Annotated in this window: 59 protein-coding genes and 3 pseudogenes (1 of these 62 cut by a window edge); 22 read left to right on the top strand and 40 right to left on the bottom strand. The window is 40.0% G+C overall.

Annotated elements, in window-relative coordinates; genetic code table 11:
• Positions 1 to 411: 411 nt before the first annotated feature.
• Both IGI96_RS16335 and IGI96_RS16330 read left to right on the top strand, forming a co-directional pair.
• A complete protein-coding gene (locus tag IGI96_RS16335) occupies positions 412 to 969 on the top strand; it encodes a restriction endonuclease (RefSeq protein ID WP_086338210.1) in 558 nt (185 codons plus the stop codon).
• A gap of 140 nt (positions 970 to 1109) precedes the next feature.
• A complete protein-coding gene (locus tag IGI96_RS16330; RefSeq protein ID WP_086338211.1) occupies positions 1110 to 1520 on the top strand; it encodes a hypothetical protein in 411 nt (136 codons plus the stop codon).
• Between the two features lie 158 nt (positions 1521 to 1678).
• Here IGI96_RS16330 and IGI96_RS16325 read toward each other — a convergent pair whose 3' ends face one another.
• Positions 1679 to 2065: a hypothetical protein gene (locus IGI96_RS16325; RefSeq protein WP_086338212.1), complete on the bottom strand. Its 387-nt coding sequence runs from the start codon at positions 2063 to 2065 to the stop codon at positions 1679 to 1681.
• Between the two features lie 213 nt (positions 2066 to 2278).
• Here IGI96_RS16325 and IGI96_RS16320 point away from each other — a divergent pair, with 213 nt between their 5' ends.
• The 4 genes from IGI96_RS16320 to IGI96_RS16305 all read left to right on the top strand — a co-directional run bounded on the left by IGI96_RS16320 (position 2279) and on the right by IGI96_RS16305 (position 3700).
• On the top strand, positions 2279 to 2647 hold the full coding sequence (locus tag IGI96_RS16320; protein ID WP_086338213.1) for a hypothetical protein: 369 nt from the start codon (positions 2279 to 2281) through the stop codon (positions 2645 to 2647).
• Positions 2648 to 2688: 41 nt separating this feature from the next.
• A complete protein-coding gene (locus tag IGI96_RS16315; RefSeq protein WP_016611786.1) occupies positions 2689 to 2967 on the top strand; it encodes a hypothetical protein in 279 nt (92 codons plus the stop codon).
• Entirely contained in the window at positions 2964 to 3251 is a 288-nt protein-coding gene (locus IGI96_RS16310; RefSeq protein WP_005226077.1) for a hypothetical protein, read from the top strand. The genes IGI96_RS16315 and IGI96_RS16310 overlap by 4 nt, the downstream gene beginning before the upstream one ends.
• Positions 3252 to 3346: 95 nt before the next feature.
• A complete protein-coding gene (locus IGI96_RS16305) occupies positions 3347 to 3700 on the top strand; it encodes a DUF2200 domain-containing protein (protein WP_086338214.1) in 354 nt (117 codons plus the stop codon).
• 314 nt (positions 3701 to 4014) lie between these two features.
• On the opposite strand, the gene rsgA is transcribed toward IGI96_RS16305, so the two are convergent.
• Positions 4015 to 4956, bottom strand: coding sequence for a ribosome small subunit-dependent GTPase A (gene rsgA / locus IGI96_RS16300; RefSeq protein ID WP_015509693.1), 942 nt, complete (start codon positions 4954 to 4956; stop codon positions 4015 to 4017).
• A 152-nt stretch (positions 4957 to 5108) separates the two neighbouring features.
• Positions 5109 to 6473 carry a magnesium transporter gene (mgtE, locus tag IGI96_RS16295; RefSeq protein WP_015509692.1) on the bottom strand — a complete coding sequence of 455 codons (1365 nt, stop codon included), beginning with the start codon at positions 6471 to 6473 and terminating at the stop codon, positions 5109 to 5111.
• A 409-nt stretch (positions 6474 to 6882) separates the two neighbouring features.
• Here mgtE and IGI96_RS16290 point away from each other — a divergent pair, with 409 nt between their 5' ends.
• Positions 6883 to 7869 carry a DNA/RNA non-specific endonuclease gene (locus tag IGI96_RS16290; RefSeq protein ID WP_438785374.1) on the top strand — a complete coding sequence of 329 codons (987 nt, stop codon included), beginning with the start codon at positions 6883 to 6885 and terminating at the stop codon, positions 7867 to 7869.
• A gap of 34 nt (positions 7870 to 7903) precedes the next feature.
• On the opposite strand, the gene IGI96_RS16285 is transcribed toward IGI96_RS16290, so the two are convergent.
• Complete coding sequence (locus tag IGI96_RS16285; RefSeq protein ID WP_438785373.1) at positions 7904 to 8182, bottom strand: LexA family protein; 279 nt, start codon at positions 8180 to 8182, stop codon at positions 7904 to 7906.
• A gap of 340 nt (positions 8183 to 8522) precedes the next feature.
• On the opposite strand from IGI96_RS16285, the gene IGI96_RS16280 reads away from it, so the two are divergent.
• The 5 genes from IGI96_RS16280 to IGI96_RS16260 all read left to right on the top strand — a co-directional run bounded on the left by IGI96_RS16280 (position 8523) and on the right by IGI96_RS16260 (position 11553).
• Positions 8523 to 9008: an AmiS/UreI family transporter gene (locus tag IGI96_RS16280; protein ID WP_016609347.1), complete on the top strand. Its 486-nt coding sequence runs from the start codon at positions 8523 to 8525 to the stop codon at positions 9006 to 9008.
• A gap of 291 nt (positions 9009 to 9299) precedes the next feature.
• Positions 9300 to 9692: a hypothetical protein gene (locus IGI96_RS16275; RefSeq protein WP_438785372.1), complete on the top strand. Its 393-nt coding sequence runs from the start codon at positions 9300 to 9302 to the stop codon at positions 9690 to 9692.
• A 61-nt stretch (positions 9693 to 9753) separates the two neighbouring features.
• On the top strand, positions 9754 to 10293 hold the full coding sequence (locus IGI96_RS16270; protein ID WP_016609350.1) for a sigma-70 family RNA polymerase sigma factor: 540 nt from the start codon (positions 9754 to 9756) through the stop codon (positions 10291 to 10293).
• Complete coding sequence (locus IGI96_RS16265) at positions 10283 to 11077, top strand: hypothetical protein (protein WP_438785371.1); 795 nt, start codon at positions 10283 to 10285, stop codon at positions 11075 to 11077. The genes IGI96_RS16270 and IGI96_RS16265 overlap by 11 nt, the downstream gene beginning before the upstream one ends.
• A 308-nt stretch (positions 11078 to 11385) precedes the next feature.
• The gene (locus IGI96_RS16260) at positions 11386 to 11553 is read left to right on the top strand and encodes a hypothetical protein (RefSeq protein WP_005235914.1); all 168 of its coding nucleotides are present in this window, start codon (positions 11386 to 11388) and stop codon (positions 11551 to 11553) included.
• Between the two features lie 242 nt (positions 11554 to 11795).
• On the opposite strand, the gene IGI96_RS16255 is transcribed toward IGI96_RS16260, so the two are convergent.
• Complete coding sequence (locus IGI96_RS16255; protein WP_123834579.1) at positions 11796 to 13121, bottom strand: dihydrolipoyl dehydrogenase family protein; 1326 nt, start codon at positions 13119 to 13121, stop codon at positions 11796 to 11798.
• 184 nt (positions 13122 to 13305) lie between these two features.
• Here IGI96_RS16255 and IGI96_RS16250 point away from each other — a divergent pair, with 184 nt between their 5' ends.
• Positions 13306 to 13494 (top strand): hypothetical protein, encoded by a 189-nt coding sequence (locus tag IGI96_RS16250; protein ID WP_016609355.1) that lies wholly within the window; start codon positions 13306 to 13308, stop codon positions 13492 to 13494.
• 62 nt (positions 13495 to 13556) lie between these two features.
• Here IGI96_RS16250 and IGI96_RS16245 read toward each other — a convergent pair whose 3' ends face one another.
• The 3 genes from IGI96_RS16245 to IGI96_RS16235 all read right to left on the bottom strand — a co-directional run bounded on the left by IGI96_RS16245 (position 13557) and on the right by IGI96_RS16235 (position 16096).
• Positions 13557 to 14534: a Gfo/Idh/MocA family protein gene (locus tag IGI96_RS16245; RefSeq protein ID WP_142964913.1), complete on the bottom strand. Its 978-nt coding sequence runs from the start codon at positions 14532 to 14534 to the stop codon at positions 13557 to 13559.
• On the bottom strand, positions 14531 to 14956 hold the full coding sequence (locus IGI96_RS16240; protein WP_081357372.1) for a heme-binding protein: 426 nt from the start codon (positions 14954 to 14956) through the stop codon (positions 14531 to 14533). The genes IGI96_RS16245 and IGI96_RS16240 overlap by 4 nt, the downstream gene beginning before the upstream one ends.
• Positions 14957 to 15070: 114 nt before the next feature.
• Positions 15071 to 16096 carry a Gfo/Idh/MocA family oxidoreductase gene (locus IGI96_RS16235; protein ID WP_121261368.1) on the bottom strand — a complete coding sequence of 342 codons (1026 nt, stop codon included), beginning with the start codon at positions 16094 to 16096 and terminating at the stop codon, positions 15071 to 15073.
• Between the two features lie 204 nt (positions 16097 to 16300).
• Between IGI96_RS16235 and IGI96_RS16230 the strand changes: the two genes are divergently transcribed.
• The 4 genes from IGI96_RS16230 (at position 16301) to IGI96_RS16215 (ending at position 19193) form a co-directional block, all read left to right on the top strand.
• The gene (locus IGI96_RS16230) at positions 16301 to 17194 is read left to right on the top strand and encodes a MurR/RpiR family transcriptional regulator (RefSeq protein ID WP_438785370.1); all 894 of its coding nucleotides are present in this window, start codon (positions 16301 to 16303) and stop codon (positions 17192 to 17194) included.
• Complete coding sequence (locus IGI96_RS16225) at positions 17191 to 18156, top strand: Gfo/Idh/MocA family protein (protein ID WP_438785369.1); 966 nt, start codon at positions 17191 to 17193, stop codon at positions 18154 to 18156. Before IGI96_RS16230 ends, IGI96_RS16225 begins: the two co-directional genes overlap by 4 nt.
• A 158-nt stretch (positions 18157 to 18314) precedes the next feature.
• Complete coding sequence (locus IGI96_RS16220; protein WP_005226057.1) at positions 18315 to 18539, top strand: hypothetical protein; 225 nt, start codon at positions 18315 to 18317, stop codon at positions 18537 to 18539.
• Positions 18540 to 18716: 177 nt separating this feature from the next.
• On the top strand, positions 18717 to 19193 hold the full coding sequence (locus IGI96_RS16215; RefSeq protein WP_086295365.1) for a GNAT family N-acetyltransferase: 477 nt from the start codon (positions 18717 to 18719) through the stop codon (positions 19191 to 19193).
• A gap of 71 nt (positions 19194 to 19264) precedes the next feature.
• Here the strand turns inward: IGI96_RS16215 and IGI96_RS16210 are convergent.
• The 8 genes and pseudogenes from IGI96_RS16210 to IGI96_RS16175 all read right to left on the bottom strand — a co-directional run bounded on the left by IGI96_RS16210 (position 19265) and on the right by IGI96_RS16175 (position 27621).
• Positions 19265 to 20308: pseudogene (locus tag IGI96_RS16210) on the bottom strand (AI-2E family transporter).
• A gap of 172 nt (positions 20309 to 20480) precedes the next feature.
• Positions 20481 to 21338, bottom strand: a complete 858-nt coding sequence (locus IGI96_RS16205; RefSeq protein ID WP_005231353.1) for a triphosphoribosyl-dephospho-CoA synthase — start codon at positions 21336 to 21338, stop codon at positions 20481 to 20483.
• 12 nt (positions 21339 to 21350) lie between these two features.
• On the bottom strand, positions 21351 to 22436 hold the full coding sequence (locus tag IGI96_RS16200) for an acyltransferase family protein (RefSeq protein ID WP_438785368.1): 1086 nt from the start codon (positions 22434 to 22436) through the stop codon (positions 21351 to 21353).
• A 24-nt stretch (positions 22437 to 22460) separates the two neighbouring features.
• Positions 22461 to 23054, bottom strand: a complete 594-nt coding sequence (locus IGI96_RS16195; RefSeq protein ID WP_413159639.1) for a malonate decarboxylase holo-ACP synthase — start codon at positions 23052 to 23054, stop codon at positions 22461 to 22463.
• Positions 23055 to 23057: 3 nt separating this feature from the next.
• On the bottom strand, positions 23058 to 24740 hold the full coding sequence (mdcD, locus tag IGI96_RS16190) for a biotin-independent malonate decarboxylase subunit beta (RefSeq protein WP_438785367.1): 1683 nt from the start codon (positions 24738 to 24740) through the stop codon (positions 23058 to 23060).
• Positions 24730 to 25029: a malonate decarboxylase subunit delta gene (locus tag IGI96_RS16185; protein ID WP_005226050.1), complete on the bottom strand. Its 300-nt coding sequence runs from the start codon at positions 25027 to 25029 to the stop codon at positions 24730 to 24732. Before IGI96_RS16185 ends, mdcD begins: the two co-directional genes overlap by 11 nt.
• A gap of 25 nt (positions 25030 to 25054) precedes the next feature.
• Positions 25055 to 26701 (bottom strand): malonate decarboxylase subunit alpha, encoded by a 1647-nt coding sequence (gene mdcA, locus IGI96_RS16180; protein WP_151195225.1) that lies wholly within the window; start codon positions 26699 to 26701, stop codon positions 25055 to 25057.
• Between the two features lie 5 nt (positions 26702 to 26706).
• Positions 26707 to 27621: an ACP S-malonyltransferase gene (locus IGI96_RS16175; RefSeq protein WP_438785366.1), complete on the bottom strand. Its 915-nt coding sequence runs from the start codon at positions 27619 to 27621 to the stop codon at positions 26707 to 26709.
• A 117-nt stretch (positions 27622 to 27738) separates the two neighbouring features.
• Here IGI96_RS16175 and IGI96_RS16170 point away from each other — a divergent pair, with 117 nt between their 5' ends.
• Positions 27739 to 28593, top strand: coding sequence for a LysR family transcriptional regulator (locus tag IGI96_RS16170; protein ID WP_413159636.1), 855 nt, complete (start codon positions 27739 to 27741; stop codon positions 28591 to 28593).
• Between the two features lie 212 nt (positions 28594 to 28805).
• Here IGI96_RS16170 and IGI96_RS16165 read toward each other — a convergent pair whose 3' ends face one another.
• The 4 genes from IGI96_RS16165 to IGI96_RS16150 form a co-directional block, all read right to left on the bottom strand.
• On the bottom strand, positions 28806 to 29225 hold the full coding sequence (locus IGI96_RS16165) for a cupin domain-containing protein (protein WP_010748319.1): 420 nt from the start codon (positions 29223 to 29225) through the stop codon (positions 28806 to 28808).
• Complete coding sequence (locus IGI96_RS16160; RefSeq protein WP_438785365.1) at positions 29226 to 29570, bottom strand: carboxymuconolactone decarboxylase family protein; 345 nt, start codon at positions 29568 to 29570, stop codon at positions 29226 to 29228. It abuts the gene before it with no gap.
• Positions 29539 to 30105: a flavodoxin gene (locus tag IGI96_RS16155; RefSeq protein ID WP_271772581.1), complete on the bottom strand. Its 567-nt coding sequence runs from the start codon at positions 30103 to 30105 to the stop codon at positions 29539 to 29541. Before IGI96_RS16155 ends, IGI96_RS16160 begins: the two co-directional genes overlap by 32 nt.
• A 166-nt stretch (positions 30106 to 30271) precedes the next feature.
• Positions 30272 to 31153, bottom strand: coding sequence for a LysR family transcriptional regulator (locus IGI96_RS16150; RefSeq protein WP_413159635.1), 882 nt, complete (start codon positions 31151 to 31153; stop codon positions 30272 to 30274).
• A 288-nt stretch (positions 31154 to 31441) separates the two neighbouring features.
• Between IGI96_RS16150 and IGI96_RS16145 the strand changes: the two genes are divergently transcribed.
• Entirely contained in the window at positions 31442 to 31630 is a 189-nt protein-coding gene (locus IGI96_RS16145; RefSeq protein WP_074535879.1) for a hypothetical protein, read from the top strand.
• Positions 31631 to 31842: 212 nt separating this feature from the next.
• Here IGI96_RS16145 and IGI96_RS16140 read toward each other — a convergent pair whose 3' ends face one another.
• Both IGI96_RS16140 and IGI96_RS16135 read right to left on the bottom strand, forming a co-directional pair.
• Complete coding sequence (locus IGI96_RS16140; RefSeq protein WP_438785364.1) at positions 31843 to 32547, bottom strand: flavodoxin; 705 nt, start codon at positions 32545 to 32547, stop codon at positions 31843 to 31845.
• A gap of 191 nt (positions 32548 to 32738) precedes the next feature.
• Positions 32739 to 33680, bottom strand: a complete 942-nt coding sequence (locus IGI96_RS16135; RefSeq protein ID WP_015509670.1) for an ABC transporter ATP-binding protein — start codon at positions 33678 to 33680, stop codon at positions 32739 to 32741.
• Positions 33681 to 33963: 283 nt separating this feature from the next.
• Here IGI96_RS16135 and IGI96_RS16130 point away from each other — a divergent pair, with 283 nt between their 5' ends.
• Positions 33964 to 35160, top strand: coding sequence for an IS110 family transposase (locus IGI96_RS16130; protein ID WP_077454773.1), 1197 nt, complete (start codon positions 33964 to 33966; stop codon positions 35158 to 35160).
• Between the two features lie 202 nt (positions 35161 to 35362).
• Here IGI96_RS16130 and IGI96_RS16125 read toward each other — a convergent pair whose 3' ends face one another.
• From IGI96_RS16125 to IGI96_RS16110, 4 genes are all read right to left on the bottom strand, one after another.
• A complete protein-coding gene (locus IGI96_RS16125; RefSeq protein ID WP_438785363.1) occupies positions 35363 to 36793 on the bottom strand; it encodes an ATP-binding cassette domain-containing protein in 1431 nt (476 codons plus the stop codon).
• Between the two features lie 6 nt (positions 36794 to 36799).
• Positions 36800 to 37696: an ABC transporter permease gene (locus tag IGI96_RS16120; RefSeq protein WP_060791898.1), complete on the bottom strand. Its 897-nt coding sequence runs from the start codon at positions 37694 to 37696 to the stop codon at positions 36800 to 36802.
• An 11-nt stretch (positions 37697 to 37707) separates the two neighbouring features.
• Entirely contained in the window at positions 37708 to 38637 is a 930-nt protein-coding gene (locus IGI96_RS16115) for an ABC transporter permease (RefSeq protein ID WP_438785362.1), read from the bottom strand.
• Positions 38638 to 38698: 61 nt separating this feature from the next.
• Positions 38699 to 40276, bottom strand: coding sequence for an ABC transporter substrate-binding protein (locus IGI96_RS16110; protein WP_015509666.1), 1578 nt, complete (start codon positions 40274 to 40276; stop codon positions 38699 to 38701).
• Positions 40277 to 40768: 492 nt separating this feature from the next.
• On the opposite strand from IGI96_RS16110, the gene IGI96_RS16105 reads away from it, so the two are divergent.
• Positions 40769 to 41281, top strand: coding sequence for a GNAT family N-acetyltransferase (locus IGI96_RS16105; RefSeq protein ID WP_413159631.1), 513 nt, complete (start codon positions 40769 to 40771; stop codon positions 41279 to 41281).
• Between the two features lie 88 nt (positions 41282 to 41369).
• Here the strand turns inward: IGI96_RS16105 and IGI96_RS16100 are convergent, their stop codons facing one another.
• The 10 genes and pseudogenes from IGI96_RS16100 to IGI96_RS16055 all read right to left on the bottom strand — a co-directional run.
• A complete protein-coding gene (locus IGI96_RS16100; RefSeq protein WP_438785464.1) occupies positions 41370 to 43409 on the bottom strand; it encodes a glycosyl hydrolase 115 family protein in 2040 nt (679 codons plus the stop codon).
• A gap of 497 nt (positions 43410 to 43906) precedes the next feature.
• Positions 43907 to 44158 (bottom strand): hypothetical protein, encoded by a 252-nt coding sequence (locus IGI96_RS16095; RefSeq protein ID WP_218212955.1) that lies wholly within the window; start codon positions 44156 to 44158, stop codon positions 43907 to 43909.
• A gap of 272 nt (positions 44159 to 44430) precedes the next feature.
• On the bottom strand, positions 44431 to 45381 hold the full coding sequence (locus IGI96_RS16090; RefSeq protein ID WP_438785361.1) for a zinc-binding dehydrogenase: 951 nt from the start codon (positions 45379 to 45381) through the stop codon (positions 44431 to 44433).
• A 309-nt stretch (positions 45382 to 45690) separates the two neighbouring features.
• Complete coding sequence (locus IGI96_RS16085; protein ID WP_231419119.1) at positions 45691 to 46839, bottom strand: site-specific integrase; 1149 nt, start codon at positions 46837 to 46839, stop codon at positions 45691 to 45693.
• A gap of 4 nt (positions 46840 to 46843) precedes the next feature.
• Positions 46844 to 47029 carry a DUF3173 family protein gene (locus tag IGI96_RS16080; RefSeq protein ID WP_081119446.1) on the bottom strand — a complete coding sequence of 62 codons (186 nt, stop codon included), beginning with the start codon at positions 47027 to 47029 and terminating at the stop codon, positions 46844 to 46846.
• A 361-nt stretch (positions 47030 to 47390) separates the two neighbouring features.
• Complete coding sequence (locus IGI96_RS16075) at positions 47391 to 47636, bottom strand: helix-turn-helix domain-containing protein (RefSeq protein ID WP_104870065.1); 246 nt, start codon at positions 47634 to 47636, stop codon at positions 47391 to 47393.
• Complete coding sequence (locus IGI96_RS16070; RefSeq protein WP_104870066.1) at positions 47629 to 48051, bottom strand: RNA polymerase sigma factor; 423 nt, start codon at positions 48049 to 48051, stop codon at positions 47629 to 47631. The genes IGI96_RS16075 and IGI96_RS16070 overlap by 8 nt, the downstream gene beginning before the upstream one ends.
• A 294-nt stretch (positions 48052 to 48345) precedes the next feature.
• Positions 48346 to 49488 carry a DNA cytosine methyltransferase gene (locus tag IGI96_RS16065; protein WP_438785360.1) on the bottom strand — a complete coding sequence of 381 codons (1143 nt, stop codon included), beginning with the start codon at positions 49486 to 49488 and terminating at the stop codon, positions 48346 to 48348.
• 144 nt (positions 49489 to 49632) lie between these two features.
• Positions 49633 to 49998: pseudogene (locus tag IGI96_RS16060) on the bottom strand (restriction endonuclease PLD domain-containing protein); the annotation flags it as partial.
• A pseudogene (locus IGI96_RS16055) lies at positions 49965 to 50495 on the bottom strand (restriction endonuclease PLD domain-containing protein); the annotation flags it as partial. The pseudogenes IGI96_RS16060 and IGI96_RS16055, both read right to left, overlap by 34 nt.
• Positions 50496 to 50909: 414 nt before the next feature.
• On the opposite strand from IGI96_RS16055, the gene IGI96_RS16050 reads away from it, so the two are divergent.
• The gene (locus tag IGI96_RS16050) at positions 50910 to 52139 is read left to right on the top strand and encodes an IS110 family transposase (protein ID WP_438785009.1); all 1230 of its coding nucleotides are present in this window, start codon (positions 50910 to 50912) and stop codon (positions 52137 to 52139) included.
• A gap of 125 nt (positions 52140 to 52264) precedes the next feature.
• Here IGI96_RS16050 and IGI96_RS16045 read toward each other — a convergent pair whose 3' ends face one another.
• From IGI96_RS16045 to IGI96_RS16030, 4 genes are all read right to left on the bottom strand, one after another.
• A complete protein-coding gene (locus IGI96_RS16045) occupies positions 52265 to 53890 on the bottom strand; it encodes an AlwI family type II restriction endonuclease (RefSeq protein WP_231419123.1) in 1626 nt (541 codons plus the stop codon).
• Positions 53880 to 54572, bottom strand: a complete 693-nt coding sequence (locus IGI96_RS16040; RefSeq protein ID WP_438785359.1) for a hypothetical protein — start codon at positions 54570 to 54572, stop codon at positions 53880 to 53882. The genes IGI96_RS16045 and IGI96_RS16040 overlap by 11 nt, the downstream gene beginning before the upstream one ends.
• Positions 54573 to 55453: 881 nt before the next feature.
• A protein-coding gene (locus IGI96_RS16035; protein WP_438785358.1) for an IS3 family transposase occupies positions 55454 to 56580 on the bottom strand; the annotation gives its coding sequence in 2 pieces (ribosomal slippage) (positions 55454 to 56352 and positions 56352 to 56580; 1128 coding nt in all).
• 154 nt (positions 56581 to 56734) lie between these two features.
• Positions 56735 to 57228: the 3' portion of a conjugal transfer protein gene (locus IGI96_RS16030; protein ID WP_438785357.1), read on the bottom strand. The gene runs 418 nt beyond the window's last position; the window shows 494 of its 912 coding nt (coding positions 419-912); its start codon lies beyond the right edge, outside the window — the gene reads right to left on this strand; its stop codon occupies positions 56735 to 56737.

Here is a 57228-nt window from a genome sequence, read left to right as displayed (position 1 = left end):
GACTGATTCATTGAGTTTGGCCAGCAGCTGCAAACCAAAGCTTGAATTCAAAGATTCAAGAATCAACAAGATCAAATACAGACAAAGGTTCAGAGATAATTTGTCAGTTGCATGTTGTTTCACTCGTAGAACCAACAAAAATCTAAAACTATCGCTCAAATGACCATTTTTTTGATTATGCTGCCAATTAGGTGAATTTGAAGGAAATAATCCTAAATAAGAGGGAGGAGAGCCGTAAAATTATCCGCTAAATACGGTGTTCGAAAAATTTTATATTTTAGTTTACATAATATATATTATACAAAGTTGTTTAGAATAAAATGCAGCTCATTTTTGTTTATTAAAGGATGCATTTTTGCTCATTTTGCCCTCCCTTCCTATGATATAATGAAGAAACAGGAGGGTTTTTAAATGAGTAACCATGAAAATGAAAGTTTAAAATTATTTATTGTGGGAATTTTAATGACCATTGGCTATTTTGTTTTTGATTGGCACTTTGCTCCCATATTGTATGTTGGACTCGTAATCAGCGTTTTAGGTTTATTTTCTGCAATTTATCCAATAGTTAGCGAACGCAAACGTTTTGCTTCAGCGCAGTTAGATACTATCGATAAAATGTCTGGAAAGGAATTTGAGCAATACACTGCATTTTTGTTAAGAAAACTTGAATTTAACGGGATTAGCATGACCAAAGCGTTTGGTGATCAAGGAATTGACGTAATCGCCTCTAAAAATGGGTGCAAGCATGGTATTCAGTGCAAACGTTGGAAAAATAAAGTTGGCAACAAAGCAGTTCAAGAAGTTTACGCAGGGATTGGTTATTATTCGTTAGATAAAGCGATTGTACTGACAAATAGTTATTTTACTGAATCCGCAAAACAATTAGCAGCGAAATTGGATGTTGAGCTTTGGGACCGTTCTAAATTGATCAAAATGATTGAAACTGTGCACACGAACGATAAGAACTAATTTTCTATAGGAATATTTAAAACCTACATACACCCATTTAGTCCGAACAGTCAAAATCAAAGGCGATAAGAACATAAAATAAGTTTAGGGATACATAGATCTGCTTTACTATAAGATAACAATTATTAAGGAGAATAAAAATGAAAAAGAAGAAGCAATTAAAGCTAGTCTTTTTACCAAAAATCTGGGCGTCACTCCTCTACTTGCTTTTCGTGTTCACAGCCCTCTTCCTCTACTTATCAAAGTACTTGGACATTTCTTTCTTTACTTTGATGTATCCTGACTTTTATCTTCATATCTCCAATTTTTCGATTAGTTTGATTATTGGCTTACTGGGGTACTTTTGGCTTCTCGTAGGTGCGCCATTTAAAGCCGTCACACTATTGACCCTGCTCTTATTCATTGCCAATCTATTGAGCGAGACTATCTTTGGCTTCATGAACACCCCTGATCGAATCGATTTACTTTTTGGGATTGCAGGAACGCTCGTCGCATATTTTACTTTGGCAATGATCAAAAGACACGGTTTAGTCAAGAATCAATCGGTTTGATTTCAACAGTCGTGACTTCTCCTTATATGATCCTTTTGCTACTTAGGTTCAACCCATTTTTTGGGAAAAGAAACATCTTGCTGCAGTGATTTAGCCGAAAAAAGCACTCAATAAAGGGAGTGCTTTTTTTCGTTTCCATTGGCGATACTTTCGTATGGCTAGTCACTTGGTAGCCAATACAATGGACTTAGCTGTAGATTTTCCCAATACGGGTTGTGAAACCCTATCAAATAGTGCATAGCTAAATACCCAAAAATCATAAAGCCAAATGACAAAGTCACGATCCGTCCCCACCGTGGTATTTCTTTGATAAATAGACCTAGCATACCTATCAATAAGGGGAACGAATAATTAAACAGTAAATCACTTCTAATATTTTGGTTCCGAGGGTCCTTCATTATTTTGTCATTTAAGCCCCAACTTATGCCGACGATCACAAACATAAGCGCCAGAATAGTCAATCGTTTGCGATCAAAAAGCCACTGTTCTTTATCTTTCCTACTTGCAAAGTAGATCGTAAGCAGGACCACGATTAATCCAGACATACTATTCTCCTTTTTCGCCAGCTATTTTCTAAAACGTTCATGATTCCTTCAGGATAAATTATAACATATATAGTATAAAAAAACGATACCCGCCACTATCCCCTTGTTTGATGCACTTTTTAGATGTTACATAGAAGAATCAGAAATTTAAAAATCTGTTCGCTTTACAAAAGAGAACATATGTTTGTATTATATAGATAAGAGGTGATTGCTATGGGTATGCTGCAACCATATGAAGATCGGAAAAAGCTAAAGTGGCAAGGATTCTTTTTATCTGAGCATACAACTGAAATTGAAGAAGAGCCGACACGCACGTTTGATTGTCCGCCTAAGCCGTCACTCACAACGGAAGAAATCAATCAATGCTTATTCGAAGCGATGAAAAAGAACGTAACTGTGGCGATCCAACGAGAAGAAGTCAATGAAGAAGGCGGCTATCCCCCAGATATTGTCGGAAAAATCAGCGGATACGACACATTGGGCATTTATTTGACGAGAGAAACCACAGAAAAAATCCATTATGATGAGATTCGTCACGTTGCTTTCTACGAAGAAAGAAAATGGTTTGATCTCAGCGAATAATACAACTGTTTACACTACTTAAACTAAAGGAGGAAGAAATGATGGAAACACAAAAAGGATCTGTCTCAAAAATAAGAATCGTCTCCTTTGCCCCCTCCCCTTTGGTCCGCTTTACACTAGGTACCACCAACTGTTTGATTGCGAAACACAGTTTGAATTTTTTAGGGGATGTTGATGACGGCATGTTTCTAACCGTGGGCGGCTATTGGAATAAGCGCCGTCAATTCGTGGTGCAAAAGTATACGGTGTACGGCAAAACGAAAATCATGTTGGATATCGATGCCTATCGGCAAAAAACAGTAAAGGCGGGTTCATTATGAGAGCAAGAGACCTCTTGACAGCACTAACAACGTCGTCGAGTGCAGCAGATTACCAAGGAATTTATTTAACTTACAAAGAAAACCTGATTCCTTTTACGACGATCGCACAAGATAGTCATAACCAATTGATTTTATTTTTCGAACCCAAAAAGCCGGCTCTGACGTTGAAAGAATTATATACACAGCTAATGCTACATAAGAATTTGGACTTGCTCTATTGGGATGGCGAGTCACGACAAAAAGTATTGGGGTTTCGTGAACAGGAAGAAAAAATCATTCTTTAGTCCCCTCGCCTATTTTGGCACACAACAAACGTTGAAAATCTCGGCAAAAAGAAAAAAATAAAGTATACTTTGTGTAAAGACTAAAGGAGTTTATCATGAAAAATCAAAAAATCACCCAAATGAGTTTTGCGAAAGTCTATCCTCTGTATATTGCCAAAGCAGAACGGAAAAATCGGACAAAAGAAGAAGTAGATCAGATTATTACCTGGCTAACTGGGTATGACCAAGCAACACTCCACCAGATGGCTGATGATGTTTCTTTTGAACGCTTTTTTAAGCAAGCCCCTCAGCTCAATCCTGCACGAAAACAGATCACTGGTGTGATTTGCGGGATTCGGGTAGAAGAGATCGAAGAGCCAATAGTTCAAGAAATTCGTTACCTAGATAAACTGATCGATGAACTGGCGAAAGGAAAAGCCATGACGAAAATTCTGCGCTCTGCTGATTGAGGCGATTTTTTCGAGTTGCTATTTAAGAATCAACGCTTTATACTAGAAATACCTTGGCAGGGGCAAATCATTGCTCAAAACACAGTGGGACAACACCCCACTGTGTTTTTTTATCCTGCTTTTCTTGACGACAGCTTGTAACCAGGCAGGCGATCTTAGTTTAGTTCAACCACTTAGCATGTAGTGCCCTTTGAAATTGGCCCCTTTTCATGAAAACACAAGAACATTGGCTGCGGCTCTCCTCTTCTTTACTCAACAAGGCGCTCTTGACACGTACAAAAAAGCACTCCTCTTATACAAAGGAGTGCTAACTATTACTTTTTCATTTCTTTGATCTGTTCTTTTCGTTTCAAATACGCCAGCTCTTTTTCCATTTTGCGATAGCGAGCGAAGGCTGCTTCTGAAAGCTCACCGGCAGCAATAGCTGCTTTTACCGCACATTTCGGTTCTGTTTCATGCTGACAGTCTCTGAAGAAACAACCTTCAGCATATTGACTGATCGCTTCAAAGGATTGCTCGATCGAAGCTGACCGAACGGTACTAATGCCAACTTCCCGCATGCCAGGAGTATCGATGATCATTGCGCCAGAGGGCAGTGTGAACAACTGGCGACTCGTCGTCGTGTGTCGTCCTCGACTATCCTCTCGTATGTCATTGGTTTTTTGAACGGCTTGTTCCATGAGCTGATTTAATAAGCTGGACTTCCCGACGCCTGACGAACCGATAAATGCACTGATTTTTCCGTCTGAAAAGTAGGCTTCTGTCAGCAATTCGTTCGGTTCATAAATAGAAGTAGCGAATGCTTTCACACCAAAAGCATCGTTTAATGCTTGCAGCAGCTCTGCTTTTTCATCAGCTGTGACTTGATCGGCTTTGGTCAAGAGAATCACTGGGTTAGCGCCACTGTCCCAAGCGATCGTGACAAAGCGCTCTAACCGAGCGAAATTAAATTCTTCATTGGCGCTAGTTGCAATAAAAACCGTGTCGATGTTCGCAGCGATCCCTTGTTCATCCGTCCGATTTCCGGCTACTTTTCGTTGTAAAAAACTCTTTCGTGGGAGCAAAGCATCAATCAAGAAATGATCTTGATCATACACCTGCCCTTGGACAAAATCACCAACAATAGGATAATCCTTTGGCGCTCGTGCCTGTTGACGAAATTTTCCTGAAACGGTTGCTAAACATTCTTCTCCTGTGGTCAGGCGGACTTTTGCGATATCCTTAGCCTGAAAGACCACGATTCCTTGTTTTTCCATGATTTCCCTCCAGTTAATTAGGAGGCCGCACTTAAAAAGAGAAACCTCCGAGTTGATGTTGCTTCATTTGATTTGTCATAGGACATTTCCCCTTTCTATGTTGTGCTCATCATGTGATGTCGCTTTATTATACCACTGGAACGGACAGTATGCTAAAGCAAATGACCCAAAAGAACATTTACTGAAACGAAGTAGATAAACAAGCCAGCAATATCTTTGATCGAGGTGATGATCGGTGCCGAACCGGCTGCTTGGTCGATGTTTAGTTTAATAAGTACAAACGGGACTAAAAAGCCAAGTGCTGCGGCTAAGGTCATAGCAAAAACTAAGGAAATCCCAACAGCGACCCCTAACATCGGGATCCCTTGCCAAAGTGAAGCAGCGGTTCCAGAGATGATCCCGACGATCAAGCCTAGACTCAAACCGATCCAAACTTCTTTAAAGAAATGTCTGGTGAAGGTCGAAAGATCAATATGCCCTAACGACATCCCCCGAACAAATACAGTAGAGGATTGTGTACCAACGTTTCCACCCATATCCATGATCAAAGGAATAAAAATCGCAACGGCTGCCACCGACTCTAACGTTTGTTCAAATTCATCAATGACGACCCCAGCTAAAAGTCCAGCCACTAAAGTGATCACTAAGAATGGCAAGCGGACTTTCCAGATTTGCCACAGGCTGCCATTGATCAAAACATTACTACGGTCTGCTTCGTTGGAGGCGACATCGACCAAACCAGCGGCATTAAACATGTCTTCCGTTGTTTCCAACTCGATGACATCGATCGCGTCATCGACGGTAATGATCCCAACGATTCTTGATTCCTTGTCTACGACTGGCAGCGCAATGATATCTAGTTCATTTAGCAGACGGGCTGCTTCTTCTTGGTCGGTGTCAGTGGTCACATAAATAACTTTTTGGGACATGATTTCACTGATGCGTTGATCCCCTTGTGCCATTAAGAGATCTTTCAGCGACAAAACACCTTCTAACGTTTTCGTTTGATCAGTAACATAAAGCGTATAGATTGTTTCTTTTTCTTTGGCTTGCATTCGCACTTTTTCCAATGCTTGATTGACTGTCATATCTTTTTTCAATGTAATGAATTCCGGTGTCATCAAGCGACCCGCAGTTTCGGCTTCATACCCTAGTAAGAGGTTTGTTGCAGCTCGTTCATCAGGCGCCAACGATTGTAAAAGTTTTTGTGTTACGGTCGCTGGCAACTCATCTAAAAGCCGTACACGAACATCAGGCGCCATCTCATTCACAAATTCGGTTGCTCGTTCATCGGTGAAAGAGCGTAATAAGTGTTGTTGGGTAGCTGGTGTCAAATCTTCAAACAGGATAAGGGCTTTGTCTTTCGGTAACAGTCGGAAAACGATCACTTTCTCATCAGCGGATAAATTGCTGAATAATTGTAATAGCGGCAGCTCTTCCATTCCTGATACGAGTTCTTTTAACTTTTCAGAGTCTTTCTTATTTAAATAATGTAAGATGGTTTCTTGCTGGTTCATGGGATACACTCCTTCTCCTATAATTTTGGTCAAAGAAAGAAAGGCAATCGTTCAGAAAATTGTCCAGTTTTCTTTCGTTTGAACGTTGTCTGCTAGACAGCTGAAAGTTTGTTCCGCAGCTGGAGATGACTGTTATTAAAACAAGCATCAAAGGGATAGAGCAGCAACTTTATTCATTATATCACATAGTTTTTTTAAAATATGAAAAATATTACTCGCAGACGAAAAAATTCTTTTAAAGGGCGTCGCTTGTAAAGAAAATTGACTGAAGTTTGTCAAGAACAAAAGGCAAAAGAAGCTAGCAGACGCTGTAAAACATCCCCCGCAAATGGTATGATAAACTAGTTGTGATTTTTTTACTCACCGTTTATTCTAAACCTATATCAATGAAAAGAGAGGCAATAAAGAGATGGCAAAGAAAAAAACATTGATTGGATCGGTCACTGCGCTTCTCGCACTCGCAGCAGTTGGCTTTGGTTTCCTACAAAACAATGACCTATTTCCAAAGCAGGAAACGCAACAATCAGAGGTAAGCACCCCTTCTGCTAAAGATATTCGCGCAGACGAATTGGCACAGCTAACCTACCAAGGCACCCAAACAATTGAAGTCAATCAAAACATCCCTGAGTTTTCAGAAGACGACCTTTCACTTGAAAATGGTGCCTGGGAAGCATACGGCGACCTTGACCACCTCAATCGAGCGACTTCGGCTGAAGCAATGTTGAATCAATCCTTAATGCCTACGGAAAAACGTGGCGATATCTCCAGTGTGAAACCGACAGGCTGGCGTAATAAACAGCTCCCCAATGGGAAATATTTATATAATCGGACGCATTTGATTGGGTTTGCTTTAGCTGGCGAAAATGCAAACTGGAAGAATTTGATCACGGGAACTAGTCAATTGAACAATCCAGAGATGTTGCGCTTAGAAATGGATATCAACTACTATCTCAAGCAAGACAAAAACCTTTATGTTCGATATTCTGTCACTCCAATCTATCGTGATGACGAGCTGGTTGCCCGTGGGGTACAGATGCAAGCCCAATCTATTGGCGACGATACGATCCAATTCAACTATTATATCTTCAACATCCAAGATGGTGTCACGATCAACTATGCGGATGGCAGCAGCGAGATTTCAAACGAAGATATGACGCAACAGGAGAATGCTACAAGTAGTGAGAACAACACGACAACAGCCACTTCTCAAAACAGTGAAACAGAGGAGAAACAGAAAGAATATGTCGATCAACAAGGAAATGGTTTGATCAAAGGATCAAGAAGCGGCATCTATCATTTGCCAGGATCTAAATACTATGATGATACGACGAATCCGAAAGAATGGTTCAAAACGATCGCTGAAGCGGAAGCTGCTGGCTACCGTGCACCAAAATAAAAAAGCCTCTAGGCTTTTTTATTTTGGTGTTAAGCTATTCTTCATTGCCATGCGTTCGTTTTTCGTCTGCTAAAAGTGCTTGTCGCAACGCTTTGACATAGGCCTTCCCTTCGTCTGTAAAATGAACCGAACGTGACTTAAAGCGATAAGCTCGGTAAATTAGGCCTCTTTTTTCGAGACGCAGCAAATGACGATAAACCAAAGAGGTCGTTTTTATTTCTTCATTGGCACAGATTTCTCGTATGGTAGGTGCGCAACCTTGAGCTTGCATATATTCATCAATGAAAAGTAAGATTCGATCTTTTCTAGGCATAAGTCCTCCTTTCCGCAAAACAGTCTTCACTGCTGCAAATTCGTAAAAACCGATAAACTGCTGCCTGGTCTGCTTTTTGTCCGATCAATACACTGAAAATCTATTGATCTGTCTCTTTTCCCCTTCTTCCAACGAGTAAAAGTTCTTTTTATACGCTGAAATTTTCCCCTTAACGAGAAAAGCATCGGCTAGCAGCGCTCTTTGGTATTGATTTTATCAAATTTAGCAGCAAAAAATAGTAAATTTCAAAATTATTTTCCTTTTTATTGACCTAAAAATAAATAGAGCTATTATTTTTTCTTAGAATTTGTTATTCTAAATTTAAGTAAAGGAGGATTTTATGTTAGGGATCGGTTTATTTTTTGTAGGAATTACTTTGATAATCAACGGCTGGGGCAGCTTACTTCACATTGACTACCGCTCACTTGCTTTGATCAATCTTTTTACAGGTTCGTTATCTTTTATTATCAATCTAATCTATATGCTTCAAGGCGCTTATTATGAAGCAGGCACTGGCTTTCTCTTTGCCTTCACGTATTTGTTGGTAGGGATCATTTACCTTTTTGATTTAGATTTACGTATTTATGGGATTTTTGCACTATTCGTAGCCATCAATACCTTACCTTTTGCTTGGGTCTCTTGGCAATGGGAGCAAGATCCCCTCTTTGCATTGATTTGGTTAACATGGGGAGCGTTATGGTTTTGCGGCTTTTTGGATACGATCGTGAAGGTAAACTTTGGTCGTAAGATTCATTATTTTGCGATCGCTTGTGGTATCTTCACTACGTGGGTCCCAGGCTTGCTGATGCTAGTAGATCTCTATTAAAAAAAGAGTGATTATCTCAATGATAATCACTCTTTTTTAATAGGAAAATTGTTTTTTTCTAAAAAGTGTTCAATCTCCTGCATCGCTTTCTGAGGACCATTTGGCAGGCGCAAAAAGAATCGTTGGCATGAAATCCTCCTTATGTATCGAGTCCATCCACTCGTTTCTTTCAAGTATACTAAAAGTAGGCACATGTAGGAGAAGTTTTTTTGCAGATCTTCTCGTTCATCTTTTTACATTATTTAATTAAAAATTTGCTATAATAAAGAAAACCTTTCAAGGAGTAAACCAATGCGAAAAAAAATATCTTCCTTGCGGCTTAGTACATTATCAAGCGGGCTCATTCTCTTTGCTTTCTTTTTCTTGATTCAACAATTTTGGGAAATGGTTGTTTCTGACTTTGCATTTTTGCCTTCGCTGGCATTCATCCAAATTCTCTTGATGATCCTTTCAACCTTTCTCATTAGCAAGTTTGTTAAAAAACGCTCGTGGCGGCAAGTGCTTTTTGGCAGCTACCTATTCATCATCGGCTCGCTATTTTCTTTCTGGCTAGCAAATAATCCATTGGAGCTGCAAGCAGTCATTCTTTATATGATAGGCGCTTTTTTTGGCGGCATTCTTTGGGAATATTTGGCCCAGCGCTTGGCAACAGATCTTCTGGCCAAAGAACATGAACCTCGTTAACAGAGGTTTTTTTCTTTTTCTGATAGAAAAGGCAAACATTCTTCGTATATAGTGTGAAGGGGTGAAAAAGGTGCAGGATGAAGAAATCATTGAACGAATCAAAAAGAAAGACTATGCCGGCTTAGAAGAACTGTTAGCTGTTTATGGTGATAGCATGCTGAGGACGATTCATAGTGTCCTCTCCCAACCGCATGAAGTGAGCGAGCGCCAAGATGTAGCGAACGAAGTTTTTTACGAGGTTTGGCAAAAGATTGCTGCGTACCAACCAGAAAGAAGCCGCTTGATTACTTGGCTGCTTTTGATCAGTCGTAGTCGTGCGATTGACCACAAGCGGAAGTTGAACAAGCGCTCACTGGAAGAAAAACCTGTTGATGAGCAGGAACTAGCTATTGAAGAATCACCTTTGACAAAGGAAAACTTTTTGGGTTTTATTGAAGACCTTGAAGCCCTCGATCAAAGGATCTTTCTGCTCTACTATTTTTACCAAGAGTCACCCGAAACCATCGCAGAGCAGACGGACTTAAATGTCTCAGCGATCTACAATCGTCTTTCCCGTGGCCGCAAACGCTTAAAAGAAAGGATGACTATCGATGGATTTTAAACAGTTAGTCTTAAATGAAAACAATTCACTGACAAAAATATCTGAACAAGAAAAAGCAGCAACATTCGAGCTGTCCAAACAATATGTTTTCTTGCAAGATCTATTAGAGGAGCTTCGGACGCTTTTAGCAAAAGACGAAACGATTCTTGGCTATCTGCCTTTGACGCCAGATGGAAACCTCGCCTTCGCCAATCAAGGGCTTGGCGCCTATGCCTATGCAACAACCGAGAAAGCAAAAGCATACCGGGACATCTTTCATGATACCCGCGGCAATCGTTTGTTAGTTTTCACAGAAACCCGCATGCTTTTTCTGGTCATCATCGACTATTTAGAAAGTAACACCTATTTCAGTTACCCCTATGAGACCATCAAGGCGTTCACGATCAAGCCAAGAAAGCTGATGAAGCACGAATCACCAGAGGATAAAGAACAATTCCATTGGGGCTATTTCGACTTTCAGGCAGGGACGCACATTTTCTCAGAAGTACTGACGAAAAAAGACTACGAATTATTTACGTCCTATCATGAATCGATCCCTGCACTCAAGAAAATTCCGATTCAAAACAAAGTTTACCGAGCAGCGAAATATCAGTATTTCCTGAGTAATTGGCATTTCAGTTTTCGCTTGATGACCGCTTTCAACCTGCTTTTCCTGCTGCTGTTTGTATTAATGATTCTCGGATTTTTCTTACACATTGGCCCACTGAAAGGATTTTATTATAAGGATCTGTTGGACATAGGTATGGTCATTTCCCTTTTTTATAATAAGAACATTTTGCCATAAAAAAGGACGGCTGCTCCTTCCTCAGCATTTCTTTGGTATCAATTGAATAAAGCACCAGATTTTCTACAAAAGAGTACCCCTTGCAGGATTCAAGTCAAAATGAATGCTGCAAGAGGTATTTTTCGTCTCGGACTATTGGGATATTCCTAACCGTTCGTTTTTTTCATTTCCTTTTGAAATTCTCAGATTTCTTGTGAACTTTTCAGAAGACTCCACTCATAATTTCATACATGCCTAATGAGATTATTTTTTCCTTCACGCTTGCTTTTTAGGAAGAAACGTTATGATGATTTTACTTGCTAGGAGGTGTGAAAAATCGAACTTATCGGACATTTGGTCTTTTGGATCCCGTTTTGTCTTTTTCTAGTGATTGGATCGTTTTTCATACAATGGCGGAAACGTTTCGTTTCAACCCTTATTGCAGCGATCCCGTTTCTCTTTTTTATGGTAAAAATATTCAATTATCGGCACTATGAGCCAGATTCTATTTTCATCATCTATTTGGTCGGGCTCTTCTTGTCGGCGATCTTACTGATTGCTGCTGTCCGCCGGCTGTCAAAAAAAGCCTAAACCTAGGGTTACTAGAAAACAAAGACATTGCTTAAATGAAACCCAGCCTAACTTTAAGGTTCATTTAAGGTTCACGGACTATAGTCAATACGGACATAATAATTTAGAGCCTGTGCTAGCGGAAACTAGAGCAGGCTTGTTTGATTATTTATAGAAAATAGGACAAATCGCTAGCAGGTGTTGGGTAGGCAAAAATCATTTGGGCTAGCGCTTCTTTCGATAGCTGATTCTCCAACACAAAAACGAAGTGGTTGATCAACTCATCGGCCAATGCAGAAACAATCGTGACAGCAACGATGGTATCAGATGTGTTATAAACCAATTTGATTTTTGCATCTTGATCATTGATTCGTCGATAGGTATACCAAGAAGAAAGATCCATCACCTCGCTATGATATTCTGAGGCATGATCGGCAATCTCTTGCTCACTGATCCCGACTCTTGCCAGTTTTTCCGCACCAAAAACCAGCGTAGGGATCAGCGGATAGCGGATGGGTGTTTTCTGATCATCTATATGCTCGACAAGATAGGCGGCTTCAAAGCTAGCAACAGGCGTCAGTTTTGGTTGCTTTTTCGCTAGCACATCCCCGATTGCATAGATGTGTCTTTGACTAGTCTGCAAAAACTCATTTACTACGATCCCTTGTTTTGACGTTTCTACCCCTGCCTTTTCCAGTTGCAGCTGATCGCTATTGGGTCTGCGTCCCGTGGCACCAATCACTGCTTCTACGGTGAGAGACAATGCTTGTGTCTGGATCGTATAGTGGTTTTGTTCTTTCGTGATTCGCTGCGTGTTCTGATTAAAGTGGAACGAAACGCCTTGGTCCTGCATTGAACGAACCATTTCTGCGGTCAATTCAGCATCAAATCCTTTTAGCGGCTGGTCATTATGATGGATCACATGAACTTCAGCACCTGCTGCTTGAGCGATCATTGCCAATTCGAAGGTAATATACCCAGCACCTATGAAAGCAATCGTTGCTGGCATCTTTTCAAAGGAAAGAAAATCAGTACTGCTTTGTAAATGCTCCTTGCCGACGATTGGAAGTACGGCTGGACGCTGTCCTGTCGCAATAATTATTTTTTCTGCTTGAATCTCTTCTGCGTCCACGACGACCGTATGGGCATCACGAAAAGCGGCTTGTCCGTAGTAAGTAGTGATCCCTTCTGCTAGTAACCCTTGTTTGGTTGACTCTGGCACCCGATCGGTATACGAGCGCTTAAACGCCATCAGTGCCGGCCAATCAATGGCTACCTGTCCTTGAACACCATTGCCTTGCATACGTTTCGCCTCTGTTTTGACTTCTACGCCTCGCATCAGTAGTTTTTTCGGATCGCACCCGCGATTGGGACAAGTGCCACCCCATAAATCGGCTTCAACGATCGCGACTGTCTTACCTTTGGCTTTTAACCCGTAGGCAGCAGCCGTTCCAGCTGGACCCGCTCCGATAATCAGTACATCCACCTTTTTCATCTGTCTCCTCCTTCTCCTAAAAAAAATATTCCTGCGCTTTCTCTTCCCTTCAAGTATAGCGAATCACGGTCAGCCGACAAAACAATTCGCCTTTTGTGGCTCCTGCGAATGATCACAATCAGCCCTTGAAGTTGCATTTGATATGGTATACTTTTCTTGTCAGTTTAACGACAAAGGAGAATGAATGACTGTGAGTTTTAAACGTTTTTTTCAGCTCTTTCTTTTTTATTTTCTCTCGATTCTGGTGGCATATGGCCTGATTGCATTTCTAGCAGTAGATAACTTTTGGCTGGCGGTCTGTTTGATGACGATTGTCGGCTACCTCACCTTGGGTATCCCACTAACCTTATTGAGTTTAAAGAAGAAAAAATAAGCCAACAGACAAAGACACCAGCAACTTTTCTAAGAAGCTGGTGTCTTTCCTCATTGATGCGATTATCCTAATACGATCTGGGCATCTGCCAATGCTTTTTCCACGACTTCCATCACCAGCTTGCTATGGGCAAGGCGTTCCTTGACAAAGGCGTGATCATTTTCGTGAATGGCTTGTGCAAAACGGACAAATTCTTCAAACATACGATGTCCGTGAACGCTTCTATCCTGATGGCTTTTTGCCCCATGAACCGGTTCAACGTCATAGCTGGCAAGCATATTCGTTGGCCCATTGACGATGATCGATCCTTTCGTCCCTTGGATCGTTGAACGAATCGTCGCTGTCGAATCTTTGGCGCCGATACAAACGACTTTTGTTTGTTCATAGTCTAAAAACAGCATGCCAGAAGTATCGATACCCTGTTCGACATTAGCAAAATAGCGGACACTTTTTGGTTTTCCTAAAAGCCCGACGACAAAATGAATATTATAGATATTGATATCCATCAATGCCCCACCACCCATTTTCGGATTAAATGCAGGTAAAACGGTTCCCACTTTGAATAAATCATAACGAGAAGAATACTGCGAATAGTTGCATTCAATCACTTTCAGCTCTCCCAATGTTTCAAGCTGCGCTTTTATTCCTTGATAGTTGGCTAAGTACTGATTTGTGATGGCTTCGATCAAAAGCACCTTGTGGGCAGCAGCCAATTCTGTTAATTCTACTAATTCTCGTGTCTGCAACGTAAATGGCTTTTCACAAATGACGTGTTTGCCAGCGAGGATCGCTTCTTTGGCAAAGGAATAATGCAAATGATTGGGCAGTGCGACATACACGGTGTCAACGGATGGATCCGCCAAACATGCCCCTAACTCTGTGTAGACGGTTTGAATCTTGTATTGCTGTTTTAAGTGATTCATTTTCTCTAAATCATTTTCTGTCCCAAAAATAGCAGACAGTTCAAGCTGCGGGACATCCCCTGCCACCGTCAAAAAATCATGGACGATCATGCCTGCCCCTAAAATCGCTAAGTTCATCTTGCTTCCCCTTTTCTATCTTCTTGGATCATTTGTTTCAATACTTCGGTGATCACTTTATGATCCTCTAAATGGGCCAAACCTGACACACAGATAGCACCCGTGACATTTCTGTCTTCGATAATTGGAAAACCACCACCACAAATTGCATAATGTTCGTCTTGTGCCCACTTAGCAAATTGTATATCTCGATCTTTTTGCGCATAGACGTATAGTGAACTATGCCCGCTTTCCAGTACCGTTCGTTCTTTTCTTTCAAGCCAATGGCTCTCTTTTCGCCCTGCCATTAAAAATCGAATGATCGGCAAGCCCTGATGAACAACTTTGATCCCTACCGGCTTCGGGTAGTTCCTTTTAACGTACTGATCGATGGCAATAACCAACCGCAATGCGAGGTCATTGTCAAAATGAGCAAACTGCAGCTGCTGTTCTTCTTGCAGGATTTCTGAAGGTTCGATTCGGATCTACTCCTTTACGTTGAGTCAGTTGATGCCTTCAGGCGCTTTGTTTGTCAAAAGCCCCCTAATCACTCTACCTTATGACTCAGTGATCACTTGATTGATGCCTGTTTCTAGCATTTCGATTTGTAAAATCGTTTCTTCGTCTTTCACGATTTTCTCTTTGCCATGGATGATCGTTTCATAGACGCCCTCATACACACGGCTATAATCACCAATTTCAGAGATGACTTTTTCTTCATGGTAGTTCCCGTTAGCATCCATATAAGTTAGTGTGCCATAGTGCTCTGGCAAATCGATCCCAAAATCGGCATGATCCGGGAGATAAAACTGTTTTAGATGCTCTTCTTGTCGATCCTTCGTTTGTTTTACAAAAACGCCGTTTTCGCCATAAACGACAAAACTAGGCCGCTCTTTTAATCGGAAGTAACTAGATTTGACTGAGACTTTCATTCGACCATAAAACAGATCCAAATCGAAGTAATCATTCATGCGATTTTTTCCAAGCAATTGCCGAACCTCATAATGGACATCGTCTGGTTGTCCAAAATAGGAGATCACTTGGTCCAGTGTATGACAAGCGTGTCCGTACAAGTAGCTTGTATTCAATGAAAATTCGGTCACTGACCGCGGAACCTCTGGACGAAAATAATCATAATGCATCTCTACTTCTAAGAGATCTCCGAGCACGCCGCTTTCGATCACTTTTTGCGTCGTCAAAAAATCGGAATCAAAGCGGCGATTTTGATAGCATTGCACAAACAAGCCTTTCTCCTGCGCCAGTGCGAACAATTCCTTTGCTTGTGCCGAAGTTTCCGTAAAAGGTTTTTCGATCAAGACATTTTTCCCATGGAGCAAGACATCCTTGCCTAATTCATAATGCAAATGACTGGGGGTCGTGACCACAACTAATTGAATTTCAGGATCACGGTAGATATCCTCTAAGTCAGAGGTGTAATGAACGCCTTCTAGTGTTGGCCAGGTCAGCTTGCCGCTTGGTGAATAGATCGTCTTTACTTTGATCTTATCCTGCAGCTTGGTTGAAAAAGGCAGATGGTAGCGATTGGTGCTTTTTCCGTTTCCGAGATATGCGATAGTTAACATTATGACGCCTCCTATGAATTGATAGCTTGATTATTGCTGATATCCTTCGAAATGAGAAGTCTTTTGCCAAAAACAGGTTCTTTTGACCAGACTTTTTCGCAAACTGCTGAGTGGTTCTGAACATTTTTACCAAATTGCCAAAAAGGTACAGTTTTTGCTTTTGGTTTTCTTTGTCCTAGGCTATGATTAGAAAGAGGTGGTTTGATGTTATTAGGAGATAAATTACGGCTTCAAGAAGGATTGACCAATACGGAGAAGCGGATTGCCGATTATATTTTGCAAAATATCAATGATGTGCCTTCGTTGACGATTGAAGTCATCGCCAAGCATACATACACATCCCACTCTTCCGTCATTCGTCTAGCCAAAAAGATGGGGTATGAAGGATTTAAAAGTTTTCGCTTAGGTCTGGCTGAAATTGCCCATAATCAGATGTTCAACCCAACCTTTGTTGACGCGAATTTTCCCTTTTCGCCCAAGGATCAAACACCTGATATTTTGAAAAAAATGGCCGATCTAACGATCAACTCGATCCACAAAACCCACGCTCAGGTCGCTCCAGAAACGATGGAAGCAGTGGTGCAATCGTTGGAAGCTGCGCAACGGATTTTCTTATTTGCTCGCGGCGATTCTCAGATCCGGGCAAGAAGTTTTCAAAATAAGTTGGTCAAAATCAATAAGTATCTGATCGTAGCTGATGAATATGGGGATGATGCGTGGAATGCATCGAACGTCACGCAAAGTGATTGTGCCGTGTTTATTACCTATCGGGGGAAAAATACGCAATACGAAAAAATCATGCAGCACTTTCGTGATGTCGGGGTACCAGTGATCGTGATTTCTGGCAACGCCCATGCGAAAATCATCCCATTAGCGACCCATGCGATCATCGCTTCTCATGATGAACGTGATTTTCTCAAAGTCGGCACCTTTTCTTCACAGGTCGCCTTTGAGTATATTTTAGATTCACTGTTTGCATTGCTGTATGCCAAAGAATACCAAAAAAATATTGTCGAGTTAAGAAAAAAACAAACTGTTTTGGAATCAGGGATTCTCTCAGAATACCCGTCAACTGAAGAAAAGAGGGAAATGAAATGATCAATTGGGGAATTATTGGTGCCGGAAATATCGCCAATCGCTTTGCTGCAAGTTTAGAAAATTTTCAAGACGCCCAGCTTTATGGGGTTGCTTGTCGTACGATGGAAAAAGCGCAAGCGTTTCAAGCAAAATTTCCGTGTGACGCCGTCTTTGATGACTACCAAAATCTATTAGATGATCCAACTATCGATGTCGTTTATATTGCTTTGCCGCATTTGTATCACTATGAATGGATCATCAAAGCCTTTCAAGCGAAAAAAGCTGTTTTATGTGAAAAACCAGCAACCTTGACTGCACAAGAAATGCGCAACGTACAAAAACAAGCCCAAGCACACGAAGTCTTCTTTATGGAAGCCATGAAGCCACGCTTCACCCCAGCGTATCGCAAACTAAAAGAACTTGTGGATGGTGGTCATACCGGTGAGCTAACAAGTGTCATGACTACTTTTCGCCGCCATTTACCAGTCGAAGGCAGTTCTTACCATTATCTGCCAAAACAAGGGGGTGCTTTACTGGATATGGGGATCTATAACTTAGCCTTTATCCAAGATTTTTCACCAGAAAATTTAACTGCCGAATTGATCGATTACAGCCTGTATGAAACTGGGGTTGATACTTACGTTGAAGCACGCTTTGTCAGTGAAGATTTTGTTGCAGTGATTGAGACTGGATTTGACCAAACAAAAGAGACAGTGGCGGAATTACAAGGAACAAAAGGGAAAATCACGATCCCCAACTTCCATCGCCCCGCTTCTTTTACCGTGACGATTGACCAAGAAGACACGGTCTATGATATTGGGTACGAGATCGATGATTTCCATTCAGAGATTCAAGCAGTTCACACCGCTCTTGCACAAGGACAACTCGAGAATCCCCTGATGTCCTTAACAGATAGTATTGCCTGTATCGCTTTAGCAGATGAACTAAGAAGCTTGCTAGATGCAGAAAAAAAAGACAATTAAGATCATGCCCCATCGTTTTTGAATAGAACTGACCAGTGGCTACCACTCGGTCAGTTTTTTTGTCAAAAATTGAGCGCTTTCTTTGACGCTATTGAAATGGTTATATTATATTTATTGAGTATATTTTTATACAAATAAAAAAAGAAAGGAAAACGCTTATGACTCCAGAAATTATAACGTATCTTATTTGTTTATTGACCTTCGCTTATCTAGCTGTGACGGTTTTTACTTTTGTAAAAAATCGTCGGACAGGTGACGGCTATCGCCTCCGTATTTTTTACGTGTTGGCAGCAGCACTCGTCTTTTTGCTTTCCGTTTATGCAATCGCTACCGGTCAAACCTATGACGACTTAGTGACATCGATAAATGATCTTTTTCAATAAAACAACGACGGCACGAACCCCAGCGGATCTCTTCGTTTGTGAACCTGTGGTTGAGGGAAGGATCAAAACAGAAACGAGCCAATGAAAGACTGCTAATCGATGGCTTTTCCATCAGGATCTGCTAAGCCGAATCAATGTCTTTCAATAAATGATGTCTGATTTTTTATGGAGGTGTGCATGCTCATTCAGCTTAAAGAAGCGAAGCTTTCCGATCTGCTTTCAATCTACTTGATACAAAAAGCGGCCTTCAAATCCCTCTTTCTCCGTTATCAAGACAAAGAAACTTCTCCCTATTTACAAAGTTTCGAGAAGCTAAACGCAAAGTTTTCTGCGTCGAATACCACTTATTATTTAATCATGACCGCTCAGAAAACCGTGGGCTTTATAAAACTGACGGTTGAGCAGGAACATACGACGAAGCTATCTTCCATCGCCCTTCTTCCCTCCTACGAGAACCGCGGGATTGGTAGACAAGCAATGATCTTGATTGAAAGGAACGTACAAACAGATACGATTCGTTTGAATACGATCCTGCAAGAATCCAAACTGGTTCACTTTTATCATTCTTTGGGGTATTTCCCAACAGGCAGGTTTCAAAGCCCCTCTTCAGCAATCTGCTTTGTCTCTTTTACGAAAAAAATTGCTGCGAAATAAAAAAGCCATCTCGCCTTTCATCGGCAGAGATGGTTTTTTCTATCAATTGCCATCCTTTACAGCAATCATTTTTATTGGTCCTGCAAGGTGTCAATGGATTTTTTACGCAATCGCGGAATCTCTTTCACATTCATTAAATCTAAAAAGAAAGTGAACAATGGGATCCCGATGATCAAGCCCCACAAGCCAAAGAGATGTTCGCTAAGATACAGGAGAATAAACGTGTAAAACATCGGGATCTCTGTTTTATTAGCCATCAAGCGCGGATTTAAGATATAGGATTCCAACGCATGAACAAACACTATGATCAATAGAATGTAGATCACGTCATTAAATCCGCCGATAGAATAGGCAATAAACGTCAATGGAATACACGAGATGATCACACCAGCAACAGGAATCAAGCTGAGAAAGAAAATCATCAACGCCAAACTCAACAGCTACGGAAAGCCCATCACCGCTAAGGCGAAAACAGTGATCGCTGTATTGACTAAGGCGATCACCAACTGCGTCTCGATCACATTTCCGAAAGCCCGCGTGAACTTAGCCCCTAAATAGTAAACATCTTCAAAGAACCACGCCCCTCGCCCTTGCAAAAATAGCCGAGAAAACGCAACGGTCTTTTTGTTATCGATCATAAAGAAGAAGCTAAGCAGAAAGGAGATCAGCACAGTCAACGCCAACTCACCGAAATTATACAGATAATTGATCACGACTAGAACGCCGCTTTGTAATTTCTGGATGTATTCGCTGGTCTGCAATAAATTCAAGACATATTCGATCAATTCATTATTGGAGTCTGTCCGTTGGTAGAAATCAGCAACGGAATTGACTAATTGGACGGATTGTTTGATGATGATGGGTACATAATTTGTTGCTACTAAATAAAGAATAAAAACAATCAAGCTGTAGGTCAGGATGCTCGTAAGCTTGATGGGCAGATGGCTTTTTCGATGGAGCAAAAGAACCAGCCGATAAATCAGATACGTAAAGATAAAGGTCAGCAAAAGAATGGTCATCAGACTGCGAAACAAAAAAAGAATGCCCGCAAGCATAAACAGGACCGTCCAGCGCCGCAACACAAGATTTTGAAGAAAAGCATTATAGTATTTCATCTGTAACTCCTTTATTCGTTGCAATGGAGCAACGAAGCATTTCAGTAGTGCCTAAGAATTATCTAATCATTAAACTATGCAAATAGCAAGAGATTTTATTTTTCTTAATCGAGCGAAAAAATGAAACAAAAAATCCTTAGAAGAATCGTTGCCTTTCTTCTAAGGAAAAGAGTTATTGGTAAACGGTCTTTCCTTCGTTTACGGGTAAAACCGAGTTGATGGACAATAAAAAGAAGCTGGCAGCCAACAGATCAGCACTGCCGCCGGGAGACACATTTTCTGACTGGCAGAAGGCTGCTAGTGCATGAAATGCTGGGTTCGGCAACGCTTGCTGATTGGCTTTTTGTGCGAGTTGCTGAACCAGTGCCAGTACCTCTTGATTGCTACGGTATAAAATACACGTATCGTCCAGCGTAGCGATGATCGCCAACAGCATGTGGAGCCTTTTTTTGGTCTCATTGGAACAATCCCGAGAAAAATAATCTGCTAGAGCGATTTGAACATGAGGGAACCCAGCAGCAGCTTCCCCATACGCACCGAGATGTCCATATTTGGCTTGAACAGTTTTGCCATGACTTTCTGTTTGTTGAATCAGCGCACGATCAGGAAATGCAGTGAGAAGCTGGATGTCAGAAAAGACTTCTGGTAAAAAAATCCGCTGTTTGCGACTAAGTTGGCTACTGACGGCGCTGATGAGCAAGCCTAATGCCCAGATGGCTCCTTTATGAGTGTTGATGCCACCAGTGGCTGCCAACATCGCCTGTTCTGCCTTCCGACCGATTGCAGCGATTGCTTCCCGCAACTCTTGAGACATGCTGCTTCCCCAAGACACCAAGGCCATTTCTTCAAAGTATGGCGTCAATGCTCGAGCTGATCGTAGAAAGAGTGCTTGATCCATATCGTGATGGGCACCTGAATCAATGGCATCCACTAACCCAGGTTTTGGGGACAATGTCACTTCTGCAATCAAGGCTTCTTCTACCAATTGGGCGAGTCGTCGACAATTTTCTTCTACAGCTAATGCAAACATCCAACTCCTCCTCTAGTTTTTGATTTGACCTTTGATCGTTACCCATAAAACATGCAAAACATAGCTTGTTAAAAAACCACAGCTGGCAGTTGCCAAATAAGCGACGATGATCATGATGCCCATTGGCAGTTGCAGCAACAAATCTTTGAAGCCTAGCAACAAGACTTGAAAGACAAAAACATTGGCAAGATAGGTTCGATACGCATAAGTAGACAGCCACTTAAACGTCCCTAACTGTGGGGCATTGTTTTTGATCATGGTTGATCCAAACATAAAGACTGCAAAAATCAATACTAAGCTATATAAGCTTTGCAATGTATTTAAATACGGTGCATGAGCGAAACTTAGATCACCTGCATAATGTAGCAGATGATTGGCAGATAATAGCCCTAATGCTAAGCCCACTGGCAAGAAAGCGTAGCGAATCTTGTATAGGAAGCGATAGACGGTTTCGTGATAAATCAAAGCGGCTTCGCCATAGATCCCGTAGATCACAAAGCTAAAGACAAACCGATCCAATAAATACCAGCTTTCATGATGCGGTCCTTCAAAAACTTGGCGATCATAAAATACATACCAAACGACATACAAAGCAGTTGCGACGATCAATACTGGCCAAACAGCTTTTTTCTTCGTCAACACTTTGTAGCCTAACCAGACAAAAAACGGCATCAACAATTGGATCTGCAGCATCATGATCGTATACCACAAGTGTGGCGCCGCATCCCCCGTCACATATTTCAGTAAAAACGTTGCTGTGTCAGTATAAGGTTTTCCTTGTTGGACAGCGGGAAACAGCCATAAATAAGCCGTCGTCCAAAGCACATATGGCACGACAAGTTCAAAAAACTTTTCTTTCAAAAATTCTAGATAAGACAGATGTTGACTAGTCTTAACCATGTTATAAACAATAGCAAAAATAAACAGGGGTGCGGTAAATTTTACCAAGACATAGAAGGCACCGATGAATGCTGCAGTCTTTTCATCTTGGGTATTGGATAAGGCAAAAGTCAAAATCGTTTGCATCATTACTGCTGTCACGGCAAATACTTTTTGGAAATCACTGATGTTGATTTTTAAATCGTTGTTCTCAAACATGTTTTTCGCTCACTTTTCTAATAATTACCAAATCTCAGTGGTGAGTTTTGGCCCTTCGTCTGTTTTTACTAAGATTTTTTTTGATGGATGTTCCAAATACTCCTTTAAGGCAAACCCGCCTTGTTTTGTGATAACTTGAACATCGATCTGTTGAAAAAAGGCTGCCTGCTTTTCCAATAGTTCCAGTGGCAGCTTTTCTTTCGTGTCGGCATAAAGCAACAGATCTAAATCACTTGTCGGCTTGATTGCTGCCTGTTTTGCAGCCAATTCAAAACCCAAGCTGCCACCGATTCCCCAAGAATAGTGCTTCAATAAAAGCCGTGCTTGTTGATAGTTGCGGTAAACTGGATAATTGGCTACTTCATTGAATCGAAAGCTCTCACGAGTGATCAATTCCCAAGGATGGATCGTTCGTTTGATCATGTTGCAGGGTGCCTCAAAGGCAAACCGTTCTTGCCGCTTTTCCCCGCGCAACCCCACTGGTAAATAGCTGAGGTTACGGGGTTTCCCACGACGGACGGTCGCAAAAAGCTGTTCTTTTTCAGAAAACCATTTGGGAATATCAATCATATCAAGAACTTCTTTATCTAATTGAACGATATCGTGGGCACGGTTCATTCGTTACTCATTCCATTCTGCATTCATTTTTTCAAATACGTTATTCGTTTCCAGCCGGCCGCTCTTTTTAGCGATCGGATTGGTGTAGCGACTGGTCAACATCGTGTCATTCGTTTTACGCACATCATCAATCGCCTCATTGATCGCTTCAATTACAGTCGCTTTGCTTTCAGAGGTGACAGACTGATCCGTAATGGAGGATAAGAAAGTGAAGATTGCCCCAAGTTTCGTATAATTTTTGATATCATAAGCAATACTTGGTACTTTTTCCGCCGCGGCTTCAATCGCTGCAATCGACCGTTTGGTGACTCGACTTGCACTTTCTTTTGACATTGCTTGAACAGTGATCTTTTCACTATTTAATGCGATCAGACGACTTGATTGCAAGCCATGCGCTAAGAAAGCCCCAGAGATCGCATTACCAGCGATAAAACCGATCACTGGATGACCCGCTTGGCGTAGTTTGGCATAAGCTGCCGCACTATTTGCTAAAGCTGCATGAATACCAATCAATTCTTCATTGTAGCCATACGCTTGGCTAGGGACATCGATGACCGCAACGATTGGCCGTTTGATTGCTTTCTCTTTGTTTTCGTGATAAACAGTTTCTAACAGATGGCCCATCTCGTACCCTTCGACTAAACCAACTTCTCCATTGCGTACCCGATACATCGGATTATTTGCGTTTGGCACGATCGCTGTAACAACGACTTCTTCAGTAAAAAGGTCAGATGCAGCTGCATAGACTGTTGCACTAGTTGAGGTTGGGAACTGCAGATTCGTCAATGCTGAAAACCAATGATAACCGATACTGTCAGCAGCAGCTTCTTGGCCTTCTGTTACAGTAATAGGTGCCACTTCAGTTGCTTTATGCGTTGCAAGAGCCTTATTGTATGCCTCGATAGTCAGCGGCTTTGATAGATCAAGTTCGTTTAAAAGAGAAAGATAAAAACCACTATTTTCGCTGCGATGACTGTCTTTCTTTTCAACCATCGCCGCAATCACAGCTTCTTGGATCGATTCGACACTGTCAGTCACTAGTTCATCGATCATTTGTGCTTCCAAACGTTGTTTGGCGCCAATGGTATTCCAAATCAAATCTTTATCACTGGAATCAAATTCTCTCACGCCAGCTTCTTGTTCGATGACTTCAGGACCGTTCAAACCGATACGGGCTTTCTTCGTCGCTATCAAGTAGCTCATAAGTGCTGAGGTAATCGACATACCGCCAAAAGAACCCACCCGACCTGGCACTAAGCCAATCACTGGCACATACGATTTTATTGCAACGATCAAATTGCCGATTTCTGCGATCGACAATAAGCCGTAATTCGCTTCTTGGAGGCGTACCCCACCAGTATCGAGGATGATGATCGGTGAGATCGGATTGCCCTTTTGGTTTTCTTCCAACACATGCGTCAATGCAGCGATGATTTTAGCACCAGAAACTTCACCGATCCCGCCACCTTGGAATTTCCCTTCCATAGCGATCACGACCACGTTTTCTCCAGAAATCGTTCCACGACACACAACGATCCCATCATCGCATTGTGGCACGATGTCTTGAGCCACCAGATTGGGTGCGATCATTTGGTCGAATGGATCGATCAATTCACGACCGCTCTTGGCATCCAATAAGGCGTGCACCCGTTCTCGAGCATTTAATTCTACAAAACTATTCTTCATCTGCTAGTTCCTCCATTGCTTGGGTTAATCGTAGGTAAACCACACCGGGAGTGGCGCCAAAGTCGTTGATCACTATTTGCGCACTGATTGGATAGCGCTCAAAAAAACGCGTCAAGACATTTTGCCACACATCGCCAAAGCCGTCACTTCCTGTACAAACTGAAACGGTGGTTTCTTGTTTGTCTGTTGGAAAAAGCAGAATTTCCAAGTCACCAGAACCCACCACGCCAACATGGACTTTTTTGGTGACTGGTTTCGTTGTTTGATACGTATAAGCTAATTTTTCCATCTCTTCTTCTCTCCTCTTGCTCTTATTAAGACCACGTTCTGAATTTCATTGGCGGTTCGTACAACCCATCGGACCATTCGATCAAATCATCAACGGTTTGAGCTGCTAGCAATGATCGTTTGGCATCACTGCGTTTGATCCCTAAGTCTTCTGGTAATTTCACGATCCCCGCTTTGCGAAGGGCATCCAGAGAAGCTTTTGTGCTGGTCATTCCTAGTGGGGTTACACCACCGATGGCTGCGATGGCTGCTTGTTTTTCCTCTTTTGAATTTGCTTTATAAAGATAAGCGATGCCTTCTTCTGTCACGATATGCGTCGTATCGTCGCTATAGATCATAATTGGGGCATTGGCTAAACCAGCTTGCTTTTGGACAGCCAACGCATCTAACGTTTCTACAAAAACAGGTTTTTTATTGGACCCATACGTTTCAACCATTTGAACGACTAATTTTTGTCCTTTTGCTAAAGGATCTGTTTCATCCCGCAAGGATTGCCAAGCTGGAGTCGAATGCCGACGGCCCCCCGGATTATGCCCCATATTTGGTGCACCACCAAACCCAGATAAGCGGCCTTTTGTCACTGTAGAAGAATTTCCTTGATAATCTAGTTGTAAGGTCGAACCGATAAACATATCGATGGCATATTGACCTGCAGTTTGTGATAATGCTCGATTGCTGCGCATCGTGCCGTCTTTTCCGACAAAGAATACATCGGGTCGAGCGGCAATATATTTTTCCATACCAACTTCCCCACCAAAACTGTGGATGCTTTCGACCCAACCAGATTCGATAGCTGGAATCATCGTTGGATGAGGATTCAAGACCCAGTTTTTCGCTACTTTCCCTTTGATTCCAAGCGTTTCTCCATAGGTTGGTAAAAGTAACTCGATCGCAGCGGTATTAAAACCGATCCCATGATTCAACGATTGTACTTCATGTTCTGCATAGATTCCTTTTAATGCCATCATCGCCATCAAAATTTGTAATTCCGTAATGTTTTGCGGATCTCTCGTAAAGAGGGCTTCTAATTGATACGGTTGGTCTGCTACCACGACGACATCGATCCAATCGCTGGGAATGTCGACCCGCGGCAAACGATCGACCACTTCATTAACTTGAACGATCACAATCCCATCTTTAAAGGCTGCTGCTTCGACGATCGTTGGCGTTTCTTCCGTATTGTAACCTGTATAAAGATTTCCTTGGCGATCGGCTTTGTCCGCCGCCACAAGGACCACATTCGGAATCAAGTCAATAAATAAGCGACCATATAATTCCAAATACGTATGAATGTCCCCTAATTTCATAGTTTTGTCTTCAATCATTTGGGCAACGCGCGTACTTTGTGCGCCTGCATAAGAAAAATCGATTTTCGCTGCAATGCCTTTTTCAAATATCGTCAAATGTTCTGGACGGGAGATACTCGACATGATCATATGCAAATTATTGACTTTTTGAGCATCGACTTGTTCTAAGCTTTTTGATAGGAAGCTTGCTTGTTTTTGATTGTCGCCTTCAAGGACCACTTTGTCTCCCGGACGGATCAACTGTTCTAAGACTTCAATGATCGCTTCCGTTGGGACATATTTTCCATCGAGAAGATGCTCGATTTTTTTCATGGTTTGGGCCTTCTTTTCACGTTTACTTGCCCAGTTTCTTGCAGGTTTTTCCATTCTATTCATCTCCATTTTTGATATAGGAATAAAGCATCATCCAAGCCATGTTGATCCAAATTGATCACACGGATCGCATTGTTTTCACCAAATTTTGCTTGGATCAGTTTTGTTAGGGTATTGCCAAGAGGAAATTCAAGAGCCAAATCAACTCCTGCTTCGTAGGCAACATCCATGATCTTGTTCCACTGCACCGGATAAGCAATATTTTGCAGCAAATCTCGACGGATCTCTTCAGGGTTCATGGTCATCCGACCATCCGTATTTTTGAGGTAGGGACAGATAGGCACATCAAGGAATACCGTGTTCATAAATGGCGCAAACCGTTTCACGGGTTCTGCCATCAACACACAATGGGACGGTACAGGCACTGCTAAAAGTTTGGCGGTTTGCGCATGATAATCTTTCGCTTGAGCTAGCGTCTTGCGCAAGCCTTTGATATGACCAGAGATCGTATGCTGCATGGGGCAATTTTCATTTGATAAATAGACGGGAGCAGCAGGATCAAATGTTTTTGCCACGAGCGCTTCTGCTTCACTTCTCGTTACACCAACCAGTACCCCCATGGCATAATCAGTCGGATAGGCTTCTTTCATCAATGTCGCCCGATGATAGACCAAGCTAGCGGCATTTTCGAAACTCAAGCTTTCACAAGCTAACGCAGCGGAAAAAGCGCCAATCGAATGCCCCGCCACAAGCTGAGGTTGCACACCAGATGCTTTCATCTGGTCCGTGTAAAAAGCCGCTTTTACTAAAAGCGCCAACTGAATAGAGACGGTATCTTGTTTGAGATCCCCCGATACAGGGTGTAAATCAAAGCCTGTCGCCTGTTCTAGCCGATGGAAATAACTGGCAGGCACGTCCTCAAGCATCTTGCTGGTCTGACTGCCTTGTCCTGGGTATAAGAAACCTGTACTCATGAAACACCTCCTAAACAATTTCTCTTTCCTGTGTCATAATAACGGAAGTTTGTTATAATAAAAAATACCAGTTTCGTGAATATCCATAACTAAAAGGTATGGAAAGAGGAGTATCTGATGAACCTTGATCATTTACGCTACTTTAAAAAAGTAGCCGAATCGAAAAATATTACCCAATCTGCACAAGAATTATACATCTCACAACCTGCCTTGAGCCGTGCCATGAAACACCTAGAAAGTGAACTAGGCGTTCCTTTGTTCTATCATGCCGGTCGGCATATCGAGTTGACGATGTATGCTGAAGAATTTTATCCCTATGTCGTTGAGACGTTAGCACGTTTCGACGAAGGAATGAGTGCGATCCAAGCCTTAAATGGAGAAATGATCCCTGCAGTGACGATTTACTCTGAAGTCGCTTCTGTTTCCTTGCCCAACTTGGTGGCGACATTCGTTGAAAAGCACCCTGAGATCCAACTTTCGATCAAGCAGCACGGCAGTAAGGAGACCAACAAAGAACAAGCCTTCTACATTACCTCTGAGCCAAAGAACGGCTTGACCAATCTGCCAATATTCACGGAACCCATCTTACTGGCGATCCCCAAAAAGCATCCCTTGGCAGAAAAAAAAGACTTGCAAGTTGCCGATATCCAACACGTGCCTTTGCTGATGCTGGTTGAAAACAGCCCGCTACGTAGAACCATCGACGAAACTTTTGAAGCAAAAAAAATCAGTTTGGCTATCGGTTCAACGACGGACGATCCAGCGACGCTGCGCTCCCTTATCAATCAAGGACTAGGAATCACGTTCTTTCCTAAAATTACTTGGGGCTATGAAGATCAGGCGCCTTTCGTTTTACGTGAACTAGCAGATTTCCCCTTATCAAGGACGATTTATTTAGCATCAAGCTTTACTAAAGGTCATCCCATGACAAAACTAATTGCAAAAACGTTGATTGAATTTTATCTTGGCTAAACAAAAAGAAGCGTCCATTCGCACGTTAGCTGTGCAAGTGGACGCTTCTTTTTTCTTTCCTATTTACCACGGTTGAATCATCGGATCGACCGTACATTCATTCACATTGATCACTTCGATCTCTTTTGGCTAGCCACACTATTGGCTGCCCCGTCAGGTGAGACCCCATAAGATTTGTTACACGCCTTCCAGTAAGGCTGCCTTATCATCGCTTATGCATCGGGCAATTGATCGTATTCTTCATCACTGACTGCTTCTAACCATTCTGAAGCACCAGCAGTAATCGCTACATGGGCAAACCAACTATTTTTTGCTGCACCATGCCAATGTTTGACCCCTTCCTTGATGACTACGACATCACCAACAGTAAGTTTTTGCGGTTTCTTGCCTGCTTCTTGGTACCAGCCTTCTCCTGAAGTCACCAACAACAATTGATACCCACCATCAATATGCCGATGCCAATTGTTGCGGCAACCTGGTTCAAAGGTCACATTGCCAACGTTGACTGGAATCGCTGGATCAGCTACTAAAGGATTCAAGTAACTCTGACCGCTAAAATATTGTGCATAGGCGTCATTTGTGTTGCCTAATGAAAAGATTCCAGCTTCTTTTGCTGCATCGAGTTCTGACATTTATTTTTCCTCCATTTCAGCTAGCTCTTCTTGATAAACCGTTTTGGCGATGTTAAAAGCAGACCAAGCTTTGGGCCAGCCAACATAGAAAGCCAGATGAGTGATTACTTCTGCAATTTCTTCTACTGTGATCCCGTTTTCTTTGTCAATCGTCAGATGGGCAGTCAATTGTTCAAAATTGCCACCCGAAATCAAGGCAGATATCGTTAATAAACTTCTTGTATGGGGAGCCAATTCTTCCTCACGTGACCAAACTTCACCAAATAACACATCATCATTTAATTGCGCAAATTTCGGCGCAAATGTCCCTAGGTTATCTCTTCCTGCAGTTTGTTTCTTTACCATATCGATCGACTCCTTCTTCTATTGTGATAAAATGCTGGCTCACCCAATTTTGAATGGCAGTATTCGCCTTATTCACTCGTGACCCACGGATGGCTAATCCAGGATATATGAGGGCTTCAGGGCAAGTTTTTTTAAAGTCTTCTAGGCTATTGCCAAATCCTGAGCCTTCATGGGTACAAAAGGGAAAAATAATCTTCCCATCGAAATGATGGTCTTTTAAAAAACTCGCCACGATCCTCGGATAGCTCCCCCACCAGTTGGGAAATCCAACAAATAGTATCCGTTCTTTAAAAAACGCAGACGGTACTGTTTGATAGCGGGGAAAATCATTAGCAGCTTTTTCTTTTTTTGCATGTTCGACCATCGCCCGATAACTTTCAGGATAAGGTTCCACAGGGTCAAGAGTATAAAGGGGGCATTGCAGCTGCTCTGACAGCTTCTCTGCTAGAATCTGCGTATTTCCTATGCCCAGTTTTTTGAGCTGTCCCTCAATCAGATTTTCACCAGCTCGTGAACAAACAAGTATTGCCGCCATTTTGTCACCTCCTACTCTTTGTTTCCTGATAGATTTAATGGTAAGCCAATCGAGTTGGATTGGCTAATGCTTTTTCACACAAGACCTTATGCTTACAAAGCATAGCTGGTTTCGATATACAAAAAAGAAGCGGATATCACCGCTTCTTTTGATGTTTACACTGAGACTATTGAAAGGAATCGCGAAATCGCCGAATAAACTCGATAACGACTGGTGACAGCACACGATTCTTTTTCCAGACCAATACACAGCTGGTCTCGATTTGTGGTACTAAAGGTAGAAACTTGATTGCCTCATTCCTTCGTTCTCCGACTGCTCCGCTGATGGTCAATGCCGAACCAACATGGTTTTCTACTAAGGAAAAGACATTGAATATTAAATTGTAGGTGCCCACGATCGGCAACTCTTCCACTGGTGTCTTCGACCATTGACTGAACATTTGTTGTACTTCTGGACGCTTGGAGATCAATAAAGGCACACCTTTCATGTCTTCGGGTGTTATTTCTTCTTTATGCGCAAGAAAAGAATCAGCCGATGTCAAAAAGCCCCATGTTTCTTTTCGTGGAAGAACGATTTTTTCGTACTTCTCGATTTCAATCGGTTCGATCAATATCGCTAGATCCAACAAGCCTTTCTCCAGGCGATCGCTGATGTCATCTCCCGTACCACTATGAATATGAAAGCGAACATCAGGATAGTCATTGATAAATTCTTCCAACATCAAGGAAAGCGTATCGGAATTATCTGCTTCCACACAACCAATCGTGAAGTGACCGCTAAATAAATGTTTTTTACGATCTTCAAACGCTTGCATTGTCTGGTCTGTCAAACTCAAAATCTCTTCCGCACGGCTTTTTAAAAAACGCCCCGCTTCCGTTAAAACCATTTTCCGATTATCACGAGTGAATAGTGCCGTCCCTAACTCGTCTTCTAATTCTTTTAATTGTCGACTCAATGTCGGTTGTGTGATGTGGAGCACTTCTGCAGCTTGAGAAATCGTCCCTTCCTCCGCAATCGTGTAGAAATATTTTAATAACCGAATTTCCACAAAATCTCCTCCTCATTTTTTCTTGTGCATTCCAGGTGTTCGAAACAAAAGAGAAGCTCCCTCTCCAGTCTCCTTATCAATTCTTATGATAACAAAGAATCACTGTTCCAGCGAATCTAGCTAAAAAAGCGTAGGAAATTGCAGAATTGTAAAAAGATTCGTCAACGACATGTAAAAACTGTTCGCTTAAACGAACAGTTTTGTCAGCTGCTTGCTTTTTACGGCTTTTGGCGTAGGATATATGAGTATCTTGGTATGAGTCCTCATACAATGATTTGGAGGAATACAATGTTAAATTTATCAATTCTTTTATTTTGTGTAGCGATCGCTTTACTCGGACTTGCAGGATTCATCTTTAGAGTGCGTGCGTTGCTGAATAAACGTCCGTGGAATGGTCCTGTATTGCCATTGTCGGTTATTGGTGTAATTCTTTTCATCGTCTCTTTGGTCATGATCTACCTTTCTTATCCGAAATAACAGAATTGTAGTCAACCTAGAATGAATAAATCGGAAAAACTGACTATTCTCGGGAATAAGTAGGAGCTTTTGCTTCTAATCCATCAGCGCATCCCCAAATGATTCATAAATCAACTGCATTAGTTTACCATAATTATATTATGATTATTTCGGTTTGTGGTACATCATGAACATGTAGCCAACTGAGAAACGGCTACTAAACTTGAATTTTGCTAATATCCTAGTTCATCGAGCCAATTCAACAGATTCGGTTCAGCCTCTTCAACACTTCCCGCTCTTGCTGCAAAGCCTTCCAGAAAGTCATACGCTGGATACAACGTTTGAAGTTCGTTTTGACTATTAGTCAGTCCACTTCCCCCATGGATTGCAAAAGGAATGATTTGTTTATCCGTAAGATCATAGGTTTCAAGAAATGTTAAAACGGCTCTTGGGGCACGGTTCCACCAAACGGGAAAGCCGATAAAGAGAACATCCACTTCAGTCATTTGGGCGACGTCAGCCTTCAACGTTGGTCGGGCATTTTCTTCCACCTCTCTAGTCGCTAAAGCTGTATGTTCATCGTAAACGTTAGGGTAACCTACTTCTGTTTGAATCGAGAACAACGCACCGCCGGTCTGTTCAGCGATCATTTCTGCTATCACCTGGACATCTCCTACCAAGGTGTCATCGATTACATTAAAACTACTTCCAGAAACTGCTTCGACCGCTGGTTCATGCTCTAAATTTTCTGGTCTTGTGAAATAGGCAATCAAAATATCGGCCTCCCCATCAATCCCTGTTTCTCTCATTTGTTGCGTAACGGTGTCACTATTACTTGTTTCCGTTGTACCAATGTCTGGCTCGTCATTCATTGAATCACTGCTGCATCCTGCTAGAAAAATCATCGTCAGAAAAAGTCCTTTTGTCCATTTGTTCATTGAATTGCTCCTTTCTTTTCCCATCAAAATGGTAGTTCCAGTATAATTCTTGAAGTGGACTTTAAGGCAAGACTCTTGAGCAAACCTTCCCCTATTTTTTACATCTTTCTCACAACTTCCTCACAAAAAAATTTCCTTCCCAGCATACTGAAAAAAGCCGTAAACAAAGCTTTGTTTTACGACTTTTTTGTTTAGTTATCGATTTTTCTCAAACTGGCAGCGACAAAATGATTTGTTCCTACCTGAACCCAATCCGGGTCCGCTGTTTCTTCTGTTTTAAATGTGGTGAAATCAAAGACATTGTTTTCCTTACTGTAAAAATCATCAGGCGCTGTTTTCTTGTTTCGAATGTCGGTTCTTAAAAACGCAGCAAGTAAGCGCCTTGTGTACGGATGGTAAGCATTTTTGAATATCTCATTGATTGGGGCACTCTCGACGATTTTTCCCCCATGCATCACGATCACATCATCGGCCATTTTACTAATGACACCCAAATCATGGGTAATAAATAAAATACTTGTATCCAGCTTGTCTTTTAACTCATTCATTAACTTAAGGATTTCTGCTTGGATGATCACATCGAGTGCGGTAGTCGGTTCATCGGCAATCAATAGCTTCGGATTGCAGGCTAATGCCATTGCGATCATTACCCGTTGACTCATTCCTCCAGATAACTGATGAGGATATTGCTTGGCTACTCGTTTAGGATCTGTGATCTTGACAGCTTCTAACAGCTCATATGCCCGTAAAGTCGCCGTCTTATTGTCGACGTGCTGATGAAGTTTCAAGGCTTCTGTCAGTTGTGCTTTGATTGTAAATACCGGATTCAAACTTGTCATAGGCTCTTGAAAGATCATTGAAATATCATTTCCACGAATTTTTAAAAGCTCTTTTTTGCTTAATTCGAGGATATTTTTTCCATCAAAACGGATCTGCCCTTCCGCTATATATTGATTTCGCTGAAAAAGTTGAAGGATCGACATGGCTGTTTGACTTTTGCCACTCCCACTTTCTCCAACGATTCCTAATGTCTTCCCTCTTTTTAATGAAAAAGTAACGCCTTTGACAGCTTTGACTGTGCCCCGTTTCGTATCAAAATACGTATGCAGATTATCAACTTCTAGTAAATCCATCTGGACCTCCTTGTATATTTAAGATACTCAATTAATCAGCTATTCCGTTTTAACTAGCTGTTATTTTGTCTATAATTGAGCTAGACGCTATGGACTAGTATAACCTCCACCAGATTCCTTTGGAATACTGTTGTCGAAAGGCTCTGGCCACAGCTCTTTGTCACATTGTTAATAAGTTTGTTAGCGCATGACATCTGTTCGTGACGCTTGATTGATCACAAGGTTACATAGGCAAAGAGTAAGTGGAGCATAGCGTAAATTTTATCTGTCAGGAGTGGTCCTTATGTTGTACGTTGGAATAGATATTGCCAAGCACAAACATGACTTAGCGATCATTGATACTGAAGGAACGGTTTTTATCCGTCATCTTCAGATTGAAAATAATCGTGAAGGCTTTACGAAGCTTCAAATGACGCTTGCCAATTTGCAGAAAACAACCGGCGAAGAGATTCAAATCGCCTTAGAAGATACCGGTCATTATTGCTTTAATATCTTACGCTTCCTTCGGACGCAAGGGTACCCAACTTATAGCTATAATCCATACTTAATTAAAGAATTTGCCAAAAATCAAAGCTTACGAAAAACCAAAACCGATAAAAAAGACGCCATGACGATCGCTCGTAAATTACGAGCAGATCTTGATAAACAATCATTTAGTGCGAACCCCTCAATGATTGAGCTGAAATATTTAACCAGACACACAGCTAGATTAAGAGAGGACTGTACTCGAAAAAAAGTGAACTACACACGCATTTTAGATATTCTCTTTCCAGAATTAGCACCTTCTTTGGGTTCTTCTTCCGCGAAGTACCAATCCTATGTGTACGCAATCTTAAAAGAATACCCCTCTGCTAGAAAATTAGGAAATGCACACTTAACGAAGTTGACCAATCTCATTTCAACGCACTCAAAAGGTCACTTTGGAAAAGAACAGGCCGTCAAGCTCAAAGCACTCGCGCAAACCTCTATTGGTCAAGAGTCGCCAGCGTTAGAATTTGAACTCCTTCAAACTATTGATGCCATTCAGTACCTTACAACTATGAGAGACAAAGCCGAGAAGGAAGTTGCTCGATTAATGAGTGAAATCGATTCACCTATTTTAACGATTCCTGGCATTGGTTTTAAATTAGGGAGTGTCATTCTCGCCGAAATTCGAGATATTAATAATTTCCGATCGCCGAATCAATTGCTTGCCTATGCAGGCGCAGAACCTTCCATCTCTACGTCTGGAATGAATCAGACTGAAACTGGTCGAATGGTCAAACGAGGTTCCTCTCAACTTCGCTGGGCATTGCATGAAGCCGCCAGACTCATGTCTATTTGGTCTCCGTCTATGCGTGTCTATTTCCAGAAAAAACTAGCAGAAGGAAAACACTACAATGTCGCAATCAGTCATGTTGTTCGAAAACTGGTACGAATCATTTATCAACTACTGAAAGATAATAAGCCTTATGAGGAGCAGAAAATGATTGTTAACTGATCTTTTCAAAAATCCCCTTTGCCTAAGGGTTCTTTGTCATGCCTTCAAATAATGTCAAAACTACGTTATTCAAACTTTTCATTTTGTGCTTGACTTAATATAGTTTGTCTTTTGATTTTTTCCCATTAAACCAATCGTATCATGCTTATGGTTCGATTGATTGACTCATCAACCATGTTTCAATTCCTATGTTGTAAAAAAACTATTTTCGCGTACACTTCACAAAATGATTCGGCTCGACTTCTACCCAATCTGGATCAGCATCAGTTTCTTTTGAATAGTTGAATGCCAAATCAGGATGGGTTTCATCAATAGGCCATGGTCGATACTCTTCGTCTAGCGTTGGAATGGCATTTAATAATTGCCGTGTGTACGGATGGATCGGGTTAGAAAAAATCGTCTCAGCTGAAGCTAATTCTACAAGATGCCCAAAATACATCACACCGATCCGATCAGAAATAAATTTTACAACTCCAAGATCATGGGTGATAAACAAGTAAGTCAAATTGAGTTCTTCCCGCAAATCATGAAGCAAATTGATGATCTGTGACTGAATCGAAACATCTAACGCTGAAACAGCTTCATCGCAAACAATGAATTTGGGCTTTAAAGCTAAGGCACGAGCAATCCCGATTCGTTGTCGTTGTCCACCAGAAAATTGATGCGGATAGCGATGAATAAATTCTTTCTTTAACCCGCATTTTTCCATGATATCAAGAATATATGTTTCATAGTTTGGGTCCTTTTTACTAGCAAAAAATTTGTGTATCAACAAACCTTCTCCAATAATATCACCCACTGTTAACCGTGGATCTAGTGAGGAGTAAGGGTCCTGAAAGATAATTTGCAGGTCTTTTCGTAAAACTCTTGATTCCTTTTGAGTCAAAGCAGCTAGATCGATGCCAGAATCAAGCTGCTCTTCATAGTATGAAAATTCTTTTTTGTTCATGACATCTTTTTTTAGTTGTGCGACTTGCTTATCAATAGCTGCTAAGTCATTTTGTTGTTCAGCAATCGTTTTTTCCAAATTTATGAGCTCTGATTGATCCACTGTCCCACTCATCGCTTGTTTTTGCTGATTAAATGTTAACGCTCGCTTGCTAGCGGCAACTTTTGCTGCAGCTTCGTAACGAGACGAAAGAAGCTTACTGACCTTTTGTAGATCATCATGCAAAATCAAGCCTCCGACTAATCGTAGGGTATTGCCATATTCATTTTCAAAAGCGATTTTCTTTAGACGCAACCGTTCCGTTGTTGCTTCTACATCAGCAGCTGAATCGGTAGCGAGTTTTGATTCGATCGACTGGAGCTCATTGACAGAATCAGTAAACTGTTTCATCTTTTGTGGCAGTTGTTGATAGACTTTTTTTACGTAACGAGGCATGAAATCTTCGATCGTCTCTCCATAGTAAAGGGTCGAGCCTCCGGTTTGTCGCTGGAGCTGAATAATCGTGCGTCCAAAGGTCGATTTTCCACAGCCACTTTCACCGACGATGCCTAATGTTTCTCCTTCATATATATCGATCGTAAGATCTTTATTTGCTTTCACATAGTCTTTTCCCACCCCAAAAAAGTTTTTCTTCTTCACAGGAAAATACTTTTGTAGATTCTTGACGCGCATGATCGTATCCATAACTGCTTACCTCTCTCTCATCTTCGGATCGATGGCATCACGGATTCCGTCACCGATCAAATTGAAGGATAAAATGGTCAACATGATCGCGATCCCTGGATAAATCGTCAGGTAGGGATGTGTTCGGATATAGCCTCGTCCAAAATTTAACATCGTTCCCCATTCCGCAACGGAAGCCTCCATACCTAAGCCAATAAATCCTAAGCCAACAGCAGATAAAATTGCTGTGGCAACGCCCATTGATGAATGCACAATGACTGGTGAAAGGATATTTGGCAAGATGTGTTTAAAAATCAGCAATCCATTATTTGCGCCCAGCGCTTTTCCAGCTTCAATAAATTGCTTCTCTTTGACCGCCATCACACTTGCCCGAATAATACGAGCAAAAATGGGGATATTCGCCAACCCGATCGCCAAGATCATGTTCGGCAGACTGGATCCCAAAGAAGCCACGATGGCGATTGCCAACAAAATGGAAGGGATGGATAGTAAGATGTCACAAAAACGCATAATCAGCGTATCGATCCACCCTCTGAAATAACCGGATAAGACACCTAAGATGCCACCAAAAAAGAGTGCCAGTAACACCGCACAAACGCCTACAGTAAGCGATATTCTCGTGCCGTAAATCAAACGAGACAATACGTCACGTCCCAAGTCATCTGTCCCAAACCAATGAGAACGACTTGGAAATTGCAATGCATTGGCTAGATTTTGCTCCCTCATGCCATAGGGAGCTATAAAGTCTGCAAAAATCGCAGTAATCGTCAGTAACGTGATAAATAGTAACCCAAACATTGCTCGGCGATTTGCTTTTAAGGAAAGCCAAATCTCTTGTTTCGATCCTTCTGGTACGCCTGCAAGTGCTTGCGTTTTCGCTATGGCCTTTTTTCTAGAAAACATGAGTTCCTCCCTTAATCATATGAGGTTTTAATTCGCGGATCGATATATGCATAGAGAATATCGACACATAGATTAACCATCGTAAAAATAAATGCAATAAATAAAACGCCGCCTTGGACGATCATTGTGTCTCTTGTACGGATCGCATTCACCATCAATGTCCCGATCCCATTGATACTAAAAACAGTCTCGGTCAATACAGCCCCACCTAATAAAGCCCCAAACTGCAAACCAATGACTGTCACTACGGGAATCAAGGCATTTCTTAAAGCATGATGGAACGTCACCTTTGAACCATTTACTCCTTTGGCTTTTGCCGTGCGAATATAATCTTGGTCTAAAACGTCCATCATACTCGACCTTGTGATCCGGGCGATCGTGCCAATTGACGAGGAAGCCAATGCAAATACTGGCATGATCATTTGCTGCCAAGTATCAAAACCAGATGCTGGCAACCAGCCCAGGATAGAAGTAAAAAGAATAATTAAAAGGAGTGCCTGCCAAAAGGTTGGCATAGAAACCCCAACTAGTGAAAGAAACATCACGAAATTATCAACCTTGGAATAAGGTCTCGAAGCAGAGATCACTCCCAGTGGAATACCAATCAGCGAGGCAAATAACACACTCCCTACTGATAATTTGATTGTGTTGGGCAAACGGACTAGGATTTCATCCATGACCACCCGGCCAGAAACATACGATCTCCCAAGATCAAATTCGACAACAACATTTTTTATATAATGAAAAAATTGTTCGATAAAACTACGGTCAAGCCCCATTTGCACACGCATGGCCTCATATTGTTCAGGAGTCGCTCCTTCCCCCAACACCATCGTTACAGGGTCTCCAGGTGATAGATACATAATCGTAAATACAATAAAAGAGACGCCTAGCAGGATAGGAAACAACCACAGAATTCGTTTTACAATATATTGGAACATCTATTCATCTCCTCAAAATAAAGAGCCATTGCGGCTCTTTATTTTATACTCTCAATCCAATTTAGTTTTTTGACACCGTATCTAAGAAGTAACTTCCAGTTGGATGATGTTCGAACCCTTGCACCCAGTTGCGGATACCTGAAACATTTTCTCTGGTTTGTAAGTAAACCCATGGCATCTCATCATTGATAATCTCTTGCGCCTCGTGATAATAGGCCAAACGTTCCTCTTGGTCAGAAGTGCTACGAGCTGCATCAAGTAATTCATCTACCCGTTCATTATGATAGAACGTACGATTTCCAGCTTCGCCAAAGCTACTTGAATGAAAAAGTGGATACAATCCATAGTCAGCATCTGTTGTGATCGTTGTCCAACCTAGTAAGAACATATCTGGTTCACCAGCTGCTGCAGCATCTAAAAATGCTCCCCACTCCATTTGGTTGACCTCAACAGTGATGCCTAATTCTTCTAAAGCAGCGGAAACAACCTGCGAGACACGGATTCGTTCTTGATTGTTATCACCGACATACAACGAAAGGGAGAACCCGCCATCTGGATAACCAGCTTCTGCTAATAGTTCTTTTGCTAATTCAACGTCATAAGGAGTAGCTTCCAAGTTTTCATTATATCCAAAAACCAATTCGTTGATCGGTCCACTCATTTGAGTCCCGATCCCCATATGAACCGTTTGGATAATCGATTCGACATCGATAGCATGGGCAATCGCGCGACGTACCCCTACTTCTTGCAATGGTGTATCATTTCGAACGTTGAAACCTAAGTATTCCGTTCCTAAATTTTCTGTCGCTAATAAAGTCAATTCATCGTTTTCTTCAACCTTTTCATTATCAGAAGGAGCGATATCATAAACAATATCGACGGTTCCTGACTCTAGTTCAATCAAACGAACACTTGAATCTGTAATTGTCCGAAACTCAATTCTTTCCATTCCCGCTGGCTCATCCCAGTGATCGTCAAATCGATCCAACGTCACGTGACTACCGGTTGCCCATTCAACAAATTCAAAGGGACCCGTTCCTACAACGCTGCTGATACCATAATCTTCACCAGCTTCTTCCACCGCTTTCTCACTCAAAATTCCAACCGCAGGATGTGCTAAATGAGTCAAGAAAGGCCCGAAGGCTCCATTTGTCCCGATATGGATCGTATGATCATCGATCACTTCGATCGTATCAGGATCGATCGAACCAATGATATGACTGATCGAAGGTGAGTCCACCGCCCGTCGAAGGGTGTAGGCAACATCAGAAGCTGTCATCGCTTCCCCATTATGAAAGACAACATCTTCTCGCAACTTAAACTCATAAAGGTTCTCTTCAATTTCTTCCCACTCTGTTGCTAACCCTGGCACTAACTCAAGATCGTTGGTCTGTTTGATCAGTGTTTCGTAAATCTGTCTTGCTACCCTGGTAGTTGCTTGGTCGTTCGTTTGATGGATATCTAATGTCACTGGATCCGCACCTGATGCGACCACTAATACATTAGGATCAGAACTAGCTCCCCCTGACACATTCCCTCCCGAACTATCTGTTGGGTCTTGGCCTCCACTACCACAAGCACCTAATACCATCAGACTTGTTAACAATACGAGAGCCCAGCTTGTTTTCCTTTTTTTCATGTTATCCTCCATTTCGTCCCCTGTAACTTAAGGATTTTTTTTTGCGCTCTTCTTCATACCAGCAAATATAGAAATTAGACGCATTGGCGTGTAACTTGGATCGTAAACACATACGCTCGTCCTGTTTTCTATCAACTAACTATAAAAAATTTGCTCATAATGAAGAAGCTTTTATCTGAATGATGAAAATTTTCAGATAATAACAAACTTTAGCTTGGAAATGTGATAGATTTGTGATGAATATCTAAGAAAATTGTCATTTTGTTAGAATAAAATGAAGAATTGCGGATTATTATCATTAATTTGACTTTTTCTTATAAGAACCCATTCAGTTAACAATTACTAATTCTTATTTTTGTTTCATTTGATTGAAAGTGTGACAACGATTCTATATTAGGAATTTTAAGTCTCTAAATTTTTATCGTTATCAAATATAAACGTCATATATCATTATGTGATAAACTATTTTTGAATAAAGATGGGAGTGATTGAATGGATATTTTCTTCAGACCACCAAAAGAAGAGGATATTGATCGAATCATGCAGATTGAAAATGCAGGATTTACGGCTGATGAAGCAGCATCTAAAACTGCGATGATGAATCGAATACATACAATAAGTGATAGTTTTATTGTTGCAGTAAATGAAAAGGATTGTCCGATTGGCTACGTTGTAGGGCCCATTATTTCTAAACGTTATCTCTCTGACGATCTCTTTGAAAGTACTTGTCCTAATCAGCCTTTTGGTGGCTACCAAAGTATTCTGAGCTTAGCTGTCGCTCCTGATTATAGAAACTGTCAGATTGGCAGTAAACTACTGTCAGTCCTCGAAGAACAATGTCGTCTTCAAAACAGAAAAGGAATCACCTTAACTTGTTTAATATCATTGATTCCATATTACAAAAAGCATGGCTATCAACTAGAAGGACTGTCAGATTCCCAACATGCAAATGTTGCTTGGTATAATATGGTGCTGGAATTGGACGATACGCCTAGTGAATTCTAATAAAAACTGCATATTAGATGAAACACCATTCAAAAGTAAGATATTTAGTCTAACTTTTGAATGGCGTTTCATCTCAATTTAATATTAATTAGGGAATTTTCCTAAAACTTACTCTGATTTTTCTTGCTATCTTTTCATCCGTCAACGCTTTTTTAGTATTTGAAAGCAACATAACTCTTGATTCAGTGGGATCCATAATATATTTTCTCTCCCACTGATCTTGATCTGGACCATCGCCAATGATGCGAATGTAAGACAGCAAACTTTTGATCATCTCTTTTGTCAATGTTAGATTAGTATAGCCATCATTTTCATAAAAATCATACCATGTATCACTTGGATTTTCCTTCAGTATTTGAATTAGTTGATGGATTTCTTCTAACGCATCGAAAACTTCTACAAATACAAAGACCATTTCTTCCCGATCAAGCATCTGATAAGCGTCTAACAAATGGAGCAGTGCTTTTAACGTTTTGCATTGAACGGCTACTGAGAGGTAAATATCATTAAAAAAGCGAGCATTTTGCGCATGTTTATCCTGAAGGGATAATGTAATCTGCTGGCATCTCAGCAATAGATCCTCCCAGGCTGCTATCTTTTCTCCTACCATAGAGAAAATTTCTGTGACTTGCTCCTTGATTTTTTTATCACCCGTCAACCATTCTATCCTCGGAATTTTTGTTTCTTGCTTGAGCCAGGATTGAATAATTTTTCGAATCAAATAACAGGCAAACTCGTCCCCAGCGGTTTGATCCTCATGTGTTCCATAGCGGATAACCGCTTCAAAGTAAGCTTCATAGACAGCTTGGATCTCTTCTTGCTGATTTTGATAGTATTGTGTTACATGCTCAGAAATTATCTCTTGATTGGTTCGTAACTGATAATCTGCTCGCCAGAAATTTGCTATTTCTTGTAAGAACAAAATATGCGGTTTTATGTTGCCTGTATTGACTAAGACAAACTTATCCATCTTGACTTCTCTAACCGCCATTAACTCTCTAGAAACAAATTCTGGGCTATTAGGCAAGATCGTCAAGAAATTAGATGCTTGTAAATCATGAAAGGCAACGTGATAATAGATTCCTCTTGATTGATTTGGTTTTGATGTGTTTGTTAACACTTCATCTCGTGGATCGTGATTTTCTTGTCTACGAGAAACCATTTTGCCATAACCATTATCCGCCCAAATCTCAATCACATCATCCGGAAGCTCAAGTAAGCCAAGATTAAATAATTCCGTCATCTCCCCATAAATGTTCATTGAACATACTGCATGAGGATCGACTTCTTTAACCATATGATATTGCAGATGGACGATTTCGTTGATCACTGCTGCTTTTTCCGCTGCTGACCACTGTCGATCAAGATCTTCTGCCCAAAAAGGACAATCCCCTTGTCCGCGAAAACCAAGTGTGTAGATAACCTTGGTACCTTTTTGCTCGTGTAAGGCTTTTTTCCATAATTCCTGAAACAACGCAAAATGTTCCTCGTATGAAGCCTTCAAACCAGGATACCTTCTAGCAAACATCTCAGCGCCTAGTGGCTCGGCATGATGATGTGTATAGATCAACCCCATCGCTTGCGCACTTTCACAATGTCTATCACTGTTCTTATCTGTTCCAGGGATGATGACATTTCCGCCTAAACGTAACAATGTTTCATAAATACGTTCCCATACATATTCATTCGAACCATTATCTTCCCATTGATCCAGCAGCAACTCATCATTGACGAACCAGCCCCGATAGTCCGTTGCAAAATCAGACAATGTTAAGTCAAAACCTGTCCATACAATAAATGGCTTTTTTATTGGGGGAATCTCCATGAAATACCAAAAGGGTTGAACACCTAAAATTTTACGAGAGATTTCAAGAACCCCATACATTAATCCTAACGGTGTTTCAGCACACACTTTTACTTTATCAGGCGATACGAAAAGTATATGAAAAGCATCCGTTTCATTTTTTTCATCAAGTAAAACCAACTCAATTTCATTTGCCTTCCTCGTGTCTGTCACAACGGTTAAAATGTCACGCTGCAAGATCTTGCAAGCATGTCCAATCACTTCATTTTCCAGCTGTTTTGACGTGACAGAAGTATTTTTCGAAATGAAAAATGTTGTTTCCATGTAATCACCCGTTTCATCTATATAGTTTATTATTTTATCTTCAATAAAGAACTTTCTACTATGTTGTAATAGACAATCGAATTGCTCATCAGCCATAAACCTCTCGTCACTATTTTCTGCAAAGATGTTTTTCAGATGGTCTAAACGTTTTGTTAACTGTTTACTATGATACCGCTCATAAATTTAGAATAAGCGAAAAGCTTGTTTAAAAAAATAGAGAAAGTCGATGAAAAATACGAAAAAACAGACTTTCTTTGTTTTTGGATTTTTCCCCGTCCCCCTTTAACTAATGTTTTATCTAGTCGTTGTAGAACATGATCTTCCATGCCTATTCAGCTTAGGGTGGTTAATCCTATGTACAGCAAATAAGCCCACACTCATAAGAGCATGGGCTTATTGAGATCATTGTCAATTCTAAATCTTCAATTGAAATCTGGCTTTTATCAATTCAGATTTCAATTGCTGAATAATGGTGACAATTTCTTATTATTCTTCAATTACATATACTTCTCAACTTCATCAATTTCTTTTTGTAGTGCTTTTTCATCGTACTTTTCATACTTACCGGCTTCGTGTGCGATCTTTTTGATTTCATGAATCGCTTTTTTCTCAACGATCCATTTCTTCATACTATGTTTTTTGGCGTCTGCATCTAGTGTGTCTAATTCCGCTAAATTATCATCTAACTTATCAAGAACCTCTGCAATTTTTACCAATGCTTTTGCTTCCTTTTCTTCATAGTTTGTCATAGATATCACTCCTTAAGTATTTGATATATTTATCTTACTGCTGTAATTAAATATTTTCAAATTAAATGTACTGTGTATCACAAAGTTTTATCTTATTCTCACTGAATAGATAGAAACTATTATTTTTTTGCAATATTCTATTCATTTTACATTTATTTTTATCCTTAAAGATGTATCATAAGAGAACTATAGATTATATAAAAAAATGCCTTAGTGAAACATCAAACATTCGGTGTGTCGTTTGCAATAAAAACATCTAGTTTTTTACCTTCTTATGGTTGCAGCAGAATTTTACCGATACTTTTTCCAGATTCTAGATAATCATGGGCAGCTTTTCCGTCAGCTAATGAAAAAATGGTTGGTTGACTGATTTTCATTTGATCCTTGCTAAAGTAGTCAAACAATCGAGAGCTTCTTCTCTCCCGCTCTTGAAAACTTGTCAAGTAATCCCAGAGATCTCCTGTCAAAATACTTTTTGATTTAGATAGCAAGGGAATAAAGTCGATCGCTGGCGGATTTCCGCCGGCCATGCCAAAAAAGACAACATTCCCTCTATTTTTGAGCAAGTCGACACTTTCGGCTAATGTATGCCCAATGCCATCATAAACGGTATCAAAGAAAGAAGTGTAGGTATCTTGCCATTCTGTATTTCTTAAAAAAACTTGTTTTGCGCCTTGGTCTAAAGCCAGTTGCCGCTTTTCTTCCGTAGAAGTGACGCCATACACTTCTAGACCATCTGCGGTTAATAATTGCGATAAAATTTGTCCGACGCCACCACTTATCCCATGGACGAAGACCTTACTATGATTCACATTATTGCCAAGATCATGAGCTAAAAAATCAGCTGTCAACCCTTGCAGACCAATACTGGCTGCTAATTTAGGTGGTATACCTGATGGGATACGGATGGCATTTTCCTCAGGAACAGCCACCAATTCTGCATTAGCAAAAGGAACATCCACAAAAAGAATTGTTTCCCCTAGCTGAAACTTGGAGACAGATGTTCCTTTTTGAATAATCCTCCCTACCCCTTCATAGCCATTAATAAGAGGGTCTCGGGATTCAATATGATAGGTGCCCTTTCTCCGATAAATATCAGCATAATTCAACCCAATATACATCATCTCTACCATTAGCTCATTTTCGTGAATGATGGGATCAGGCAAATCCCCATATGTTAAAACAGTTGAATCACCGAATTCATTAAAATACAACGCCTTCATGCGCAAATCATCTCCGATCTTCAATCTATCAAAAGCCACGCATCAATCGATTGAAACTATCTACTAAACAACCGATGAATGTCCCTTCGGTCATTTTAGATTTTCCTTTTATTCAAAAAAAGCACCTTCTCTCGAAGGTACTTTCATTCTATTCCTCTTGATGAATTCCGTCAAAACAGATTATTTCTTCGGTTCATCCTCATCCATCTTCGATTCCGACAACCGGCCTGTAAAGCCCGATATATCAACATCTCGTATTTCAAAAACAGCCCGTGACAGCAATTTGACAGCAGCAAATCGTAAAAAAAATTACACGTCAAATTTGGTAAATTCATCTGCTAGAGATTGGTTTGTTTCAGGATATAGGTGCCCATATTTGTCTAAAGTTGTCTTAATAGATGAATGCCCCAACCGCTTTGAAACAGCATAAATGTTCTTATTATGCTCAATCAAAAAAGCAACATGGGAATGTCGTAATCCATGTAAATGGATTGGTTTCACACCAGCAACCTCGGCCAATTTTTTAATACGTCCCAAAAATGTCTTTGGTGACGGTGGCAATCCATCGAAAGTAAAAACAAAACCAAGATCTTCGCCAATTAATCTTTGGGTTTCTTGCCATTCTTTCAAATCTTCGACAGTTTGTTGGTCTAGCGTGATAGTCCGGATACTCGAAGTATTCTTCGTATCGGAAAACTCATAATCCGTTCTTGTCCGAATATAAAGAGATTTATTTACACTACAAGTACTTTTTTTAAAGTCAATATCCGACCATTGCAGAGCAAAAAGCTCCTCACTTCTGAGACCAGTAACAAACAAAAAACGCATCATTCTTTTGTAGAAAGTCTCCTGAAAATCACAGAGATATGGGCAAGCGTACACCTTTTTAAACTCTTCAACAGTCCAAAACTCTACTACTGAACGTTCTGTTCGAATCTTACCAATCGTATCAACTGGATTTTCTTCAATCACTTCTAAAATCACTGCACGCTTAAAAATAATCCGTAATTTGTTAAAAATCTGTTTAATATAATTGTTTGATAACGGACGTGTGGTACCCTCTCTGTTCGTAACAGAACACTTTTCAACGAGGTATTGTTGAAACTCTTGAATATGAATTGGTCTGATCTTTTCTATCTGCATTTTTCCAAAATAAGCTAACGCACGTTTTAACGTCTTATCTGTTTTTACATAGGTTTTTTCGACTGTCCCCAGCTTATACCAGGGAAAGAAGTATTTCTTATAAAAATCTCGAAACGTAATTCCTTGCAGGTAGATATTTTGAGAATCGGAATAATTCTTCTTCAATTCCTCCATGGCTTGTTTCGCCTCAGTCTGAGTTTTAAAACCTCTTCTGGTTGGTTGGATTCTCTTACCAAACCGATCGTATCCTAGAGACAATGAAAAATACCAAGTACCTCGTTTTTCATCTTTGTACACATTTGCAACTCTTCTCATTGCACTATTCCTCCCAAGAAATATGCAAGACCTCTTCTAAAATAGAAATAGGTATCCGCTTTATTTTTGAATTTCTATAAAACGTATAACCTTTTTTCACTAGAAGTCTCTTACACTCCTTGAAGATTTTGTCAGCGTAGTATTGAGAAAAGCCTAAATCAATTATATCTTTTCGAGTAGCTGTCTTCATTATACCGCCTTCCTCTCGAATTGTCTTATGCTCCTCGTTACATTAGCTAAAAAAGAAATTTTGATGGTTCTATTTTTATCTATCAGCTGCTTTGCCAAAGCACATAGGAATTTCACCTCCCCCCAGTAATGGCGGGCCAATTTGGTTACGGAAGTATCATTATCAGATATGAAGCTACAGGTCGAAGTGAATCGCTCGTTTAGATAAGTCATGGCGCTTCAACAAAATAATCTAAATATCAATGTACTGATAGATTTATATTTAATTTTCAAAGGTCATAGGCTTTTTCAGCCTGTGAAGTTCTCAAAAGTTCTTTCGAGAATTTCACACAATGAAAAATAAGCGGAAAGGGGAGAAACTATTAACGAGTAATATCAAAAGATAAAATTTTATCAATTAACTTACTTTCCAGTCGCCTACGTATAAGTTCATCAACATAGGTGATAGACTCACGATTTTCATCATAGCCTTTACGCAAAGAAAGTTTCAAAATATATTTTTGATAATAATCCAGTACCGATTGAACTGCGATTCGGTCTCCCTTTGCAGCTAGTACAATGATTTGGGAAGGTAGTAAGGGATTTTGATAATCTAAAATTTCACTCATTTCTTATGACCTCCATCGCTTTTTTTAAATCTACTTCTGCTTTTTTTCGTTGATACCAGACTGTACTCAAGCTAGTATCGAGTAATTCACTGATTTCTCGATCGTTAAATCCAGCAAAGTAAAATAATAAGAGAATGATTTTTCTTCTCTCTTTTAAATCATTTAGTGCTTCAGCTAAGTGAAGATCTTCAACTCGTACCTTTATACCAGCTACCTCAAAAAGCTCGCTATCCTCAATAGTTTTCTCTCTGACTTGAAGTTGATCCAAGAATTCTTCTGTTAAATCCGTGATAGATATTTGTTTATCCCTTACATACGCATACTGCTTATGAATATTTCGCAACTCATTCCGAAGTACTTTCTTGCAATATGCATCAAAAACATGACTGATATGTGTCTCGAATGATTGATCCATGTTAGGGCCTCCTTAAGAGTAATGACTTACGTTCCTTCCCCTTTCCACTACTACTACAATTGGCGACCCCTAATTTTTCTAAAAATCCTGATTTTTTTATAAAAAAAAACGTATTGGACTACCTGTGCATGAAACTGGACCATGTTAACGGCTTTCTCCTTTCCACTACTAAAATAATTTGAACAGGGTATTTTTTCGAAAAATCTTAAATTTTTTTCAAAAAAATACAGACAAAAATATCCCATACAATTGAGAATTAAGACTCAACTGCACGGGATACTCTGATTGTCTATTTTAAGATTTAACTAGTGAGGCTACTGTATCTCCATCTTCTTGGAATAAAATTTGCGGTTGCAATTTAGGAGTAGCTTGAACATGATCATAATCTTCGCCTGCGAAAGTTTTGAGGATTGCCATCAATATATGACGAAGACCTTCCGGTGGAATTGCCATTCCTATTTGTCTTCTTACACTTTCTCTACCGCCTTGAAAATGAAAATCATCAGGGAATGTTTGAAGTCTAGCACGCTCTCTATTCGTAAGTGCTCTGTTTTCTTCCCAGTGGTACATGTGTGTACCACCTCCACCAGAACCAGTTACTGTATAAGCAGGTGTATTTCTGTTTAATCTCTTATATATATTACTTAATCGTGCGCCTTTAACATTAAGTCGTAAATGTTCTGGAATCTCTTCTCCCCAAGCGTTTCCTCCTTCAGGAATATAGGATAACATTTCCACAGTTTTAGCATTATGCCGCGTGAAATCATGATTAAATGCATCGGGTAAAATTGGTGGATTTAAAATTGCTTCAGATGAAGAAATATAGTCTTCAGGATTAGGCGTAGTTGGTGCTGGTACTTTAAACTCAATTCCTTGTTCAGCTATATCGTTTCGAATCCCGACAATTATAATTCTATGTCGAGCTTGCGGAACACCATATTGTTCAAATTTATAAAAATTAGGTGTAATCGTATAACCGGCATTTTGTAATTCTTGAAGTATTTGAATAAAAGCTTCACCTTCATTAGCAGAAGATAAGCCACCCACATTTTCAGCAACAAAAAATTTCGGTTTAAACTCTTTTAATGCTTGAACCCCATAAGAATATAAGGGACCAAAATCTCCATCTAGACCTTTTTGTTCTCCCACTAAGGAGTAATCGTTACATGGAAAACCAAAAATTAAGGCATCGATGTCTCCTAACAATTTATGATCATGCAGATCAAACGTTCGCACATCTTGACAATAAACAGAAGTTGCATCAGGGTCTTTTAAAATATTAAGTTTGTACGTTTCCACCGTGTCTGAATCGTATTCATTTGCCCAAGCATGCGTAAATCCCCATTCTTCATTATGTTGATCTATATATTTTGAGGTGATAGCAGCGTAAGCCCCACCTCCAGGTCCGGCAAACAATTCTCCAGTTTTAAAAATCATAGTAACCCTCCAATTCCGAACATACGTTTCAGCATATGCCTCGAAATACAGTTTAGCATATGCCAAAAAAAAGTCAATCAAGGAGGATCAAAAATAATATTTCAAATATAGCAATATTTTTTGTCTTTAAGAAAAAGATCAATTCTAACCAAAATTCATGTAAAATGTTGATTCATCAATTTTAGTTATATCTAAATCTATCCTTCCATAATTCAGCAAATCTTCTTTCGTAACAAAATCACCTCTTGGAACCCCAATCCGATCTCTGAAGTAGATTCCCATCTCTGAATTGTTCTGCGTAGTTTGTATAGCTTTACCATAATTTACCTGGGCATGGCAACAAACTAATAAAGCATCGTCATCTGTAATAACATTAAAAACTTCACCCATACTTGGAAAAAAGTTATTCACTTGATGAGTCATAGGAATTGGGATATAGGCTTGATTAGGTTCTCTCCCTGGTCTTTGTCCCCAATTTAAACCTGATCTAGGGTGTATCTCGCCATTTCGCGCAAGGAGAGGGACGTAATGGTAGTTCCGACCCCATTATTATCTACTATTCTGCTTGACCTCTGCACTCTCCTTGCTTCCTCTATCATACGTCTAGTTTCTGTGATTGCAAATAAATTTCGGACATCAGAATTACAGCAATCTATAACATGATTTGCAATACTTTCAAAGTATAACATCGCTGTCCTAGGGTCACAGGGACTTAGAATTTCATCATTACTTCTTCTTAAAAAGGCATTTTGTGTGTAATTTGCCGAACCAATATAAGCTTCTGAATTACCGAATTCATCACTTCATATATATAGTTTAGAGTGTATTGGAATATCATTAAGAGAGTAATAGCCTGAAAAGCATTTGAATCGTCCATCATTATCTGAAAAACCTTTATAATCTGCAATACTGATACCATCTCTTAATGTCATTCCAACAATCAATTCAAGTGATCTGATATAGATATCTTCCTCTTGAAGATACGCTACATGCTGGTTAACCATGGAAGAACTTGCATACCGCTAACTATTTTAAATCGGTAAGACCTCTACGGGCAGGTTCCATAAGTACTTCGTTAAATAAATTGTCGCAAATTAACATAAATATAATCATTCCTTTCGCGATTCCACTCAAGGCACAACACCGAATGAAAAAGTGTTGTGTTCCTAGCGGAACCTATTTCTCTTGTAGTAAACTTTTCTTGAAGAAGCCTGTATACACTACAAATCACGGGGAGGTGAGTAAGTGCGAAGACACACTTTTCGACCTTGTATAAATATATGTGTAGCTTGGCTTTTCAAGCACAACTAACTGTGACAAAGAGCACGTAAACTTATTTTTGGATAAGCGACTCGTTTGTGTAGAGCCTCGCAGTCCCTATACAGTTCTTCTTCTAAAATCTATGAAGGGAGTTTCTCACGATGTTAAAAATCGTGTACCCAAATTGTTGTGGCATCGATGTCCACAAACAGTTCGTTATCGCTGTGATCGCAATCACTGACAGCGAAGGGATTACTCAATACAAGCGCCGTCGCTTTTCAACGTTTACGAACGGGTTGAAAGAGCTGAAAAAATGGCTTGAGTTCCACTCTTGTTTTCATGTTTGTTTAGAGTCAACTGGGAAATATTGGATTCCTATCTATAACGTCCTTGAGGACGAAATGGACATCTGTTTAGCTCACCCAAAGTACGTCAAGGCAATTCGAGGGAAAAAAACAGACAAGAAAGACGCCCAATGGATTGCGGACTTATACAAACATGACTTAATTGCAGGAAGCTTTATTCCTCCTGCGAAAATTCGTCAGCTGCGGGACTTGTTTCGCTATCGAATGAAATTAACATACCTTCAAACCAGTGAAAAAAATAGATATCAGAACAGTCTCACTTGGTCAAATCTCCAAATTGCGAGTGTGGTTTCCGACGTATTTGGAAAATCAGCTCAAAAGATCATTCAAAGTGTACTGGATAATCCAGAGGAGAAACCGGATATTGCTTCGCTTATCCATCGTCGTATGAAAGCCTCTGTTGATGAGTTAGAACTCTCGATGGATGGCGAGCTATCTGAGGAACAAGCAGAAAAACTGCGTGTGATCAAAGCTCACTATGACGCGATTACCCTATGCAAAAATGATCTCGAAGAGATGATTACTGAATTAGGTAAAGAATACTCTCACCAACAAGAGTTGATTCAATCCGTTCCTGGATTTAAAAACCCGTTAACAGCGCTACGTGTCATTTCAGAAATCGGTATCGATATGAACCAATTCCCTACTGCTGGTCATCTTTGTTCTTGGGCGGGAGTCGTTCCTGCCAATAACGAAAGTGCTGGTAAAAAGTATTCGACTCGGATATCTAAAGGTGGTCGCTATCTCAAACCTTTGCTTGTTGAAGTAGCGAATGCCGTGGTGAAATCTGAAAAAAATCCCGAACATCGAAACAAATATCTACAACTTAAAAAGCGTAGAGGGCACAAGAAAGCAATAATTGCGATTGCTCGTCGGTTACTTGTGGCAATCTATCATATTCTCAAAAAAGATGAGGTATACAACCCCGCTCTTTATCACTATCAAGAATATGTCGCTCCAAATAAAAAACTGTCAATTCAAGAAGCAGTTCAATTTGCAAAAAGCCACGGGTTTCAAGTTGTTTAATTTGGTATAGACCGATAAATAACCGTTGAACCTCTTATTTTTGTGCGGTCTTTTTTCTGTAACTTAGTAAACGAATTAATCCGTATTTTTTTCAAACTTAATCCTCATTTCAGCTAAATTTGTATTTAGTCAATATTAAGTCTTTGTGCAACTTCTCCATAATATTCATAGGCTTGGTTATCACTTAACAACTCTAAAAACATTTTTTTTCTTTCTGCCGCTTCAATACCATTTTCCAAGCAATAATCTAAAAATCCTAATAAAGCTGAGGCTGAAATCATTAATCCGCTTACTTCTGCACCGTATAAGTCCTTAACTTTATTGACTATCTTTTTCATATTAGAAATTCCGCCGATTTTTGAAGCAGTAATATAACCAAAATATTTCACTTTTTTGTCTTCATAATCCTGATACTCGGGGATGTACTCAGTAGCCATATGATTAGCTAAATTAGCTGAGAGAAGAAACTTTTGTTCATAATTTTTAGCATCAATTATTGCTACAGTTGATTCATCAATATGAATTAATATATCAATATTAGTTCTTTCGCCTTGAATAACCGGTTTAGGATGAAGGACTGTTTTAAACCCTATAGCTTTTAAAATTTCCGCAGATTGAACTTCAAATTCCAAGTCATTTTGTTGATTAAGATATGAGGTAATAAATCCTCCATCTATATTGGGCATTTCACTTTTTTGCTCTACTATTTTTACAGCAATTTTTTGTGCTTTTTTTGGGGGAAAGTCATTTGAAATAATATCAATAACTTCATTTAAACTTTTCCCTGGAAGATTTGGGTACTGCATCAATATTTCTTGAACCAGCTTCTCTTCCTTACTTTGATTGCTAGCAACTTTTTCATCTGTTAAGGCTCTAGACTTATAACTGTCTACATCTAGACCTGCACGTTCGCCAAACCTGGACTCTGAAATTTTATAACGATCATCAAACGGATATCTTTGATCGTATCTGTCTAATTCTTCAAGTGTCGAGATTAGTTGGTCAGTTTCCTTATTGATAAATAACCGTCCATCACTGTACTCCACCAATTCGGTATAACCTGCTTGTAACATAAACGTATGGGCAACATCGCCATTTGCCGTTTCAAAATCTCTAGCACCACTATCTGATCTTTTTCTGTAATCAAGTTCTGCAATCTCTCTTTTCATTTCTGCTTTTTCTTCTTCGCTCGCATTTCGAAACTGAACGATTTTAGCAACAGTTTCATTTATTTGCTTGTCTGTTCTAGCGGTCATTACAAAAAATGTAATTTCTTCTCTGGTAACATAATAATCTAAAGTTTCTTGACAAACGATTCTTATCAAAAATCTTATTGGTCGAATTTTAAAGTCGGGGGAAAACTTTGGCCTAAATCCTGTAGACTCAAAGTAAGAATTTGGGATTTGTAGTGTCAGAAGTTGCTTACACAAGTTATCAAATTTTTTCCTTCCCTCTAAAAGAGCTAAACCAACTTTTGTTGGCACTAAACGTCCGTCATCTGCTAAATAGACCAAACTATATGTTCTAAGCATTGCCGCCCAAGTTCTACCGCCTGATCCATCATTAGAAATGTTCGCTCTTTTCAATTTTTTTTTGGCTAATACTACCTCATACTCCTTTTGAATTGGTCGATTAGAGTTCCACTTTTCTTTAAAATTATTCGTTGCAATTTTTAGAGCTTCTAAAGCATTGGAAAAATAGTTTGGATCTCTCTGTGGTCTAGTCACAAACCATGTTGTTCTATATCTCATCTTCTACATTCCCTTCGTTATTATCTATTCGTTCTCTTCCAGAATAGTCAACAGATAAAGATTCCAAAAGATTAAACACAAAATCTCTCTCTTCTGTTGTGACATCTTTTTGGACTAGTTCTCCTAATACTTCAACTAACTTATCCAGTAGTTCATCCGAAAAAGCTTGAAAAAATTCTTCAATAAGAAAATCACTTTCTTTTGATTCAGCAATATAGCTATTTAATAAAAATCCCATGTCAAGAATATTTTCATCAATAAAATCGGACAAGACAAACTGTTGGTCTAAATAGAAATCTCTGTATTTTTCTTTAATATAAGAAATTATGCTAATAAAATTACCCAGCCCCATTTCTTTGTTTTCTCTAAAAATATCATTTAGCCAATTGGGGTTATTATCTCCTTTAAGTGAAATCGATATAGATCTCTGAGAAATTCTACCATTAAGTCTATCACTATCTTTTTGATCCCCTGAAAGAGATCTTTTTTCACCAAGCCTAGTATCTTCTAATATTTTTATCTGTTTTTTCAGATTGTTGTAAATCATCAGTATCAAGGCTTGTTGTAAAATTTTTTTATACATTTTTCCTCCTGCAAATCTTTTTGATAAATTAATAATACTACTAAAAAAACAGCAAACACCCTTCTTTGAAAGGGCATTTGCTGTTTTATCTTTAATCACATTCAGAAATGCGTTCTAAAAGTTGTAAAAGGGATTAATATGCTATATCGCCTCTCAGTCTTTTAGTCCATAACAATTTCCTGCGTAGACTTCCACAAGAAATCAATAATTTTACCCGTAGGGTCTATTTGAACATTGTCAAACGAAAACAAAAAGCAAAAAACGGTTTCTTCCGTAGATCCGACGGCTGTTGGTCTTCTTGAAGCGATATATCAAGTATATCACCGTTTTTTTTTGGAACAAAGCTATCAACTGATAGCACAACAACAAAACACGTACAACACCCCATACCAACAGCATTTCTGATCAAATTGTCAGTTTCCATCAACCTCGGCTACGACTTATTGTTCGTAGGAAAGCCAAAGCATCCGTAGAGTTTGGTACGAAATTTGAATGGAATCTGTAGACTAGAGAAAATCAGCTTCGATGCGTCGAATAATTAGGCAGAAGTGTTAGTATCAGCCATTCGTCGCTATTATGATCGGAATGGTGTTGCCCTAAACGAATCTTGGCGGATGCACCAGAAAGAATATCCAGTACTGCAAGACCCTCGGCATTAGGCTATCCGGGTCCATCTCTAGGCAATCCTAAAAAAGATAACCCAAGAGATAAAACAATGGACTTCCAAGATAATGATAATAGAGTGAAAGTTAAACGAGGCTTCAGCCATCTGAAAGATTCTTTTGGTTTGGATCTGCTTAGGACAAAAAAATAAATTACTATTTTTTTGTAATTTCTAACTGCCTACTTTCCTCTCTTAGCAATTCTACTAAAATTTTTTTATTTTTCTTCAATAAGCTAGAAACACCATTTGAATCAGAAAGCTTCTCTAGCACAACTGGATTTGAGTCAATATCTTGGACACATTTTAGTAGAGACGGTTACGCCATTTTTTCTTTTGCTAACTCTTCAAACTCCTGAGGGGTTAGATAGTGAATCGAGCTGTGAATTCGATTCCGGTTATAAAATCCTTCAATGTAACTAAATAGTGCTCGATTCGCTTCTTCGAAGTCTGAGTAAGTCGTCGTGTATACTTCTTCTTTTTTCAATGATGCATGGAAGGACTCAATTCCTGCATTATCATAGGGTGTTCCTTTGCGACTATAGGAATGTCTTATTTTATTGTTTTCAAGCCAACTTTCCACTTCGATTGCTGTATATTGACTACCTAAATCGGTGTGTAGAATCATTCCTTCTGGAATGTGGTACCGTTGTTTCGCTTGATTGAGTGTTTGTAACACACAATCGACAGTCATTCGCTTAAAAAATGTATAGCTAATAATCTTTTTCGTGTGTAAATCCATAATTGAAGATAAGTAACACCAACCATTTTTCTTAGTTGGAATGTAGGTGATATCAGCTACCCATTTTTCACAGATAGTTTTAGTAGAAAAGTCCTGATTTAAGATGTTCTCTTTTAAAACAACCGGCTGAACAGACCGTTGAGGTCTGTATTTCTTAACCACAATTGACCTTAGATTTAATTGTTTCATCAATTTTTGAACATGCTTAAGAGATACTGAAATTCCTTCTTTTAGCAACACTTGATGGATTTTTGTTGCACCATATCTCTGTTTATGATCAAAAAAGATCGTTGAAATCTTCTTTTTCAATTGGTTATTTCTGACTTCTGTAGCTGTTAACGATTTATTTTTATAAAAATAGTAGACGCTTCTAGGAATTTCTAATAACCGACACAACAAAGAAACAGTGTAATCCTTACACCATTTTTCAATGAATCGGACAAGTGACTTCAGGTCTTTCGAGAGAATATGGCTGCGGCTTTTTTTAATATTTCAAGTTCCTCTTTCAAACGAGCATTTTCTTTTCTCAAATCAGCCGCTTCTTTTCCGGTTAGTCCTGTGGACGGATCAGGTAAGTATAAATTCTTCCACTTATAAATCGTCGCTTCAGCTAAGCCATATTCTTTCGCCAACCCTCGAACAGAACGTCCAGTTTGATTTAGTTCAACAATCATCTGTTTAAAATTTTCTTCATATCGGGTCATAAAATCCATCCTCTCGTAGATAAGTTTAATTTATTTCTGTCTCTACGAAAAGATGTCTAAGATTTGATACTAACACTATCACCTCTCATGAATTAAAAGTTGTGTTATTATTATATACTATCAAATTACAAAAGATAAATTTATTATTTTCCAGCTAATATGCTTCTATGACCTTCCAATTTTCCGGCTTTTGTAGAACAAAAGAATACTTGAAATTATTTATTGTTTTCGAAGTATCATCAAGGTACTTTGCTACCACTGAAACTTGATAATTCTCTCCTTTTTGTCGATAAATAGGATTAGTCAAATCTATAAACATCAATGTAGTATTTATTGGTGTGACTTCACTATCTTCTACATAATACTCAAGTTCCTTTTCTGAAGCTGTTGGATAGAGTTTGAAAAATGTCTCAAGAAACTCAGTGATTTCTTCCGTTGTTTTGGCATCAATTTCTGAATCACTTTCTGCTTGTTTTGTCTCATATTGTGCCTTGTCAGGTTTTGCAATCATAGTAGGCAAACTCGTTACTACATGATTCCCTTTTTCATCTTCAAAGATTGTCACCCGGTATGCAGAAGAAACTGTTTGTGCCTTTTTCCCTTCTGTAATCTTTTGATTCACTAGAAACGAAACGACAAATTCTTCTG

The organism is Enterococcus sp. DIV0421 (assembly GCF_051713745.1).
Lineage (GTDB): Bacteria > Bacillota > Bacilli > Lactobacillales > Enterococcaceae > Enterococcus_D > Enterococcus_D casseliflavus.
The sequence above is the reverse complement of the archived record's forward strand: the minus strand, read 5'-3'. Positions and strand labels throughout refer to the sequence as shown.

Excerpts from the sequence above, each read along its gene's own strand:
- IGI96_RS16335 (WP_086338210.1), top strand. The coding sequence starts at position 412 with ATGAGTAACCATGAAAATGAAAGTTTAAAATTATTTATTGTGGGAATT.
- IGI96_RS16330 (WP_086338211.1), top strand. The coding sequence starts at position 1,110 with ATGAAAAAGAAGAAGCAATTAAAGCTAGTCTTTTTACCAAAAATCTGG.
- IGI96_RS16325 (WP_086338212.1), bottom strand. The coding sequence starts at position 2,065 with ATGTCTGGATTAATCGTGGTCCTGCTTACGATCTACTTTGCAAGTAGG.
- IGI96_RS16320 (WP_086338213.1), top strand. The coding sequence starts at position 2,279 with ATGGGTATGCTGCAACCATATGAAGATCGGAAAAAGCTAAAGTGGCAA.
- IGI96_RS16315 (WP_016611786.1), top strand. The coding sequence starts at position 2,689 with ATGGAAACACAAAAAGGATCTGTCTCAAAAATAAGAATCGTCTCCTTT.
- IGI96_RS16310 (WP_005226077.1), top strand. The coding sequence starts at position 2,964 with ATGAGAGCAAGAGACCTCTTGACAGCACTAACAACGTCGTCGAGTGCA.
- IGI96_RS16305 (WP_086338214.1), top strand. The coding sequence starts at position 3,347 with ATGAAAAATCAAAAAATCACCCAAATGAGTTTTGCGAAAGTCTATCCT.
- rsgA (WP_015509693.1), bottom strand. The coding sequence starts at position 4,956 with ATGGAAAAACAAGGAATCGTGGTCTTTCAGGCTAAGGATATCGCAAAA.
- mgtE (WP_015509692.1), bottom strand. The coding sequence starts at position 6,473 with ATGAACCAGCAAGAAACCATCTTACATTATTTAAATAAGAAAGACTCT.
- IGI96_RS16290 (WP_438785374.1), top strand. The coding sequence starts at position 6,883 with ATGGCAAAGAAAAAAACATTGATTGGATCGGTCACTGCGCTTCTCGCA.
- IGI96_RS16285 (WP_438785373.1), bottom strand. The coding sequence starts at position 8,182 with ATGCCTAGAAAAGATCGAATCTTACTTTTCATTGATGAATATATGCAA.
- IGI96_RS16280 (WP_016609347.1), top strand. The coding sequence starts at position 8,523 with ATGTTAGGGATCGGTTTATTTTTTGTAGGAATTACTTTGATAATCAAC.
- IGI96_RS16275 (WP_438785372.1), top strand. The coding sequence starts at position 9,300 with ATGCGAAAAAAAATATCTTCCTTGCGGCTTAGTACATTATCAAGCGGG.
- IGI96_RS16265 (WP_438785371.1), top strand. The coding sequence starts at position 10,283 with ATGGATTTTAAACAGTTAGTCTTAAATGAAAACAATTCACTGACAAAA.
- IGI96_RS16255 (WP_123834579.1), bottom strand. The coding sequence starts at position 13,121 with ATGAAAAAGGTGGATGTACTGATTATCGGAGCGGGTCCAGCTGGAACG.
- IGI96_RS16250 (WP_016609355.1), top strand. The coding sequence starts at position 13,306 with ATGACTGTGAGTTTTAAACGTTTTTTTCAGCTCTTTCTTTTTTATTTT.
- IGI96_RS16245 (WP_142964913.1), bottom strand. The coding sequence starts at position 14,534 with ATGAACTTAGCGATTTTAGGGGCAGGCATGATCGTCCATGATTTTTTG.
- IGI96_RS16235 (WP_121261368.1), bottom strand. The coding sequence starts at position 16,096 with ATGTTAACTATCGCATATCTCGGAAACGGAAAAAGCACCAATCGCTAC.
- IGI96_RS16230 (WP_438785370.1), top strand. The coding sequence starts at position 16,301 with ATGTTATTAGGAGATAAATTACGGCTTCAAGAAGGATTGACCAATACG.
- IGI96_RS16225 (WP_438785369.1), top strand. The coding sequence starts at position 17,191 with ATGATCAATTGGGGAATTATTGGTGCCGGAAATATCGCCAATCGCTTT.
- IGI96_RS16220 (WP_005226057.1), top strand. The coding sequence starts at position 18,315 with ATGACTCCAGAAATTATAACGTATCTTATTTGTTTATTGACCTTCGCT.
- IGI96_RS16215 (WP_086295365.1), top strand. The coding sequence starts at position 18,717 with ATGCTCATTCAGCTTAAAGAAGCGAAGCTTTCCGATCTGCTTTCAATC.
- IGI96_RS16205 (WP_005231353.1), bottom strand. The coding sequence starts at position 21,338 with ATGTTTGCATTAGCTGTAGAAGAAAATTGTCGACGACTCGCCCAATTG.
- IGI96_RS16200 (WP_438785368.1), bottom strand. The coding sequence starts at position 22,436 with ATGTTTGAGAACAACGATTTAAAAATCAACATCAGTGATTTCCAAAAA.
- IGI96_RS16195 (WP_413159639.1), bottom strand. The coding sequence starts at position 23,054 with ATGAACCGTGCCCACGATATCGTTCAATTAGATAAAGAAGTTCTTGAT.
- mdcD (WP_438785367.1), bottom strand. The coding sequence starts at position 24,740 with ATGAAGAATAGTTTTGTAGAATTAAATGCTCGAGAACGGGTGCACGCC.
- IGI96_RS16185 (WP_005226050.1), bottom strand. The coding sequence starts at position 25,029 with ATGGAAAAATTAGCTTATACGTATCAAACAACGAAACCAGTCACCAAA.
- mdcA (WP_151195225.1), bottom strand. The coding sequence starts at position 26,701 with ATGGAAAAACCTGCAAGAAACTGGGCAAGTAAACGTGAAAAGAAGGCC.
- IGI96_RS16175 (WP_438785366.1), bottom strand. The coding sequence starts at position 27,621 with ATGAGTACAGGTTTCTTATACCCAGGACAAGGCAGTCAGACCAGCAAG.
- IGI96_RS16170 (WP_413159636.1), top strand. The coding sequence starts at position 27,739 with ATGAACCTTGATCATTTACGCTACTTTAAAAAAGTAGCCGAATCGAAA.
- IGI96_RS16165 (WP_010748319.1), bottom strand. The coding sequence starts at position 29,225 with ATGTCAGAACTCGATGCAGCAAAAGAAGCTGGAATCTTTTCATTAGGC.
- IGI96_RS16160 (WP_438785365.1), bottom strand. The coding sequence starts at position 29,570 with ATGGTAAAGAAACAAACTGCAGGAAGAGATAACCTAGGGACATTTGCG.
- IGI96_RS16155 (WP_271772581.1), bottom strand. The coding sequence starts at position 30,105 with ATGGCGGCAATACTTGTTTGTTCACGAGCTGGTGAAAATCTGATTGAG.
- IGI96_RS16145 (WP_074535879.1), top strand. The coding sequence starts at position 31,442 with ATGTTAAATTTATCAATTCTTTTATTTTGTGTAGCGATCGCTTTACTC.
- IGI96_RS16140 (WP_438785364.1), bottom strand. The coding sequence starts at position 32,547 with ATGAACAAATGGACAAAAGGACTTTTTCTGACGATGATTTTTCTAGCA.
- IGI96_RS16135 (WP_015509670.1), bottom strand. The coding sequence starts at position 33,680 with ATGGATTTACTAGAAGTTGATAATCTGCATACGTATTTTGATACGAAA.
- IGI96_RS16130 (WP_077454773.1), top strand. The coding sequence starts at position 33,964 with ATGTTGTACGTTGGAATAGATATTGCCAAGCACAAACATGACTTAGCG.
- IGI96_RS16125 (WP_438785363.1), bottom strand. The coding sequence starts at position 36,793 with ATGGATACGATCATGCGCGTCAAGAATCTACAAAAGTATTTTCCTGTG.
- IGI96_RS16120 (WP_060791898.1), bottom strand. The coding sequence starts at position 37,696 with ATGTTTTCTAGAAAAAAGGCCATAGCGAAAACGCAAGCACTTGCAGGC.
- IGI96_RS16115 (WP_438785362.1), bottom strand. The coding sequence starts at position 38,637 with ATGTTCCAATATATTGTAAAACGAATTCTGTGGTTGTTTCCTATCCTG.
- IGI96_RS16110 (WP_015509666.1), bottom strand. The coding sequence starts at position 40,276 with ATGAAAAAAAGGAAAACAAGCTGGGCTCTCGTATTGTTAACAAGTCTG.
- IGI96_RS16105 (WP_413159631.1), top strand. The coding sequence starts at position 40,769 with ATGGATATTTTCTTCAGACCACCAAAAGAAGAGGATATTGATCGAATC.
- IGI96_RS16100 (WP_438785464.1), bottom strand. The coding sequence starts at position 43,409 with ATGGAAACAACATTTTTCATTTCGAAAAATACTTCTGTCACGTCAAAA.
- IGI96_RS16095 (WP_218212955.1), bottom strand. The coding sequence starts at position 44,158 with ATGACAAACTATGAAGAAAAGGAAGCAAAAGCATTGGTAAAAATTGCA.
- IGI96_RS16090 (WP_438785361.1), bottom strand. The coding sequence starts at position 45,381 with ATGAAGGCGTTGTATTTTAATGAATTCGGTGATTCAACTGTTTTAACA.
- IGI96_RS16085 (WP_231419119.1), bottom strand. The coding sequence starts at position 46,839 with ATGAGAAGAGTTGCAAATGTGTACAAAGATGAAAAACGAGGTACTTGG.
- IGI96_RS16080 (WP_081119446.1), bottom strand. The coding sequence starts at position 47,029 with ATGAAGACAGCTACTCGAAAAGATATAATTGATTTAGGCTTTTCTCAA.
- IGI96_RS16075 (WP_104870065.1), bottom strand. The coding sequence starts at position 47,636 with ATGAGTGAAATTTTAGATTATCAAAATCCCTTACTACCTTCCCAAATC.
- IGI96_RS16070 (WP_104870066.1), bottom strand. The coding sequence starts at position 48,051 with ATGGATCAATCATTCGAGACACATATCAGTCATGTTTTTGATGCATAT.
- IGI96_RS16065 (WP_438785360.1), bottom strand. The coding sequence starts at position 49,488 with ATGATTTTTAAAACTGGAGAATTGTTTGCCGGACCTGGAGGTGGGGCT.
- IGI96_RS16050 (WP_438785009.1), top strand. The coding sequence starts at position 50,910 with ATGTTAAAAATCGTGTACCCAAATTGTTGTGGCATCGATGTCCACAAA.
- IGI96_RS16045 (WP_231419123.1), bottom strand. The coding sequence starts at position 53,890 with ATGAGATATAGAACAACATGGTTTGTGACTAGACCACAGAGAGATCCA.